This is a genomic window from Neobacillus sp. K501 (assembly GCF_053749995.1).
This window is the reverse complement of the sequence record NZ_JBSLYA010000002.1, coordinates 458990-516660: the sequence shown is the minus strand read 5'-3', so window position 1 is coordinate 516660 and position 57671 is coordinate 458990. Positions and strand designations below refer to the sequence as shown.

Below are 57671 nucleotides of genomic sequence, written 5' to 3'. Positions count from 1 at the left end.
GCCCGCGATATGCAGGACAGCTTCTATATTACAGAAGAAATCCTAATGCGTACGCATACCTCCCCTGTGCAAGCACGGACAATGGAAAAGAACGATGGCAAAGGTCCGATTAAAATTATTTGCCCAGGAAAAGTGTACCGCCGAGATAATGATGACGCGACACACTCACACCAGTTCATGCAAATTGAAGGGCTTGTCGTTGGCGAGAATATTCGCATGAGCGACCTTAAAGGGACATTAGAAGTTTTTGCAAAGAAAATGTTTGGGGATGATCGTGAAATCCGTCTACGCCCAAGCTTCTTCCCATTCACGGAGCCATCCGTTGAAATGGACATTTCTTGTAAAATTTGTGGCGGCAAAGGTTGTAACGTTTGTAAACAAACAGGCTGGATTGAAATTCTTGGAGCAGGTATGGTGCATCCAAACGTGCTTGAAATGGCTGGCTATGATTCTAAAAAGTACACAGGCTTCGCGTTTGGAATGGGTCCAGAACGAATTGCGATGCTGAAATACGGTGTCGATGATATCCGTCATTTCTATACAAATGATGTACGTTTCTTAAAACAATTTGCCAAACACGAGTAATTTTTAAAGTGAAAGCCCATTGCGCTAAAGCTAGATAATAGGAGGAGACCAGGATGTACGTTTCTTATAAATGGCTCCAGGATTATGTTGATTTATCCGGAGTATCGGCAAATGATTTAGCCGAAAAAATTACCAAAAGCGGAATTGAAGTTGAGGGTGTTGATGTCCTTAATGAAGGAATTAAGGGTGTCGTTGTTGGTCACGTGGTAGAACGTGTTCAGCATCCAAATGCAGATAAATTAAGCAAATGTCAGGTAGATATCGGTCAAGGTGAACCGGTTCAAATTATTTGTGGTGCACCGAACGTCGCCCAAGGACAAAAGGTGGCAGTTGCTACAGTTGGTGCGGTGCTCCCAGGTAATTTTAAAATTAAAAAAGCAAAGCTTCGCGGTGAAGAATCGAATGGGATGATTTGCTCTTTGACAGAACTTGGAATGGAAGGGAAAATCGTTCCTAAGGAATATTCAGAAGGCATTTTCGTTTTTCCGCAGGATGCTGAGGTTGGTTCTGATGCGTTAGCGTTATTAGGGCGCGATGATGAAATCCTTGAACTGGGCTTAACACCAAACCGTGCAGACTGCTTAAGCATGTTGGGTGTTGCTTATGAGGTAGCGGCGATTTTGGGCAGAGAAGTAAAGCTCCCAGAAGCGGATCTTCAACCCACAAATGAAAAAGCATCTGACTATGTAACGGTTAAAGTTGACGCAAACGAAGATAATCCATTATACGTGGCGAAGATGATTAAAAATGTTAAAATCGGACCAGCGCCATTATGGATGCAGACACGATTGATGTCAGCAGGAATCCGTCCACATAACAATGTTGTTGATATTACGAACTACATTTTATTAGAATATGGTCAGCCATTACATGCGTTTGATTATGACCGTTTAGGTTCAAAAGAAATCCTTGTCCGCCGTGCAAATGCGGGGGAAAAATTCGTTACACTAGATGATGTTGAACGTACATTGACAGGGGACCATCTTGTGATAACAAATGGAACGGAGCCTGTTGCTTTAGCTGGTGTCATGGGTGGAGCAAATTCTGAGGTTACTTCAGATACAACAACAGTTCTACTTGAGTCAGCTTACTTCAGTGGTGCTGTGGTTCGGAAAGCATCGAAAGATCATGGCTTAAGAAGTGAAGCAAGTGCTCGCTTTGAAAAAGGTGTGGATCCAAATCGTGTTCGCGCAGCAGGTGAACGTGCGGCTTACCTGATGGCAAAATATGCTGGTGGGGAAGTCCTTGAGGGAGCATCAGAGGTTGATACATTGGCTGTGGAACCAGCGGTAGTGTCGATATCATTAGAAAAGATTAATCGAGTTATTGGTACTGAACTGACTGTTGAAGATGTAAAAGAAATCTTTGCCCGTCTGCAATTTGCGGTATCGGTTGAGGATGAACTTATCACGGTAACGGCGCCTACTCGCCGCGGTGACATTAAAATCGAAGAAGACCTGATTGAGGAAGTTGCTCGTCTCTATGGTTATGATAATATTCCGAAGACATTGCCTGTCGGCTCATCCACTTCTGGAAAGTTAAGCGACTACCAGAAGAAGCGCCGTATCGTTCGTCAATATCTTGAAGGAGTGGGCTTGTATCAAGCGGTCACTTATTCTTTAACAAGTGAGGAGAAAGCGGCACAATTTGCCCTTGAAAAACGTGACTTTATCCGCCTTGCGATGCCAATGAGTGAAGACCGCAGTGTGCTTCGTTTAAGTATTCTTCCACAATTATTGGAAGTAGTAAAGTACAACAGTGCTCGTCAGAATGATAGTATTGGTGTCTATGAAACTGGTGCCGTTTTCCTTGCGAATGGAAATGAAGTTTTACCAGAAGAGCAGGAGCATTTAGCCGCTGCAGTTACTGGCTTATGGCATACCCATTCTTGGCAGGGCGAGAAAAAGCCAGTTGATTTCTATGTTGTAAAAGGAATCTTAGAGGGCCTATTTGCCAAGCTAGGTCTTGCTGAAAAGGTAACTTATGTACAGGCGAAAGTTGATCAAATGCACCCTGGACGGACTGCGGAAATTTTATTAAATGGTGAAAGAATTGGTTTTATTGGCCAGGTTCATCCAACTATGCAAAAAGAGCTGGATTTAAAAGATACGTATGCATTTGAACTTTCGTTAAAGGCAGTTCTTGGAGCTGAAACAGCACCACTCCAGTATGAGTCGATTCCACGATTCCCATCGATCACAAGAGACATTGCACTTGTGGTAAATAAAGAAACGGTATCGGGCACTTTAAAGGATATTATTTTAGCTGCTGGCGGTCAGTTGCTGAAAGAAGTTCATGTCTTCGACTTATACGAAGGAGAGCGAATGGAGGAAGGTAAAAAATCCATCGCCTTCTCATTGAAATACGTTGACCCTGAGCGTACTTTAACAGATGAAGAAGTAACAAAGGTACACAATCAAGTACTTAAAGCTTTAGAGGAACAGGCTGGAGCGGTACTGAGAGGTTAAGGTTAATACAGTTCACTTTATGAAAAATGACCTAATCGATCTTTCGACTAGGTCATTTTTTTACAGCATGATTTAAGGTGAGAATTCTTAGAAATTATGAACGAATTATAATGCCCCAAACTCGGGTAGAGGAGTTAATTCGGTCATTATGAACGAATTATAATGCCCCAAACTAGGGTAGAGGAGTAGTTAATTCGGTCATTATGAACGAATTATAATGCCCCAAACTCGGGTAGAGGAGTTAATTCGGTCATTATGAACGAATTATAATGCCCCAAACTCAGGTAGAGGAGTTAATTCGGTCATTATGAACGAATTATAATGCCCCAAACTCGGGTAGAGGAGTTAATTCGGTCATTATGAACGGTTTATAATGCCCCAACTCGGGTAGAGAAGTCAATTCGGTCATTATGAACGGTTTATAATGCCCCAACTCGGGTAGAGAAGTCAATTCGGTCATTATGAACGGTTTATAATGCCCCAAACTTAGGTAGAGATGAAATTTCGGTCATTATGAGGACTTAGCCCCTCTTCTTTTTCACAAGTTTCATCGCTTTCTCAGTATTGGCAAAGTGCACCTTCACAAATTGTGGCAGTACCTCCCGACCTTTTTTCAAAATCAGCTTCGCTGCCGCCTCATCCACTTGGGCACCTGCACCTTTAGGAATCCTAAATCCTGCCGCCTCACTCAACTTATCAAAATATTGAACAAAGGCGTACCTAGCAAGAATTGAGGCCGCTGCTACCGCCAAATGCAAACCCTCTGCTTTCGTACTAAAATAAACATTTTCCCGTGCTACTGCTTTTTGATTTTTGACATGCTGATAATAAGTACTTTCCTGAACAAATTGGTCAATCAGGATTCCATCCGGCTTAGAAGGTGCGATTTTCTCCAACACATTCAAAATTGCTTGATTATGAAGAATGGCCTTCATTTTTCCCTGTGACATACCCTTCTGTTGCAGCTGATTATATTTTTCATTTTTAAGAGTCATTAAGCTGAAGGGAACGACATCTTTAATAACCTTTGCAATCGCGATGATCTTTTCATCATTTAAATCCTTTGAATCCCTGACGCCCAACTCCTTTAATAAAGGAATATCCTCTTTGCATACATACGCTGCTACGACGGTAATCGGGCCAAAAAAGTCACCTGTGCCCACTTCATCCGAACCAATCACCGACCATTGACTAAAACCTTCCGGAAGATTGCCTTTCGGACTCTTTGCTTTGCCAGGGGACTTCACAATAGGAACAGCCTCGCCCCATCTACCGGCTTCTGCTTCACTGCCATTCCCTTGAAAAAGAACTTTTCCCGATTTATAGGCTGTAATCGTGCAGTTCGAAGTCTTCGCGGAAAAAACACTTCCAGGTGGAGCTTTTTCTAGCAATTTCCCATCATAATACTTTTTCATTTCGACAATTTCATTCATACTTCGGTTTAAGACTACATTCGCCAAACTTGGCACACTCCTCTTTTAACAGGTAGGAAAAATCCCCCAGATAGTACTGTTATACTTTTCGTCTTCCTTGTGTTCGTGTTATGATATAGAATAGGATTTCCCTTGAGTCGAATGGAGGCACTTATTTTGTCAAATAATCAAAAAAATAGAACCACTGTGGATATATATGGCCAACAATATGTTATTTTAGGTACCGAAAGCCCAAGTCATATTCGGTACGTGGCATCGTTGGTTGACGATAAAATGCGAGAAATCGGTCTCAGGAATCCCTCACTAGATGTCAGTAAGCTCGCTGTTTTAACAGCGGTTAATGCCGTCAATGATTATATTAAGATTAAAGATCAATTAGAACGGCTGCAGGCTGAACTACATAAGGAAAAGGACTGAAAAAGTCATGTTGGATTTAGCAATTATTCTTTTATTAATTATTGGTCTTTTTATTGGTTTAAAACGAGGCTTCATTTTGCAATTAGTCCATTTAACAGGTTTTATTATTGCATACGTAGCAGCATATTTATACTACGCTGATTTAGCTCCGAAACTAACATTATGGGTTCCATACCCGAATCTAGGCGAAACCTCACCATTAAGTCTATTAACCGACAATCAACATATGGAAGCGGCTTTTTATCGGGCGATTGCCTTTGTTATCATCTTTTTTGCGGTGAAGATCTTATTGCAAATAATTGGTTCGATGTTAGACTTTATTGCCCATTTACCAATCCTAAAACAGTTGAATGTATGGGCTGGGGCTACATTAGGTTTCTTTGAAGTCTATCTGATTCTCTTTATTCTATTATATATTGGTGCATTAATTCCAATGGAAGTTTTACAGAATCCTTTGGATGACTCGGTAATGGCCAACATGATTGTGAACCATACACCATTTCTATCGGAGCAAATCAAAACAATCTGGCTTGAATATTCAGCTGCTTTAACTTCTCTGTAGCAGAGAAGTTTTTCTTTTCAAAATGGACAAGTTAATTTTAAGGTAGGTGTAAGAGATGGAAGTAAATAAAAAGGATTTAATTCGATTATTAGAAACGATCGCCGTTTATCTTGAGTTAAAAGGGGAAAATCCCTTTAAAATCTCAGCCTTTCGTAAGGCCGCATCAGCTTTAGAGTTTGATGACCGCAGCCTATCAGGTATTGAGGATTTCACGACTATCTCGGGAATTGGAAAAGGGACGGCAGCTGTGATTGAAGAATACATAAAAGAGGGAAAGTCGACAGTTTTACAGGAGCTGAAGGAACAAGTACCAAAGGGATTAATCCCGCTATTGCAACTGCCAGGGCTTGGTGGCAAGAAAATTGCTAAGCTTTATAAAGAATTGGGTATTGAAGATGTAACAAGTTTAGAAGAAGCCTGCAAAGCGGGAAAGGTTCAGGTGCTTGCTGGTTTTGGGAAAAAGACAGAAGAGAAAATCTTAAGTGCGATTGCCAATTTTGGTTCACGTCCAGAACGGCTGCCGCTTGCCTATATGCTTCCAATAGCGGAACAAATAGAAGAAAAATTAAGTACAATGGAAGAGATTCACCGATTCTCCAGGGCTGGCAGTTTACGGAGGATGCGGGAAACGATTAAAGACCTTGATTTCATTATCGCCACCGAGAATCCGGCGATTGTAAAACAGCAGCTTTTAGAAATGCCGAACATAAAAGAAATTGTCGGTGCTGGAGATACGAAGGTTTCGGTCGTATTTGTATTTGATTATGATGTATCGGTGGACTTCCGGCTTGTAGAACCAGAGGAGTTTACAACGACATTGCATCATTTTACTGGTTCAAAGGATCATAATGTTCGAATGAGACAACTGGCGAAAGAACGTGGGGAAAAAATTAGTGAGTATGGGGTAGAAAACACAGAAACTGGTGAAATTTTAACCTTCTCCACAGAAGAAGAATTTTTCAAACATTTTGATCTTCCTTTTATTCCACCAGAATTAAGGGAAGATGGGAAAGAAGTAGAGGAGTTTTCTGCTGAACATTGTCTAATCGAAATAAATGATATAAAAGGTGACCTGCATATGCACTCTACTTGGAGTGATGGCGCCCATACGATTGAGGAAATGGTCGAGGCCTGCCGGGCACGCGGCTATAAATACATGGCGATTACCGATCATTCTCAGTACTTAAAGGTGGCTAATGGGCTGACCCGGGAGCGGTTATTGCAGCAGAAAGAAGAAATTAAGATATTAAATGACAAATATGATGATATTGTCATCTTGTCCGGTGTGGAAATGGATATATTACCAGATGGTACACTTGATTATGAGGATGACGTATTAGCAGAACTGGATTTTGTCATCGCTTCGATCCATTCTGCTTTTTCACAGCCAAGGGAAAAGATAATGGAGCGGTTAACGACCGCCTTAAAAAATGCCCATGTTGATTTAATTGCCCATCCTACTGGCAGAAAAATAGGCCGCCGCGAAGGGTACGATGTTGATATCGATTTACTGATTGAGCTGGCAAAGGAAACGAACACGGCGCTAGAATTAAATGCGAATCCGAATCGCCTGGATCTTGCTGCTGAAAGCTTAAGAAAAGCACAGGATGCAGGTGTGAAAATCATGATCAATACGGATGCCCATCGGGTGGATACCTTAGCACAAATGGAAATTGGTGTTTCCGCTGCGAAAAAAGGCTGGATAAAAAAATCATCGGTGATAAACGCAATGGAAACTCAGGAGTTACTAGAATTTTTGCATAATCGAAATTAAGGAGGTCCCACTCCATGCAAGAAAGAACATTAAAGGTTTTAGAATTTACAAAAGTAAGAGAGCAGCTATTAGAACATGCTGCCTCTTCACTTGGAATAGATAAAATTAATCAGCTTGTCCCCTCAACCGATTTTGAAGAAGTGGTAAAGCTTCAAGCGGAAACGGATGAAGCTGCAACAGTACTACGAATTAAAGGAAATGTACCCCTTTCTGGGATTCACAATATTCGCGCCCATATTAAACGCTCGGTGATTGGTGGTGTCCTTAGCCCATATGAATTAGTTCAAGTGGCAAGTACAATCCATGCAAGTCGTCAAATGAAAAGATTTATCGAGGATATTGCAGAGGAAAGAACGGAGATCCCGATTTTACTAGAGCAGGTTGAGCGGATTATCCCATTAACAAACTTGGAGCAATCGATTAAGCAAGCGATTGATGAAAGCGGCGAGGTACTTGACGGCGCTAGCGAATTGCTCCGTTCCTTAAGGCAGCAGCTTCGCTCAAACGAAGCACGGGTGCGAGAAAAATTAGAAAATATGATTCGTTCCTCCAATGCGCAAAAAATGCTGTCTGATGCGATTGTCACTATTCGGAATGATCGATTTGTCATACCGGTTAAACAGGAGTATCGCGGTCACTATGGCGGGATTATTCATGACCAAAGCTCTTCAGGTCAAACACTGTTCATCGAGCCGCAGGTGATCGTCCAGTTAAACAATCAATTACAGGATATTCGGGTAAAAGAACAGCTGGAGATAGAACGTATTTTAACAGCGCTTTCGGCAAGTACGGCAGAGCATGAAAGTGAATTGCTTGTCATTGTCGAGGTGTTAGCAAACTTAGATTTTATATTTGCAAAGGCCAGATACGGAAGAAAGATCAAGGCATCGATGCCGCTGATGAATAATGAGGGGAGAATTGCCTTATATAAGGCAAGACATCCGCTGATTCCGATCGATGAGGTTGTAGCGAACGACATCATGCTTGGCAAGGAATTTACAACGATTGTGATCACTGGTCCAAACACTGGTGGGAAAACGGTAACGTTAAAGACACTTGGTTTATGTTCGTTAATGGCACAGGCAGGCCTGCAGGTACCTGCTTATGATGGTTCCGAGTTAGCGGTCTTTGATGCCATTTATGCTGATATAGGGGATGAACAATCGATTGAACAAAGCTTGAGTACCTTTTCATCCCACATGGTGAATATTGTAGATATTTTAGAAAAAGTTGATTTTAATAGCCTTGTGTTATTTGATGAACTAGGTGCTGGGACAGACCCTCAGGAAGGGGCGGCACTAGCGATTTCGATTTTAGATGAAGTCCATAACAGGGGCGCAAGGGTGATTGCTACGACCCATTACCCAGAATTAAAGGCATATGGCTATAACCGTGAAGGAGTGTTAAATGCTAGCGTGGAGTTTGATGTTGAAACATTAAGTCCAACCTATAAGCTTTTATTAGGGGTGCCGGGACGCAGTAATGCTTTTGAAATCTCAAAACGCTTAGGATTAAACGAACGAGTCATCCAATCCGCGCGATCCCATGTGAGTGAGGATACGAATCAAATTGATAAAATGATTTCTTCACTAGAAGAAAGTAAACGGCAGGCTGAAATCGAACATGAAGAAGCCAGAGCGTATAGGAAACAGGCTGAAATGCTTCATAAGGATTTACAAAAGCAAATGATTGAATTCTATGAGCAAAAAGATGCGATGCTTGAAAAAGCCGCTGAAAATGCGCAGGATATTCTTGAAGACGCGAAAAGTGAAGCAGAAAAGATTATTCGGGATCTTCGAAAAATGAGGCTGGAAAAGAATGCCGAAATTAAAGAGCATGAATTAATCGATGCAAAACGCCGTCTCCAAGAAGCGGCACCAGAAATAAAGAAATCTTCGAAACAAATCATTAAGAAAACGAAGACACATACATTAATGCCAGGTGATGAAGTCAATGTTTTGACGTTTGGACAAAAGGGCAGCCTGATTGAAAAAGTATCGGGTAATGAGTGGCAGGTACAAATCGGAATCCTGAAAATGAAGGTAAAAGAAAAGGATATGGAGTATATCAGTACTCCGAAGCCCGTTGAGACGAAGCCGATGGCAATTGTCAGAGGAAGAGATGCTGATGTAAAACTTGAATTAGATCTGCGCGGGGAAAGATATGAGGACGCACTTCTAAGAGTGGAAAAATATATTGATGATGCGTTATTATCGAGTTATCCACGTGTTTCGATTATTCATGGAAAAGGCACTGGAGCATTAAGACAAGGTGTTCAGGAATATCTGCGCAATCACCGCTCTGTAAAGAAAATTCGCTTTGGTGAAGCGGGTGAAGGCGGTTCAGGTGTTACCATTGTGGAATTTAAATAAAAACCAGGAGAATAGGGAATGAACCAGTTTTGGGATAACGTATATATTCAAATTGCAGCCTATTATAGCGTGGTTATTTTATGCGTGATTGTATTTTTAGCGCTTTTCGAATTGGTAACCAAATATAAAAATTGGGATGAAATCAAAAAAGGAAATATTTCAGTGGCGATGGCGACTGGGGGGAAGATATTTGGTATTTCCAATATTTTTCGCTATAGCATCGAACAAAATGATTCGCTAATCACGATGGTCAGCTGGGGAGTCTTCGGATATTTACTTTTACTTGGAGGATATTTTATCTTTGAATTTTTAACGCCTAAATTTCGGGTCGATGAAGAGATTCAGAATGATAACCGGGCGGTTGGACTCATCTCACTGATCATATCCGTTGGATTGTCATATGTAATTGGCGCAGGTATATCATAAGGGGAGAATAAAAAGTGGAGACATTAGCGAAAGTACTTCTTGGTTTTTGCGGCGTGTTCGTGCTAATCGGTATAATTTATCTAATCTTTTTTACGTAATAAGAAACATCGCTGAAACAAATTCAGCGGTGTTTTTTTATTTATTAGTCGTTGTCAAAATCTGTCTAATTTTTAATTGTTTAAAGAATCTGACTATAATATAATGAAAGAGAAGTAGATAAAAAAAGGAGGGTTAATATGTATGATTCCAAACCATGGCTCAAGCACTATCCAGAAGAAATTCCAGGAACCCTTGATTATTTAAATGAGCCTTTACAGCATTATTTAATCCATGCTGCAGAAAAATTTCCAGAAAAAACAGCAATACATTTTATGGGAAAGGAGATGTCATATAAAGAACTTTACCATGATGCATTAACCTTTGCCAGTTACCTTCAGCAAATTGGCATCAAGAAAGATGACCGTGTTGCCATTATGCTTCCTAATACACCACAATCGGTAATCAGCTATTTCGGTATCTTAATGGCCGGAGGAATTGTCGTACAAACAAATCCGTTATATACAGAGCGTGAGCTTGAATATCAATTGAAGGACTCTGGAACAAAAGCGATCATCACACTTGACATCCTCTATCCTCGTGTTTCAAAAGTGATGCCGCAAACAGATTTACAGCATATTATTGTAACCGCTATCAAAGACTATCTTCCATTTCCAAAGAATCTTGTTTACCCTTTTGTGCAGAAAAAGCAATACGGTATTGTTGTCAATGTGAAACATGAAGGCAGTACTCATTTGTTTAAAGAAATCTTAAAAACGAATCCTAACAAACTTATAGAATATAATTTTAATTTTGAAGAGGATATTGCCCTCCTTCAATATACTGGAGGAACAACGGGTTCACCGAAGGGAGTCATGCTTACGCACAAAAATTTGGTAGCTAATTCCTCCATGTGCAAGGCGTGGCTATATAGAAGCAAACCAGGTGAAGAATCAGTCTTGGGAATTGTACCGTTTTTTCATGTATATGGGATGACAACCGTATTAATTTTGACAGTTATGCAGGGAAATAAAATGATCATACTGCCTAAGTTCGATGTCTTGACGACTTTGAAAACAATCCAGAAACAACGCCCAACCTTGTTTCCTGGGGCACCAACGATTTATATTGGCTTATTAAACCATCCAGACTTGAAAAAATATGATCTTTCATCAATAGATTCTTGTATTAGTGGTTCAGCTCCACTCCCTCATGAAGTCCAAGAGGAGTTTGAGGAAGTAACGGGAGGAAAGCTGGTTGAAGGATATGGTTTAACCGAAACGTCTCCAGTTACCCACTCCAATTTCTTGTGGGATCGCCCAAGAGTAAAAGGCAGTATTGGTGTGCCATGGCCGGATACAGAGGTTAGAATTGTTTCAATGGATACGGGAGAATTAATGCCAGTTGGTGAAATTGGGGAAATTATTATTAAAGGTCCGCAAGTCATGAAAGGCTATTGGAATCGTCCTGAGGCAACGGAAGAAACATTAAAAGACGGATGGTTGTCTACGGGAGATCTTGGCTATATGGACGAAAATGGCTATTTTTATATCGTTGATAGGAAAAAGGATATGATTATTGCTGGCGGATATAATATTTATCCGAGAGAGATCGAAGAAGTATTGTATGAACATCCAGATGTATTAGAAGCAGTGGCAGCAGGGATACCTGATCCATATCGGGGAGAAACGGTGAAGGTATATATCGTTTTAAAAGAAGGCTCAAAAGTAACCGCGGATGAATTAAATCAATTTGCTAGAAAATATTTAGCAGCATACAAAGCTCCTAGATTATATGAGTTTAGAGAAGAATTACCGAAAACAGCTGTTGGGAAAATCCTTCGACGAACACTTGTTGAAGAAGAAATGCAAAAAATAGAAGAAGAAAACAAAAAACGCGCCTAATGTCTAGTAATAGTTGAACCCTTTTTTTTTGACCGATATAGCTTGTCTTCATATTGACAGTTAAGTATGATAAAAAAGTACACAGTATTTCTTGACAGAAATACATATAAAAACTATTATTGAAATATGAATGATTATTCATTCATATTTTCTTTTTACTATTTTGTTTTCTTCAAAGGGGGGAGAGCGTTGAAAAAAAATAAGCCGAAATACATGCAAATCATTGATGCAGCAGTCATTGCGATCGCTGAAGTTGGTTATCATCAGGCCCAGGTGTCGAAAATTGCGAAACAGGCTGGAGTCGCTGATGGAACGATTTATCTTTATTTTAAAAACAAAGAAGACATTCTCATCTCACTCTTTGAAGAAAAAATGGGAAGTTTTGTTGAAAAAATTGACGAAATGATAGCAGGAAAACAGACGGCGGCGGAGAAGTTATTAATGATGATAGAAACTCATTTTAAAAACCTTTCTGATGACCATCACATGGCAATTGTAACACAGCTTGAATTACGCCAATCTAGTAAAGAACTCCGTATGAAAATTAATAAAGTTCTTAAAGGATATCTAGAGGTTATCGATAAAATCATCATTGAAGGAAAAGAAACGGGAGAGTTTTCAAGCGACCTCGATGTCCGTCTAGCCCGGCAGATGATCTTCGGGACGATGGATGAAACCGTTACGACTTGGGTTTTGAATGAGGAAAAATATGACTTAGTTGCACTGGCTAAGCCGATTCATCAGCTATTAATTAAAGGCTGCGGAAATCAATAAACTTCATGTGCAATAGGAGGGGATAATTTGGAATATTTAAGATGGTCTAATCAAGACGGTATTGCAACAATCACCTTTCAACGTCCACCGGCAAATGCCCTTTCTTCTGGTTTATTAAGGGAATTGTCGGCTGCACTGGATGAAATTGAACCCAACCGTGATATTAAAGTAATAGTCATTCATGGGGAAGGTCGTTTCTTTTCGGCAGGAGCAGACATTAAAGAATTCACTACGGTTTCTTCTTCAGACGGTTTTTCAAATCTTGGAAAATATGGACAAGATTTATTTGTCCGGATGGAGAAATTTCCTAAACCAATTATTGCTGCGATTCATGGTGCAGCCCTTGGCGGCGGCCTTGAACTAGCGATGGCCTGTCACATTCGGCTTGTAAGTGAAAAAGCAAAGCTTGGTCTTCCAGAACTTCAGCTTGGTTTAATTCCTGGTTTTGCCGGCACGCAGCGCTTGCCAAAATATATTGGTACTGCAAGAGCAGCTGAAATGCTGTTCACATCAGAACCAATTACTGGTGTTGAAGCCGTTCAATATGGACTAGCCAACCATGCTTATCCGGAAGAAGAGGTATTAGAAAGAGCTTACACCTTAGCTGCTAAGATTGCTAAGAAAAGTCCGGGAGCGATTAAAGCTACCATTGAATTATTGAACTACGCTAAAACGCAAGAGTTTTATGAAGGCTCAAATCGTGAAGCTGTGTTATTTGGTGAAGTTTTTGTTTCCAAAGATGCCAAGGAAGGCATTCAGGCTTTTATTGAAAAAAGAGAGCCGAATTTTAAAGGTGAATAACTTCTTATTCAGAAGTTAAAATATTTTTTTAAATAAAATTTTCTTAATCTTTAAAACAGAAAAAATGTTTGCATTATAGGAGGGAAACCATGAACATTTATGTACTCATGAAAAGAACGTTTGACACTGAGGAAAAAATCTCTATCTCCGGCGGAAAAATCAATGAAGATGGTGCTGAATTTATCATCAATCCTTACGATGAATATGCGATTGAAGAAGCGATTCAAGTCCGTGATGCAAATGACGGTGAAGTAACCGTTATTTCAGTTGGCAATGAAGAAGCAGAAAAGCAACTCCGTACTGCGCTTGCAATGGGAGCAGACAAAGCGGTTTTAATTAATACAGAAGATGATCTTGAATACGGTGATCAATTTACTACTGCAAAGATTCTTGCAGAATACTTGAAAGATAAAAATGCTGACCTCATCCTAGGCGGAAACGTAGCCATTGATGGCGGTTCAGGTCAAGTAGGTCCACGCGTAGCTGAATTATTAAACATTCCGTATGTAACGACAATTACGAAACTTGAGATTGATGGTACAAAAGCTACTGTTACACGCGATGTTGAAGGTGATTCTGAGGTAATCGAAACAAGTCTTCCGTTATTGGTAACAGCACAGCAAGGTTTAAATGAACCTCGTTATCCATCATTACCAGGTATCATGAAAGCGAAGAAGAAGCCGCTTGATGAATTGGAACTAGATGATTTAGACCTTGAAGAAGATGACGTAGAAGCAAAAACAAAAACGATTGAAATATACTTGCCCGCTAGCAAAGAAGCTGGAAAAGTTTTATCAGGTGAAATAGCTGATCAAGTAAAAGAACTTGTTCACCTTCTTCATACAGAAGCGAAAGTAATCTAATCGAACATAAACTCAAATTGAAGTGCAGGAGGTAAAAGGAATGTCAAGAAAAGTATTAGTATTAGGAGAAACACGTGACGGATCTTTACGTAATGTATCTTTCGAAGCGATTGCTGCAGCAAAAACAGTAGCAGAAGGCGGAGAAGTTGTTGGGGTATTAGTCGGCGAATCTGTAAGCGCTTTAGGTGCAGAATTAATTCAATACGGTGCAGATCGCGTTGTTGTAGTAGAAGATGAAAAGTTAAAGCAATATACTTCTGATGGGTATTCCCAAGCTTTATTAGCGGTGCTTGACCAAGAGACACCAGAAGGATTGGTTATTGGCCATACAGCACTTGGAAAAGACCTATCGCCTAGAATTGCTGCAAAACTTTCTTCTGGATTAATTTCTGATGCAACGGCTGTTGAAGTTGCTGGTGGAAATGTTGTCTTTACAAGACCAATCTATTCAGGTAAAGCGTTTGAAAAGAAAATAGTGACGGACGGCCTAATTTTTGCAAGTATTCGTCCCAACAATATTGCTCCACTTGCAAAGGATGAAAGCAGAACTGGTGAAGTTTCTTCCGTTTCGGTTGAAATTAAAGATCTCCGTGCCATCATTAAAGAGGTGGTTAGAAAAGCAAGTGAAGGTGTGGATTTAAGCGAAGCGAAAGTGGTTATTTCCGGCGGACGCGGAGTGAAGAGTGCGGAAGGCTTTGAACCATTAAAAGAATTAGCACAGGTTTTAGGCGGAGCAGTTGGAGCTTCTCGTGGTGCTTGTGACGCTGACTACTGTGACTATTCATTACAAATCGGTCAAACAGGAAAAGTTGTTACACCTGACCTATACATTGCCTGTGGAATTTCAGGGGCGATTCAGCACTTAGCTGGTATGTCCAATTCTAAAATTATCGTTGCGATTAACAAAGATCCAGAAGCTAACATCTTTAAGGTAGCAGATTACGGTATCGTTGGCGATCTATTTGAAGTAGTTCCATTATTAACGGAAGAATTTAAGAAGCTTAAAGTACATTCATAATATTATTTGTGGGCGAGCGGTGAACAACCGCTCGCTCGTTTTTTAGCAAATCGGGAAGAATACGAATTTTTATTTAGGGAAAATTAGATGCGAAACAGATTATTAGCATGATTACTTAAACGATGTTATACTTTCGGTAGTATTTAAGTTATTCATTAGGAGGCTAAACAAAATGGCTATTTCAAACGTTACTGATCAAAATTTCTCTGCTGAAACAGGCTCTGGTCTTGTACTTGCAGATTTCTGGGCTCCATGGTGCGGTCCTTGTAAAATGATTGCTCCTGTTCTTGAAGAATTAGATTCCGAAATGAGCGATAAAGTAAAAATCGTTAAATTAGATGTAGACGAAAACCAAGAAACAGCTGCTAAATACGGCGTTATGAGTATTCCTACATTACTTGTTTTCAAAAATGGCGAAGTGGTTGACAAAGTAGTCGGCTTCCAACCAAAAGATGCTTTAGCAAGCGTACTTGAAAAACACGTTTAAGCCTTGAAGGTAAACCTTAGCTCACAGCAGCTAAGGTTTTTTAATTTCTGGTAATGGTAACAAAGTACTGCTTTTCTTTACAGGACATTTGTTTTAAAATTTTAAGATAGTAATAAAAACTAGACGGAGAGAGGAGCAGTCGGAATGAACGAAAACATTAAACAGAAACTGACTTTGCTGCCTGATCAGCCTGGCTGCTACTTAATGAAAGACCGTCAGGGAACGATCATTTATGTAGGTAAAGCAAAAATCTTAAAAAATCGGGTTCGCTCTTATTTTAACGGGTCACATGACGGAAAAACGTTGAGGCTGGTTCAAGAGATCGAGGACTTTGAATATATCGTTACATCGTCGAATATTGAGGCCCTGCTATTGGAGCTTAATTTAATCAAGAAGTATGATCCTAAATACAATATTATGTTAAAGGATGATAAAACCTATCCGTTTATCAAACTGACAGCGGAAAGGCATCCAAAACTGATCATAACGAGGAAAGTAAAAAAAGATAAAGGAAAATATTTTGGTCCTTATCCCAACGTCATGGCAGCCAATGAAACGAAAAAGCTGCTGGATCGAATCTACCCGTTACGAAAATGCTCGACCCTTCCGGATCGGGTCTGTCTGTATTACCATTTGGGGCAGTGCCTGGCACCATGTGTCAACGAGGTTGAGGAAGCACAATACAAGGAAATGACCGATGAAATTACCCGCTTTTTAAATGGTGGTTTTAAGGATATTAAAAAAGACCTAACTGAAAAAATGACCGCTGCTTCTGAGGAACTAGATTTTGAGCGGGCAAAGGAATTTCGCGATAAAATCATTCATATTGAAACCATTATGGAAAAGCAGAAAATCACGATGACCGATTTTACGGACCGTGATGTCTTTGGCTATTCGGTTGATAAAGGCTGGATGTGTGTTCAAGTATTTTTTGTAAGGCAAGGTAAATTAATCGAGCGGGATGTTTCGATGTTTCCGATTTACAATGAGTCAGAAGAGGAAATTCTTACATTTCTTGGTCAATTTTATGAAAAAGCCAATCATATAAAACCAAAAGAAATTTTAATCCAGGACGAAATTGATTTAAGTTTGGCTGAACAACTTCTTCAAGTAAAAGTGTTAAAGCCACAGCGAGGCCCGAAAAAGGATTTAGTTAAGATGGCGATAAAGAATGCAGGCATCGCCTTAAATGAGAAGTTTTCTTTGATAGAAAAGGATGAGGATCGAACCATTAAAGCGGTTGAAAATTTAGGAGAAATGATGGGGATCTATACGCCGCATCGAATTGAGGCATTCGATAACTCAAATATCCAAGGGACAGATCCGGTCTCAGCTTTGGTTGTTTTTATTGATGGGAAGCCGAATAAACGGGAATACCGTAAATATAAGATTAAAACCGTTAAGGGACCTGACGACTATGAATCCATGCGTGAGGTAACGCGTAGACGATATTCCAGGGTACTAAAGGAAGGACTGCCGTTGCCGGATTTAATTATCATCGATGGCGGCAAAGGTCATATTGAAGCGGTAAGGGATGTTCTTGAAAATGAACTTGGTTTAGATATTCCGCTTTCGGGCTTAGCCAAGGATGAACGGCATCGAACCTCACAGCTTTTATACGGAAACCCGCTTGAAATCGTTCCGCTGGCAAGAAATAGCCAGGAGTTTTATTTATTACAGAGAATCCAGGATGAGGTCCACCGGTTTGCGATTACCTTCCATCGCCAAACCCGAGGAAAAAGTGCCTTTCAGTCCTTGCTGGATGATATTCCTGGAATCGGCGAGAAACGGAAAAAGCAATTGTTAAAGCAATTTGGCTCTGTTAAGAAAATGAAGGAAGCCACGATCGAGGATTTTAGAGAAATAGGAATTCCGCTTAATGTGGCAGAAGAACTGATCAAAAAACTTCAGTCCTAGTTATTGTCGGAAAAATGGGACTATGCTATAATGAGTGAAAATTATATTACTATCACTTTAATATACTAAAGTGAAGGTAGAGGTGCGAGCTTCAAGAGTAATGATTCGGAGAAGGATGAGCTTCTGTGAAGAATCATGAAAGGGGATGTTCGCCGAAGTGGAGAGAGTCTCATTTCTTTCTTTGCTGGTCCAGTGTTGAATAAATACTGGATTGTCAAGACATTGTCTTGGAGAGCTATCTTACATTGTCCTGCGCAAAAGATTTTTTCTTTGTGTATTTTTAAAGCAATGAGATACCCTTCTCATTGCTTTTTATTTTTTGTGGCAAAATAATGATAGCGAACAAATAACTGAAAGCAGGGGAAATGATGGGTTTAATTGTTCAAAAATTTGGAGGAACCTCCGTCGGTAGCGTCGAAAGAATTATAAATGTAGTAGAACGAGTTAAAGCAGAAACCGAGCAGGGGAACCAGGTGGTTGTTGTCGTTTCAGCGATGGGGAAATCAACGGATCAGTTAGTAAGTTTAGCGAGAGAAATTTCTAATCAGCCCAATAAGAGGGAAATGGATATGCTTTTATCAACAGGCGAGCAGGTTACAATCGCCTTACTGTCAATGGCATTAAATGAGCAGGGACTGCCGGCTGTTTCCTTTACTGGCTGGCAAGCGGGAATCTCAACAGAGTCTGTCCACGGAAATGCCAGGATAACAAACATCAATACCGAGGCAATAAAGGGGGAGCTCTCTGAGGGAAAAGTAGTGATTGTGGCAGGATTCCAGGGTTTGACTGATACTGGCGAGATTACAACACTTGGCCGCGGTGGATCTGATACAACTGCGGTTGCATTAGCAGCTGCTCTGGGCGCAGATAAGTGCGATATCTATACAGATGTTACTGGGGTGTTCACAACTGACCCAAGATATGTGAAAAGTGCACGTAAACTTTTATCCGTCTCCTATGATGAAATGCTTGAGCTCGCTAATTTGGGTGCTGGTGTCCTTCACCCTAGAGCAGTTGAGTTTGCGAAAAATTACCAAGTTCGGCTTGAGGTTCGCTCAAGCATGGAAAATATAGAAGGAACAGTGATTGAGGAGGAAGCATCAATGGAACAAAATTTAGTTGTCCGTGGGGTTGCATTTGAAGATGAAATTACGAAGGTCAGTGTATTGGGGTTGAAAAACTCATTAACGAGCTTATCGACGATTTTTACGACACTTGCAGAAAATCATTTAAACGTAGACATTATTGTTCAAAGTACAACGGAAGCAGAAACAGCTAATTTGGCTTTTTCGATTAAAACGGAAGATTTAATGGATACATTAAGAGTTCTTGAAGACAATAAAGATTCGCTAAATTATGAACAACTGGATGCAGAGAATAAATTAGCGAAGGTCTCCATCGTCGGATCAGGAATGGTATCCAATCCAGGTGTAGCTGCAAAAATGTTTGAAGTTCTTGCAGTAAGCGGAATTCAAGTGAAAATGGTCAGCACGTCTGAAATCAAAGTATCGGCCGTTGTCGAAGAACAACATATGCTAAAAGCCGTCGAAACACTCCACCAAGCATTCGGACTCGCTGAGGAAAGGTAGAACGGTAGAAACTAAAACAACACAATCACGCAAATAAAATAAACGTAAGCAACCCAAAAAGCTCTCATTGAGATCATTCTCCAATGAAAGCTTTTTTGAGTTGAGGTTTGTTAGTGTACGCCTGAGGTGGACAGTGTCCACGAGCGGTGACAGGCACCACATTAAAGAGAGTCTTTTCGGTCCCATTTAACGGTGAATTGGACTTTGTTTGCTTTTTTTGCTGGGTGTTCGAAGGTTTCTGCTGTGACTTGTTTTTGGGTTTCGATTTGTTGGGCAAGGAAACCGGCTTCGATTTGGAAGTAGTGTTCGGCTTTTGATTTGACACGGGAGACGATGAGCGGGCTGAAGAGCTCGAATTCGATTTCATCTTTCCGTTCATTTTTGATTTCTAGCTGGCCCCATGAAGCTTTTGAGAAGAAATCAATAATTTCCTCCATTGTATTTAATGGATACTTACGTGCCAATCTTTTTCCGGCCCAATAAAGGATTTCAGGTGCATCTTTGCCTAAAATTTCAGGCAGGATGTTTTCCCTAATTAATTCATAGCCAAAAATGGAAACACTTCTTGGTTCCTCAGTTTGTAACTTTAATTCGACTGCAGTACTTTCATTCATTGTATTCCCCTCTTTCTACCATTCTATTATATACAATTCCTGTCTTGTTTCATTACTGAGTTTCAAATGGGAAATATTAGTGTGTATCCCAGAGGAGTATTGTTATTTCAACATACCAACCTAAATGTTCTATCATAACTATCATGTCCTAAACATTTTCCTCTCTTACCGATATCGATAAGGAATTAATTGTATTTCTATTGGGTTTATTAGTAAAAAATACCATATAAAATGTAAGCGATTTCATAACTATTATAATATCAATATATTTTAAAAATTTTATTTTTATAAGTGTTTTTGTGTATCCGTTTTCTTGACGCTCTATGATGATGGGAGTAAAATGGACATGTCACATAATTGTCACAGTGGTGCTAAGTTAATGATTTTTTCCGGGTGAGAACAATAGGGGAACAGGCTTAACATCATTTGAAAAATTCAAGGGGGGTAAATTATGGCGGGGAATCGAGAGTTTGCGTATCGGAGATTGCATTCATTGCTGGGAGTAATTCCAATCGGAATCTTTCTCATGCAGCATCTAGTAGTCAACCATTTTGCTACAGGAGGACCTGAGTCCTTTAACAGGGCATCAGATTTCATGGGAAGTCTTCCATTTAAAATTGTCCTAGAAACTGTAATTATTTATTTACCAATTTTATTTCATGCAATCTATGGGCTTTATATCGCCTTCACTGCGAAAAACAACACAAGTAAATTTGGGTTTTTTAGAAACTGGATGTTCATGCTCCAACGTATTTCAGGGGTAATCACATTGATTTTTATTACATGGCACGTTTGGCAAACACGTGTAGCAGCTGCTTTCGGCGCACATGTTAACTTTGACATGATGAATGAAATCTTATCATCACCATTTATGTTCGGATTCTATCTTATTGGTGTAATTTCAACTATTTTCCACTTTGCAAATGGTTTGTGGTCATTCTTGGTAAGCTGGGGGATTACGGTATCACCTCGTTCACAAGTAATTTCTACATACTTTACGATTGGTGTTTTCGTTGTTCTTTCTATTATTGGAGTTAGAACATTACTAGCTTTTGTTTAATATGTCGATAAAATATTGGATTTTGGATTAAAGGGAGTGAGTCACGATGAGTAAAGGTAAGGTGATCATAGTCGGCGGCGGTTTAGCTGGCTTGATGGCAACGATTAAGGTTGCAGAAGAAGGAACTCCAGTAGATTTATTTTCTCTTGTTCCTGTAAAACGTTCTCACTCTGTTTGTGCCCAAGGCGGTATGAACGGAGCTGTAAATACAAAAGGTGAAGGGGATTCTCCGTGGATTCACTTTGACGATACTGTTTATGGCGGAGACTTCCTAGCTAACCAGCCGCCGGTTAAGGCGATGTGTGAAGCAGCGCCAGGAATCATTCATTTAATGGACCGTATGGGTGTTATGTTTAACCGTACTCCTGAAGGACTATTGGACTTCCGCCGCTTCGGTGGTACACAGCATTCACGTACAGCCTTCGCTGGAGCCACTACTGGTCAACAGCTGCTTTATGCATTAGATGAGCAGGTTCGCCGTCACGAAGTTGCTGGTTTGGTTACAAAATATGAGGGCTGGGAGTTCTTAGGATCAGTCGTTGATGATGACGGTATATGCCGTGGAATAGTAGCACAAAATTTAACTTCTATGGAAATCAAGTCATTTGCTGCAGATGCAGTTATTATGGCTACTGGTGGTCCTGGAATTATTTTTGGAAAGACAACAAACTCTGTTATTAATACTGGATCTGCTGCATCGATCGTTTATCAGCAAGGTGCTTATTACTCAAATGGAGAAATGATTCAAATTCATCCAACTGCCATTCCTGGAGACGATAAGCTTCGTCTAATGAGTGAATCAGCACGCGGTGAGGGCGGACGTGTATGGACGTATAAAGATGGTAAGCCTTGGTACTTCCTAGAGGAAAAATATCCTGCCTATGGAAACCTGGTACCACGTGACATTGCAACACGTGAGATTTTCGATGTTTGTGTGAATCAAAAGCTTGGTATCAACGGTGAAAACATGGTATTCCTTGATCTTTCTCATAAGGATCCAAAGGAATTGGATATTAAACTTGGTGGAATTATTGAAATCTATGAAAAATTCATGGGTGATGATCCTCGTAAAGTTCCGATGAAAATCTTCCCTGCGGTTCACTATTCAATGGGCGGACTTTGGGTTGATTATGATCAAATGACGAATATTCCTGGTCTATTCGCTGCTGGTGAATGTGATTATTCACAGCATGGTGCGAACCGTCTTGGTGCAAACTCTTTACTTTCAGCAATATTTGGCGGAATGGTAGCTGGACCAAATGCAGTTAAATACATCAAGGGTCTCGAAAAGAGCTCCGATGCTGTTTCATCTTCTGTTTTTGATCGTCATGTTAAAGAACAGGAATCGAAGTGGAATGACATCATGTCTTTAAATGGAACTGAAAATGCATACGTTCTTCATAAAGAGCTTGGGGAATGGATGACTGACAATGTAACGGTTGTTCGTCACAATGACAGATTATTGAAGACGGATGCAAAGATTCAAGAATTAATGGAACGTTATAAAAAAATTAATATTAATGATACATCTAAATGGAGCAACCAGGGGGCCGCATTCACTCGTCAATTACAGAACATGCTTCAATTGGCTCGTGTAATTACGATTGGCGCTTACAACCGTAATGAAAGCCGTGGGGCTCACTACAAACCTGAGTTCCCGAACCGTGATGATGAAAACTTCTTAAAAACAACAATGGCAAAATTTGTTGATAGTTCATCTGCACCAGCTTTCCATTATGAAGAAGTGGATGTTTCATTAATCAAGCCGCGTGAACGGAACTATGCGAAAAACAAAGGGGAGTAGAAGAAATGTCTGAAAATAAAACGGTAAAATTTATTATTACACGTCAAGATGCGCAAGATTCTACTCCTTACGAAGAGGAGTTCGAACTTCCATATCGCCCAAATATGAATGTTATTTCAGCGTTAATGGAAATTCGTAAAAATCCAGTTAATACAAAAGGACAAGCTACTACCCCGATTGCCTGGGATATGAACTGTCTTGAAGAAGTTTGTGGTGCTTGTTCAATGGTGATTAACGGAAAACCACGTCAATCCTGCTCGGCGCTTGTTGATCAGCTGGAACAGCCAATTCGCTTGGCTCCGATGGCAACATTCCCAATTATCCGTGATCTTCAAGTAGACCGCAGCAGAATGTTTGATGCCTTAAAGAAAGTAAAAGCGTGGATTCCAATCGATGGAACCTATGACTTAGGACCTGGACCTCGTATGCCAGAGAAAAAACGCCAGTGGGCTTACGAGCTTTCCAAGTGTATGACTTGTGGTGTCTGTTTAGAAGCATGTCCAAATGTTAACAGCAAATCAAGTTTTATTGGCCCGCAGCCGCTTTCGCAAGTTCGTCTTTTCAATGCTCATCCAACAGGTGAGATGAACAGAGCAGAACGTTTAGAAGCGATTATGGGTGATGGTGGACTCGCAAACTGCGGTAACTCACAAAACTGTGTGCAATCATGTCCAAAAGGTATTCCATTGACAACATCGATTGCGGCATTAAACCGTGATACAACAATCCAAGCATTTAGAAACTTCTTTGGAAGTGACCAAGTTTAATAGAAAAGCGCTTTTTTAAGGAGCAAACGACTTCTAGCCAGCTTGAACAAGATAGCTAACTGCAAAAACCTTCTTTCTACCAAAGAAAGAAGGTTTTTCTTTTCGCTTGGCTAAATATTTATAATAGGTCTTTATACAATATTTTGCTATACTAGTACTAATTAGTATTCAAAGGATGGTACATATCGGTGAAAAAACTTCCATTGCTATTCATTGTGGTTGGAGTCATTATTATTGGAATTGGAATATGGCAAATCGTTGAGTCAAAGCTGCAAGCGGATGCATCGCTCAAAGAGGCAAAAGAAATTGTCGCACAGCAGCAAAAAGACTTCCTGCCGACTGCTCCAAATGGAACGGGAAACAAGGATGATGCTCCCGATTTTGGTGAGACTGTGGGAATCTTAGCAATCCCGAAAATTGAAGCAGAATTAGCTATTGTTGAAGGAACTGACGCTAATGATCTAAAAAAAGGCGTTGGCCACTATAAAGGATCTTATTTTCCAGGCGATAATGGCCAGATCGTGTTATCAGGTCATCGAGACACTGTTTTTCGCCGCTTAGGGGAGTTGGAGGTCGGTGATCATTTCGAAGTGCAGATGCCGAACGGAAACTTTCAGTATGAGTTAACCCATACAAAAATTGTCGATGCCGATGACAGAACTATCATAACCCTGCAAAATTCGAATGAGGAATTAATCGTCATTACCTGTTATCCATTTCGTTTTGTAGGAAACGCACCTCAGCGATATATTATTTATGCAAAGCCTATTTAAAGTCCTTACTTTGTAGGGCTTTTTTCATGAAAAGATAACGTATATTTTTTTCAGAAAATCATTTTCCTAAAAAGTAAATATAGTCACTACCTAAGTATCGTTCACATATGATATGGTGACTAAATATATACCCACCCGACGGTTCATAACTGGCGAAGGCAAGGAGGGTCACAATACTTGAAGGAGAATGAATATACTCACAAGCCGTTACTCACCAAACGAGAAAGAGAAGTATTCGAACTGTTAGTACAGGACAAAACCACGAAGGAAATCGCTGGTGAATTATTTATAAGCGAAAAAACGGTTCGGAATCATATTTCAAATGCCATGCAAAAGCTTGGTGTTAAGGGGCGATCACAAGCAGTTGTAGAGCTCCTTCGTATGGGAGAACTAGAGCTATAATCATGACCGGGCTCCTACTATAGGAGGCCGGTTCATGTTTTTGTCGGAAAGTTATATCTTGAAATTTTGACGAAAAAAGTAGAAAATAAGAACAAGATTTATGGGCGGACTATGTTTATTATACAATGTCGGGTGTTTTGCCTATTAGGGGTGTTGGATAGATGAAAGTGGAAGATTCACAGATCGTTATTGGTGAGACGGTTGCTAATATTGAAAAAGATTTACGTTACATATCGGGAATCATTAAGCAAAAAGGGCGAGAAATGTTAACGAACTATAAGATTACCCCGCCGCAGTTTATTGCGCTGCAATGGCTTTTTGATGAAGGCGATATGACCATTGGCGAGCTTTCGAGTAAAATGTATTTAGCCTGCAGCACCACTACTGATTTGGTGGACAGAATGGAAAAAAACAATTTGGTCATGAGGGTGAAAAAACCAAGTGATCGCCGTGTTGTTCAAATCCATCTTCTTGAAGAGGGCGAAAGAATCATTGATGAAGTCATAAAAAAACGCCAGGCTTATTTAGCAGAAGTTTTGACAAATTTCTCAGTTGAAGAAATTCAGCTTCTGCAAACCAACTTAACGAAGATGCATGAAGAAATGCGTTAATAAATGAGGCGAGAATTTTGAAACAATCAATTGGTGTTATCGATTCCGGTGTCGGTGGATTAACAGTTGCAAAGGAAATTATGAGGCAGCTGCCAAATGAAAAAATCATTTATTTGGGAGATACGGCCCGGTGCCCATATGGACCAAGACCTCCTAAAGAGGTTAAAAAATTCACGTGGGAATTAACAACCTTTTTATTAGAAAAAAATATTAAGATGCTTGTCATCGCTTGTAATACAGCGACGGCGGCGGTCCTAGATGATATTCGGGCAGAGTTGAAAATTCCTGTCCTTGGAGTCATTTATCCGGGGGCGCGTGCGGCAATTAAACGTACGAAAAACTATCGGGTAGGAATCATCGGGACAGTAGGGACTGTGAAAAGTGGTGCCTATGAAAAAGCATTAAAAGCGTTAAACAGCCGTTTGTTTGTTACAAGTCAGGCCTGTCCTAAATTTGTCCCCCTTGTAGAGAGTGGGGAGTACGACGGGGAAATCGCTGAAAGAATTGTCAATGAGGCGCTAGCACCGCTTTTGAACCAAAAATTAGATACTTTGATTTTAGGATGTACTCATTACCCATTATTAGAGCCGCTGATCCAAAAAGTGATGGGGGACCGAGTTCAAGTCATCAGTTCTGGTGATGAAACGGCAAGAGAGATTAGTGCTATCCTGCAATATAATAGTATTCTTGAAACAGATGAGACCGAACCAGAACATGAATTTTATACTACTGGATCTAGGTATATTTTTTCAAAAATTGCTTCTCAATGGCTTGGAATGCCAATAAACAATGTTAAAAAAATAAAACTATAAAGGATGAGTCCCTTTTTTAGGGGCTCTATTTATTTTTTTCTTCTTTAAGACGGTCTATTTATTTTCATAGGCTCGTATACATGATAGTACAAACTGTCTTAGGAGGGAATAAATATGTCAAAAAATAAAATGAAACCCCTTGTAACAGTCATGCTAGCTTCTACACTTCTTGTGTCTGGATGTGGTTTATTCGGAGGGGAAAATCAGAAAAAAGTAGATCCGCCGAAGAGTGTTACTGTAACGGATAAGAAAACAACGGAGGAAACAACAGCGAAAAAGGAAGAGGCAGCGAATGAGGTGAAAACAGAGCTATATTTAATCGACAAAGATGGCTATGTAGTCCCGCAAACCATTGCTCTACCTAAGACTACTTCTGTAGCGAAGCAAGCGTTGGAACACTTAGTGGCAAATGGCCCGGTTACAGATTTACTTCCAAATGATTTCCGTGCAGTTTTACCGGAAGATACGAAAGTGTCGGTTAACATTAAAGATGGGGTAGCAGTTGTTGATTTTTCTAAAGAATTTAAGAACTATAAGCCTGAGGATGAAATGAAAATACTTGAGTCAGTCACTTGGACGCTCACTCAATTCGATGCAGTGAAAAAGGTAAAACTACAAATGAATGGAAATGAATTGACAGAGATGCCAGTTAACGGTACACCAATTAGTGAAAATCTTTCAAGGGCGAGCGGCATTAATATCGATACAGCAGATGTCATTGATATTACTAATACGAAGCCAATAACCGTCTATTATATTGGCGGAGAAGAAGGCTCCTATTATTATGTACCAGTAACGCGCAGAGTGAACAATAGTGAAAAGGATAATATCGTTGCAGTTGTAAATGAATTAGTAAAAGGTCCAAGCTCAAAGTCCACGCTGTTATCTGAATTTATGTCAGATGTTGAGCTTAAGGAGGCACCAAAGGTTGAGGGAGGAAAGGTGACCTTGAACTTCAACGAGAATATTTATAGCAGCTTTGAAGAAAAAGAGATTTCAGAAAGTTTATTAAATGCACTTGTATTGTCACTAACAGAGCAAAAAGGGATTGAAAGTGTAGCGGTTACAGTGAATGGAAAAGCAGAAGTGATGAATGAAAAAGGAGAAAAAGTGTCTGAACCAGTAACTCGTCCAGAAAAAGTCAATACAGGTAGTTTTTAAAAAAATATTTTTGATATACTATATAGTGACCATGGAAAGAGGTTGGCTTTTTGCCCGCCTCTTCTTTATTTCGTATAGTCAGTTGTTGGAGGAGGAAGATTTATGCGCGTTGATGGTAGAGAACCATTGCAATTAAGACCAATACATATTGAAACAAATTATTTAATGCACCCAGAGGGTTCTGTCCTCATTTCTGTCGGGAATACGAAGGTGATTTGTACAGCTAGCATTGAGGAACGAGTGCCTCCGTTTATGAGAGGGGAAGGAAAAGGATGGATTACTGCAGAGTATGCGATGCTTCCTCGTGCAACAGAAACCCGAAATATTCGGGAATCCTCTAAAGGAAAGGTTACCGGGAGAACGATGGAAATCCAACGTTTAATCGGCCGTGCTTTAAGAGCAGTTGTGGATCTCTCTGCTCTAGGTGAAAGAACAGTATGGATAGATTGTGATGTGATCCAAGCGGATGGCGGCACACGGACAGCGTCAATTACAGGAGCCTTTGTTGCCATGACCATCGCACTAAATAAGCTTGTTGAAAAAAAATCAATCAAGTTTCCAATTACAGATTATCTTGCTGCAACGAGCGTAGGGATACTAAACAATAATCATACAGTCCTAGATTTGAATTATATCGAGGATTCTAAAGCACAGGTAGATATGAATGTAGTTATGACTGGAAATGGTGAATTTGTTGAACTCCAGGGAACGGGTGAAGAATCAACATTTTCTTATTCACAGCTTCAAGACTTGCTCGGTGCTGCCCAAGAAGGTCTAATGCAGCTTTTTGAACATCAAAAAACGGCTTTAGGGGAAGAGATTATCAAAAAGATAGACGGAAATCGAAAAAAATAAGAGGAGATTTACTATGAAGGAAGTACTTATTGCAACGAAAAATCCTGGTAAAGCTAGAGAGTTTGAGCATATATTTGCCCCAAGAGGAATTGCGGTTCGAACGCTGCTCGATTTTCCTGAGATTGCCGATGTAGAAGAAAATGGCACCACATTTGAAGAAAATGCAACGTTAAAATCAGAAGCTGTCTCGAAGCAGCTCAATAAAATGGTTATTGGCGATGATTCCGGTTTGATTGTTGATGCCCTTGAAGGCAGACCAGGGATTTACTCTGCTCGTTATGCTGGAGAGCCGAAGGATGATCAGAAAAATACCGAGAAAGTGTTAAATGAGTTATCTGGAGTCCCTGAGAAAAAGCGTACTGCTCGCTTTTATTGTGCTCTTGCAGTTTCGATACCTGGGAAGGAGACCATTACGGTATCAGGGACTTGTGAGGGGCGTATTCTCGAGGAAAAAAGAGGTACGAATGGATTTGGTTATGACCCTGTCTTTTTTGTCCCAGAAAAAGGCGTGGCAATGGCTGAACTGCCAGCAGATGAGAAAAATAAAATAAGTCATCGAGCGAATGCCTTAAAGAAGCTGGAAGGAATGCTAGATTCTATTTTAGAAAGAGATTCCTCCAAATGAGCAAGGTGTTAGTTGTCAGTGATAGTCATGGTTTGACGAAAGAGCTTGAGGTATTAAGAGAAAGACATATCGATGAAGTGGATTTAATGATCCATTGTGGGGATTCACAATTAATGCCTGACGACAAATCCATCAGTGGCTATTTAACTGTTTTAGGCAACTGTGATTTTAGCGGTTATCCGCTAGAAACGGAAGCAGAGATCGCTGAAAGAAAGATTTTCGTTACCCATGGTCATCGATATTCGGTTAAAACTTCGTTGATGAATCTAAAATACAAAGCCGAGGAAGTTGGGGCGGATATTGCTTGTTTTGGGCATTCACATATTTTAGGAGCTGAAGTAATTGGCAAGACACTATTTTTGAATCCAGGAAGTATACGCTTGCCTCGTGAACGTCTAGAAAAAACATATGTGATACTAGATTTATTGGATGATAAAATCAAGATGACGGTATATGAATTCAGCGGAAGGAAACTCACAGACTTAGCTCGTGAATTTCATCTGCCAAAATAATCGCGGGAGGAAATTTTCCTCCCCGATTTTTCTTTTTAAAAAAGTATTTAAATAGTGTTGACTTTTATAGGTGTGGCTTATATAATAAATCTTGTCTTTGAAAAACTTAATATGTCCCAGTAGCTCAGCAGGATAGAGCAACGGCCTTCAAGAAAAAGGAGCCTTTATAGGGAAACAAGAACCTATAAAGTGGACGACACTATATCGGTGAAGCCTTAACAGATAATGCTGATGGTAATACCGAGGAAACTTACGCCTTGTATAAGGAAGAGAAATTCTGAATGACTAACTCAGTTAGTGGTAGGAGTTTTGAAAAATGATCTCTAAGATTATCGTGAGGTTCCGTAGAGACTACACGTGTCGCACCTGAAATGGTGAAGATATAGTCCAGACTACAAACAACGTTTGTTGGTGACGAAAGTCATAGTGGTAAGCTAAGCCGTCGGTCGGGAGTTCGAATCTCTCCTGGGACGCCATTTAACTACATACCAAAACTCATTACTCACCTAGATAAGGTGAGTTTTTTTGTTTTTTCTAAAATTCATGCTAAACTATTTTCCATATTGAGTATAAGGGACGGTATACATATGAAGAAACGGGAACGAGCCAAAAGGAAAGACAATGTGATCTTCCTTCCCGGGATCGAACAGAGATTAACGGATAAAGGTTTAGAAAGTTTGCAAAACAAGAGGTTTAAAGAGGCGATTCATCTCCTAGAAGAGGCAAGGGAGCATGATCCCGAAAATGGCGATGTATTAATGGGGCTTGTGCTTGCTTATTTCGAAGCTACAGCCTTCAACAAAGCGAAAGATCTTGCGAGTGAAATGCTCCTTAAAGGCATTGGTGACTACATTCAAATGGTCGATCTCTATTTGACGATTCTGATACAGTTACACGAATACGAGGAAATTGTTTCGACAATCGAAGTCTTATTAGATGAAAAAGAGATTCCCCCAGAAAAACATAACCATTTTCTTACGATTCTTCAATTTAGCAAACGAATGGCAGATAACAGCCACCCTGAACCGATTGAAGACGAACTCTTAGAAGACGATGGCAAACAGCTTAATCTTTTAGGCATGAGTAATTTAAACGAGCAAATGCTGGTGATTTCGACCCTAGCAGAAAAGAATATTCGACCATATATTGAGGAAATTTCAGAATACCTTTGTTCTGAACATGGCCATCCTTTTATAAAAACAATGCTCCTATCCTTATTAAAAGAACAAGAATATGACAAAGAATTAATGGTTAAAAAGTTTAATAGTACGATTAAAGTAGTCCCAATCGACCTGCCGGATATCCAATCCCAGCCTAGATTAAGAGAAATTGAAAAACTTCTAGAAGATCGAGTTGAAAGTAGTGACCCTGTTCTCTTTGAAAATATAAAAGGGATGGTTGAAAGAATCTTATTTATCAGTTATCCTTTCACGCTAAATCCAGAATCTGCCTCAGCATGGGCAGGAGCCTTCCATATGCTAGTCCTTCAGTATTTTGGGAATGAGACACAAATAGGGGGAATTTCGGCCGATTATCAAGTTTCAGAAGAAGACATAGAGCAGGCAATCGCCAAAATCCAAGAATTAGAAGAAATTTCTTATCCCAATATATAGGGAACAATGTTGAAAGAAATCAATCCTGTGTTATAATATAAGGGTTGCATTGTGTAAAAAATTATTTTACATAAAAGAATGAATCATGATTTGAATGGACAAGTCATCATTCATACAAAGTTCGTAGCGAATGAAATGCTAATAGATCTGTTGGAGGGAAAAAAGGTATGACTGCAAAATGGGAAAAGTTAGAAGGAAACCGTGGTGTCCTTACTGTTGAAGTAAGCGCAGAACAAGTAAGCAAAGGCTTAGACGCTGCATTCCAAAAAGTTGTTAAACAAGTAAACGTTCCAGGTTTCCGTAAAGGAAAAATGCCTCGTGCAATGTTCGAAAAGCGTTTCGGTGTTGAATCGCTATACCAAGACGCAATAGATATTCTTCTTCCAGAAGCATATGGTAATGCGATTGACGAAACTGGAATCGAGCCAATCGACCGTCCAGAAATCGATGTCGAGCAAATTGAAAAAGGCAAAGAGTTAATCTTCAAAGCGACTGTACAAGTTAAGCCTGAAGTGACTCTTGGCGAATACAAAGGTTTAGAAGTAGAAGAATTCGATACAACTGTTACAGACGAAGACGTAGCCAAAGAACTAGAAACTCTTCAAAACCGTCAAGCTGAATTAGTTGTTAAAGAAGAAGGTACTGCTGTACTTGGCGATACTGTTGTTATTGACTTTGAAGGATTCGTTGATGGTGAAGCTTTCGAAGGTGGAAAAGCTGAAAACCATTCACTTGAATTAGGTTCTGGTTCTTTCATCCCAGGATTTGAAGAGCAATTAGTTGGTCTTGCTACTGGTGAATCTAAAGACGTTGAAGTATCATTCCCAGAAGAATATCATGCTGCAGAGCTTGCAGGTAAGCCAGCAGTGTTCAAAGTAACAATTCACGAAATCAAAGGTAAAGAACTTCCTACATTAGATGACGAATTTGCAAAAGATGTTGACGATGAAGTGGAAACATTGGATGCATTAAAAGAAAAAATCAAAAACCGTTTAGTAGAAAGCAAAAAGCATGAAGCTGAGCACCATGTTCGTGATTCAGTAGTGGAAAAAGCAGCTGCTAATACAGAAGTTGAAATTCCAGAAGTAATGGTCACTACCGAAGTAAACCGTATGCTTCAAGAATTTGAGCAACGTTTACAAATGCAAGGTATGAACCTTGAACTTTACTTCCAATTCTCTGGTCAAGATGAAAATGCTCTTCGCGAACAAATGAATGAGGAAGCTGTAAACCGCGTACGTGTGAACTTAACATTAGAAGCCATTGCTAAAGCTGAGAACCTTGAAGTAACTGACGAAGATGTTAATGCAGAACTTGAAAATATGGCTGGAATGTACAACATGACAGTTGATAACATCAAAGCTGCATTAGGCGGAGTTGAAGGTATCAAAGGTGACCTACAGCTTAAAAAAGCAGTAGACTTCCTAATTGCAAACAAGAAATAATTTCTAATATGGCAAGGCACGATATGATCGTGCCTTGTTTTATACATATTTTCAATTACATATTATAATTAAGACAGGGAAAGCTTTTTAACAAGGCTTGAAAATCAAGCAGGAATATGTCCCTTACATAAAGAATTAGTAAATTCCATATAGCATTTAGATTTATTTTTTTTAAAAGTGGTTATGCTTATTGAGTACATAATCCTTTTTAAAAGTGTGACTCCAAACAAAAATTTAACTTTAGAAAACATATTTGACGTAAGCTTTTTATTTCCAGTCCATTGGCTACCTGTGTTACAATGCAATACATAACGTTTCACTAATTTGATAAAAAAATCAGATTTTTGTTTGTGAACACAACTTTAAATAGGGTACTAACACGTTTCAAGGGGTGAAAGTATGTTTAAATTTAATGATGAAAAAGGGCAATTAAAGTGTTCTTTCTGTGGTAAAACCCAGGATCAAGTTCGTAAGTTGGTTGCCGGACCAGGAGTTTATATATGTGACGAGTGTATCGAGCTATGCACAGAAATCGTTGAGGAAGAACTTGGAACGGAAGAGGAAGTTGAATTTAAAGATGTTCCGAAGCCAAAGGAAATCTGTGAAATTCTTGACGAATACGTTATCGGCCAGGATCAAGCGAAAAAATCGCTGTCGGTTGCCGTGTATAACCATTACAAGCGTATCAACTCCAATAGCAAGATAGATGATGTTGAGCTTTCGAAAAGTAATATTGCGATGATTGGGCCGACTGGTAGTGGTAAAACATTATTGGCGCAGACTCTGGCTCGAATTCTCAATGTGCCATTTGCCATTGCGGATGCAACGTCTCTTACGGAAGCAGGTTATGTTGGGGAAGACGTTGAAAACATTTTATTAAAATTAATCCAAGCAGCTGATTACGATGTTGAAAAAGCTGAAAAGGGCATCATTTATATTGATGAAATCGATAAAATTGCCCGTAAGTCTGAAAACCCATCCATCACAAGAGATGTCTCAGGTGAAGGTGTTCAGCAGGCGCTATTAAAAATTCTTGAGGGTACTGTGGCAAGTGTTCCTCCACAAGGCGGACGTAAGCATCCGCATCAAGAATTCATTCAAATCGATACCACTAATATCCTATTTATTTGTGGTGGTGCATTTGATGGAATCGAACCAATTATTAAACGTCGTCTTGGTCAAAAAGTAATCGGTTTCGGCTCGGATGTTAAACAACAAGAAATCAGCCAAAAAGAGCTTCTTTCAAAGGTCTTGCCTGAAGACTTACTGCGTTTCGGTTTAATTCCTGAATTTATTGGACGTCTTCCGGTTATTGCAAGCCTTGAGCAATTAGATGAGTCAGCATTGATTGAGATCTTAACAAAGCCGAAAAATGCTTTGGTAAAGCAATATCAAAAAATGCTTGAAATTGATGAAGTAGAATTGGAATTTGAAGAAGGTGCACTCCAAGAAATTGCTAAGAAAGCAATCGAACGGAAAACAGGTGCCCGCGGCTTACGTTCCATTATTGAAGGGATTATGCTGGATGTCATGTTTGACCTTCCTTCACGTGATGATATTACGAAGTGTATTATCACAAAAGAAACCGTCATCAATAACAGTGTGCCAAAGCTTGTATTAGAAGATGGTACCGTTGTTGCAGAAGAAAAATCAGCGTAATAATCAAGAACCTAGCTAACATGCTAGGTTCTTTTTGTTTGAATTCACCAAATATGTGGTTTATTCCCACACTATGCAGGAAATACTTATTAATATCTACCCAAGTATACTGTAGCAGGAGGGAAAAGTATGAGTTGGACGGGGATTGCCTTATTTATACAGCTTTTTTTCGGGATTATCATTGGGCTGTACTTTTGGAATTTATTGAGGAGCCAGCGGACACAAAAGGTTTCCATCGACCGGGAATCCCGTAAGGAAATGGATCAATTGCGAAAAATGAGATCAATCTCATTAACAGAACCGCTAGCTGAAAAAGTTCGCCCGACAAGCTTTCAAGATATTGTAGGTCAAGAGGATGGGATTAAGTCATTAAAAGCTGCCTTATGCGGACCGAACCCCCAGCATGTCATAATATATGGCCCGCCAGGAGTAGGGAAAACAGCTGCAGCTCGTTTAGTTCTTGAGGAAGCGAAGAAAAATGCAAAATCACCATTTAAACAAGCATCTGTTTTTATTGAGCTAGATGCGACGACAGCTCGATTTGATGAACGAGGAATTGCCGATCCGCTAATTGGTTCAGTCCATGATCCTATTTATCAAGGTGCAGGGGCAATGGGCCAAGCTGGTATTCCGCAACCAAAACAGGGAGCAGTGACGAATGCACATGGCGGCGTTTTGTTTATTGATGAAATCGGTGAATTGCATCCAATTCAAATGAATAAGCTGTTAAAGGTATTAGAGGATCGGAAGGTCTATCTTGAAAGTGCTTATTACCATGAAGAGAATACACAAATTCCTACTCATATTCATGATATTTTTAAAAATGGCCTTCCAGCAGATTTTCGATTAATTGGGGCCACCACCCGAACTCCCAATGAAATTCCTCCTGCGATTCGGTCCCGCTGTATGGAGGTCTTCTTTCGTGAGTTAAATCAAGAAGAAATCATTCAAGTTGCCAGAAAAGCTGCTGAAAAAGTAAATCTTGCGATTAGTGAAAACGGATTGGAAGTCTTATCTACATATGGTAGAAATGGGCGGGAAGCTGTGAATATGATTCAGATTGCAGCAGGCCTTGCGATTACGGAGGATCGAAATTTTATCAAGGATGAAGATATTGAGTGGGTTGTCCATTCCAGCCAAATGACGCCGCGTATGGAAAGGAAGATTAACGCTGATTCTCAGGTTGGACTTGTTAATGGATTAGCCGTATATGGACCGAATTCTGGGGCGCTCTTAGAAATTGAGGTAACCGTCATCCCGGCGAAGGAAAAAGGTTCGATCAACATCACAGGAATTGTCGATGAAGAAAGCATTGGCGGGCAAGGGAAATCCATCCGCCGTAAGAGTATGGCCAGAGGCTCTATCGAAAATGTGATTACGGTATTGCGCTCGATGGGAGTACCGGCAGATGATTTCGATATTCATGTCAATTTTCCAGGCGGTGTCCCAATCGATGGCCCATCAGCCGGAATTGCGATGGCAACAGGTATTTATTCAGCGATTTACAACATCCCAATTGATAATAAAGTGGCGATGACAGGAGAAATTAGTATCCATGGTAATGTGAAGCCGATTGGCGGGGTGTATCCAAAAGTGAAGGCAGCCCTAAAAGCTGGGGCAACAACCGTTATCATCCCAGAAGAAAACATGCAATCCATTCTAAATGAGATCTCAGGAATTCAAATCGTGCCTGTCACCCACCTAAATGAGGTATTTGATATTGCCCTGAACAAACATTCCGTACAAAGTAAAGTCATCCCCGCTTCCGTTGAACTATCTAAAAAAGAGTCGATTTAACCATGACACTTCGGTTCATCAAGACCGAAGTGTTTTTTATTAACGGAATGAGGAAAGAATTTAACACACTTGGGGAAAATAGAGTTATTGAGAAGAGATTGCTCTTATTAGACACATATTTATAAATGAGATAGAATTGTTTAACAAAGACTTTTCCTGTCTATAGGTAGGAAGGTTGATTTTGCATTTTGGAGGTGCTGTTTTATGGCGAAAGAGAGAGAATTAATCGTACCCCTCCTGCCGCTTCGGGGACTGCTTGTTTATCCGACAATGGTTCTACATTTGGATGTGGGACGTGAAAGGTCAGTACAGGCCCTTGAAAAAGCGATGGTAGATGACCACTTAATTTTTTTAACTACCCAAAAGGATGTTGCTATTGATGATCCTTCTGAAGACGATCTATACAAGATTGGTACTTTGACGAAGGTTAAACAAATGCTTAAGCTCCCAAATGGTACGATAAGAGTACTAGTAGAGGGACTATACCGCGCAGAAATTGAAGCTTTCCATGATGAGGAAGAGTATTATTCCGTCAGGATTGTTACATATGAAGATCCTGATACGAAAGATGTTGAAGACCAAGCTCTAATGCGAACAATGCTTGAATACTTTGAGCAATACATAAAGTTATCGAAAAAAATCTCTGCAGAAACCTATGCTTCTGTTGCTGATATCGAGGAGCCAGGAAGAATGGCAGACATCATTTCTTCTCATCTTCCGATTAAGCTAAAAGAAAAGCAGGAGATTCTTGAACTGATTGAGGTTAAACCACGATTAAATCAGGTTATTGATATCATTCAAAATGAAAAAGAAGTGCTTAATCTTGAGAAAAAGATTGGCCAGCGTGTAAAGAGGTCAATGGAAAGAACTCAGAAAGAGTACTATCTACGCGAGCAAATGAAGGCGATTCAGAAGGAATTAGGCGATAAGGAAGGTAAAACTGGGGAAATCGCTGACCTGACTGAAAGAATCCAGAAGGCTGAAATGCCCGAACATGTTCAGCAAGCTGCTTTAAAGGAGCTTGATCGCTATGAAAAGGTGCCAACAAGCTCCGCTGAAAGCGCGGTTATTCGTAACTATATTGAATGGCTAATTTCCCTTCCGTGGTCTAAGAAAACGGATGATGACATTGACATTCATCGTGCAGAGAAAATTCTAAACCAAGATCACTATGGTCTCGAAAAAGTAAAAGAGCGTGTATTGGAATTTTTAGCGGTTCAAAAGCTGACCAATTCCTTAAAAGGGCCGATTCTTTGTCTTGCTGGACCTCCAGGAGTGGGGAAAACAAGCTTAGCACGGTCGATTGCCACTTCCTTAAATCGTAATTTTGTCCGAATCTCTCTAGGTGGAGTTCGCGATGAATCAGAAATCCGCGGCCATCGCCGAACCTATGTCGGTGCGATGCCAGGTCGGATTATTCAAGGAATGAAAAAAGCAGGAACCATCAATCCAGTCTTTTTATTAGATGAAATTGATAAGATGTCTAGCGACTTCCGTGGTGACCCTTCATCAGCGATGCTTGAGGTCCTTGATCCGGAACAAAATCATAATTTTAGTGATCATTATATTGAAGAGACTTATGATCTTTCAAAGGTCATGTTCATTGCTACAGCTAATAATCTTTCCACTATTCCTGGACCGTTATTGGACCGGATGGAAATCATTACGATAGCTGGCTATACCGAGTTAGAAAAAGTCCATATTACAAGAGATCACTTACTGCCAAAACAGATTAAAGAAAATGGGCTGACAAAGGGAATCCTTCAGGTCCGTGACGATGCCATTCTAAAAATCGTTCGCTATTATACACGTGAAGCAGGGGTTCGGAGCCTAGAGCGGCAAATGGCGACAATTTGCCGAAAGACAGCAAAAATTGTTGTTTCTGGAGAAAAGAAACGCGTAGTGGTTACCGAGAAGAATGTCGAGGAGTTTTTAGGGAAACCAAGATTCCGCTATGGGCAGGCAGAAACAGAAGACCAAGTTGGTGTGGCAACAGGCTTAGCCTATACAACCGTTGGCGGTGATACACTGCAAATAGAAGTGTCCTTATCGCCTGGTAAAGGCAGATTGGTTTTAACAGGGAAACTGGGAGATGTCATGAAGGAATCAGCTCAGGCAGCATTTAGCTATATTCGTTCTAAAGCAAATGAGCTTGACATTGAAGAGGATTTCCATGAAAAATTTGATGTCCATATCCACGTTCCAGAAGGCGCGGTACCAAAGGATGGACCATCGGCGGGAATTACCATGGCTACAGCCCTTGTTTCTGCCCTAACAGGAAAACCAATCCGCCGCGAAGTAGGGATGACAGGGGAAATTACCTTAAGAGGCCGAGTGCTTCCGATTGGTGGCTTAAAAGAGAAAACACTTAGTGCCCATCGAGCTGGATTAACGACGGTTATTCTTCCTAAGGACAACGAAAAGGATATAGAGGATATTCCAGAAACAGTAAGAAATGAAATCAAATTTATACCAGTGTCGCATCTTGATGAGGTATTGAGACATGCGCTTTTAGAAGGGGAAGTTTAATGAAAGTAACAAGTTCAGATATAGTCATCAGTGCCGTAAGACCCGCACAATACCCTGAAACGGATCTGCCAGAATTTGCTCTGGCAGGCCGTTCTAATGTTGGAAAATCATCTTTTATTAATCGCATGCTTAATCGCAAAGGCCTTGCCAGAATCTCGTCTAAGCCTGGGAAAACACAAACACTTAATTTTTACCTTATTAATGAAGTCCTTCATTTTGTCGACGTTCCTGGTTATGGATACGCAAAAGTGTCCAAATCAGAGCGGGCAGCATGGGGGAAAATGATTGAAACCTATTTAACATCACGCGAACAGTTAAGAGCGGTTGTCATGATTGTAGATTTACGACACCCACCGACAGAAGATGATGTCATGATGTATGATTTTCTTAAACATTATGAGATCCCTTGTATCGTCATTGCTACAAAGGCAGATAAAATCCCAAGAGGAAAATGGGAGAAATATTTAAAGGTTACAAAAGAGACACTCGATATTGAGGAGTCAGACCATATTGTTCTTTTCTCATCGGAAACAGGTCTTGGAAAAGATAAAGCGTGGTCGATTCTTGAAAGTTATATGTAAAAGTAAACGCCCGGCATTTTAGCCAGGCGTTTATTTTTTCTTAATAAAAAGAAAATAGATTCCTATAAGAATAATGATCGCTGGCCAGAATTTTGTAATAAAATTCATCCCCGTTTGTAAAAAATCGAGATAGCCGATTACTTTGTCGTAAAATAATAACAAAAATGCCAATACTAAAAATAGGAAGGCTTGAAATAATCCTCCGTTCGTCTTTTGAAAACGAAGAAAATAGCCAATGGAAATAAATAAAACAAGCATTCCAATTGTATTCGTCGGCCAGATGGCAAGATGTCCGGCAAAGTGGAAATGAAGACCAAATCCAGCAAAAAGAACTCCTGGTAAAATCGCTTCATGGTCTTTGGCTGAGTATCCTTGTCCTAAAAATGCTATTCCAATAATGATAAGTAAGGTTGGCCATGTAAGAAAGATTTGTAAGGCTGGAATCGCAAACTGCTGCAGGAATAAATAAGCGCCAAAGCCGATAAGAATAATTCCAGGAAAGATTCTTTGATTTTTCATATTAACACCCTTCCAGTATGGTTTACTTGAAAGTAATCCATTTTTCTGGTACTGTACATATGTCGATTATTGTACTTTTTTATAAAATATTTTAACATACAGTTCACTTACTGTTCACATTTATCGGATAAAAGTTTTTTATTTTCGTGGTATAATTATGCTAGCTATTTCTGTAAACTTATTGGGGGTGTCCTAAAAATGCATATTGTTGTGGTCGGCTTAAACTATAAAACTGCACCCGTGGAGATTCGCGAGCGGTTAACATTTAATGAATCCGATCTTGGGGATGCCATCAAGAAGTTAAATTCTAAAAAAAGCATCCTAGAGAATATCATCGTCTCAACATGTAATCGTACGGAAATTTATGCGGTAGTAGATCAATTGCATACGGGCCGCTATTATATTAAAGAATTTTTATCTGAATGGTTTGGAATAGAACAAGCTGAATTTTCTCCATTTCTGTTTATCTATGAAGAAGATGGTGCTTATGATCACTTATTTAGAGTAACCTGTGGCTTGGATTCAATGGTTTTAGGGGAAACACAAATTTTAGGTCAAGTCCGCTCGAGCTTTATATTAGCTCAAGAAGAAGGAACGACTGGAACGGTTTTCAATCAGCTATTTAAACAAGCGATTACAATTGCCAAACGTGGACATGCAGAAACCGAGATTGGTGCCAATGCTGTATCAGTCAGTTATGCGGCTGTTGAACTAGCAAAGAAAATCTTTGGCTCACTTGAAAGTAAGCATGTATTAATTTTAGGTGCAGGAAAAATGGGAGAATTAGCAGCTCAAAACCTGCATGGCAATGGTGTAAGAAAAGTAACGGTAATCAATCGAACATATGAAAAGGCGAGCTTGTTAGCTTCACGCTTTGCTGGTGAGGCCCAAACATTAGACCAGCTTCAAAAGTCATTAGTGGATGCCGATATCTTGATCAGCTCAACAGGGGCTAAGGATTTTGTTCTTACAAAAGAATTGGTCGAAAAGGTAGAAAAGAAGCGTAAAGGTAAACCTTTATTTATGGTTGATATTGCAGTTCCGCGCGACTTAGATCCCCAAATTGCCGAGCTTGAAAATGTGTTCTTATATGATATTGATGATTTAGAGGGGATTGTTGAGGCAAATCTTCAGGAACGTCAGAAGGCAGCAGAAAAAATCATGTTAATGATAGAAAAGGAAATAGTTGATTTCAAGCAATGGCTTGGAATGCTAGGAGTTGTGCCAGTGATTTCAGCACTAAGAGAAAAGGCACTTGCGATCCAAGCGGAAACCATGGTCAGTCTTGAGCGTAAGCTTCCGCATTTATCAGAACGTGATATTAAAGTATTAAATAAGCATACAAAGAGTATTATCAACCAACTGTTAAAAGATCCAATTTTACAAGCAAAAGAAATGGCTGCAAGACCAGACGCCGATCAAGCGATGGACTTATTTATAAAAATATTTAATATTGAAGAGCTTACCCTTAAACAACATTCGAAAGCAGCCGAAACCACTCCTATTATGGTTCATGAACCGCAGGCTTCCTTTCAGTCATAAGGGGTAAGATAGATGCTTGACGTTCATATGACACGGCTGCATGAGTTGACAGTTGTTATATATGCCTTTAGTGTGTTGTTATATTTTTTCGATTTCATTCACCATAACCGGAAGGCAAACCGAATCGCCTTCTGGTTACTTGCATTTGTATGGGTTTTACAAACGATTTTTTTAACTTCCTATATGATTAAGACAGGAAGATTTCCTGTTTTAACGGTATTTGAAGGTCTCTATTTTTACTCTTGGGTGTTAGTCACGCTTTCACTTGGGATTAACCGATTATTAAAGGTAGACTTTATTGTCTTTTTTACAAATATCCTAGGGTTTATTGTCATTGTTATTCATACCTTTGCCCCCAATCAGTATGGTTCACATGTGGTTGGAAAGCAGCTTATGTCAGAACTGTTACTCATACATATCACCACAGCGATCCTTTCGTATGGGGCTTTTTCACTCTCTTTTGTCTTTTCCATGCTTTATCTGCTTCAATATAATTTGTTAAAACGAAAAAAATGGGGACCTAGGCTCATGCGGCTCGCGGATTTATCCATGCTTGAGCGTTCATCCTATGTATTAATCGTGATTGGGGTCCCGATGCTGATCTTAAGTTTAATCCTGGGCTTACAATGGGCAATCTTAAAAGTACCCGGACTGCCTTGGTACGATATGAAGGTAATAGGGTCCTTTATTTTGTTAGCCGCTTACAGCATCTTTTTATATTTGAAAATTGGCAGAAACATAACAGGAAGACAATTGGCGATTTGGAATGCAGGTTCTTTTTTAATCGTGTTAATAAACTTTTTCTTATTTGGTCAACTATCGTCTTTTCATTTTTGGTATGCATAAACTAGGAGGCAGGTATGAGAAAAATTATCGTTGGTTCTAGACGCAGTAAATTGGCTTTAACACAAACAAATTGGGTGATTGACCAGCTGAAAAAGCTCGGTGCACCTTTTGAATTTGAAGTAAAGGAAATAGTCACAAAAGGGGACAAGATTTTAGACGTTACCCTTTCAAAAGTTGGCGGAAAAGGTTTGTTTGTTAAGGAAATTGAACAAGCCATGCTTAATAAAGAGATTGATATGGCTGTCCACAGTATGAAGGATATGCCAGCAGTTCTTCCTGAAGGTTTAACAATCGGCTGTATTCCTTTTCGTGAAGATCACCGTGATGCTTTGATTTCAAGAGATCATATTAAATTGAACGACTTGAAAAAGGGTGCCATCATTGGTACTAGCAGCCTTCGCCGTAGTGCTCAGCTTTTGGCGCAGCGACCTGATCTTGAAATTAAATGGATCCGTGGCAATGTTGATACTAGATTACAAAAGCTTCAGGATGAAGAGTACGATGCGATTATCCTAGCAGCGGCAGGTCTTTCACGCCTAGGCTGGGCATCCGAAACTGTCACCGAATTTATTGACGCAGATATTTGTATTCCTGCCGTCGGTCAAGGGGCGTTATCGATTGAATGCCGTGAGGATGACAAGGAGCTTCTTGAACTTTTTGAAAAATTCACTTGTAAGAAAACAGAAAGAGCTGTAAGAGCAGAGCGCGCATTCTTGCAAAAGATGGAAGGCGGATGTCAGGTGCCGATTGCCGGCTTCGCAACTGTAGAGGATAACGACGATATTGTCCTCAATGTTCTCGTTGGTTCACCGGAAGGTCAAGAGATTTTCAAAGAAGAGCTTAGAGGACAACATCCCGAGGAGCTTGGGATTCAAGCAGCTGACCTATTAATCGAAAAAGGCGCCAAGGACCTCATTGATAGGGTTAAGCGGGAGCTCGAAGGTATATGATACCATCATCACCTTTGATGAATAAAAAAGTCCTTGTTCCACGAGGTTCAGGGCAGGCAAAATCCTTTTCACAACTTGTAGAGAGGTATGGAGGGATACCAATTGAAATCCCTCTTATTGCTTTTCGTCCAATTGAATGGAATGACCAACTTCAGTTGGCTTTGGACCAAATACATACATACGACTGGATTGTATTTACTAGCAATGTAACCGTAGAAACCTTTTTTTCTTATTTTAAAAAAGAAGATAGGGGTTTATTACCAAAAATTGCGGTGATCGGCAAAAAGACAGCAGAAGTCCTCGAGGAAAGAGGCTTTGCGGCCGAGTTCATTCCCTCTGCTTATGTTGCAGAAGTATTTGTGGATGAGTTTTTACCGAAAGTCGCAAGCGGCTCAAAGGTTTTGATACCTAAAGGGAATTTGGCCAGAGAACTTATTTCAAGCTCACTGATCAAGAAAGGTGTACAGGCTGAGGAAATCGTCATTTACGAAACCTATATGCCAAAAGAAAACCGTACGAAGTTAGTCGAGATGATCCTAAAGGAAGAGCTTGATATCCTCATGTTCACAAGCCCTTCCACAGTTGACCATTTTATGGCAGTGGTGAAGGATTTCCAACTTGATCGACACCTTGCGCATTGTATCATTGGTTGCATTGGCCCAGTGACAGAGAAGAAATTACGTTCATATGGCTTACTGGTCCATGCTTCTCCTGAGGAGTACACTGTGAAAGAAATGATAAAAAGTACAATCGAATACATAGAATCTGGGGGTATTTACTAATGGAACTTCAATTTTCACGTCATCGCCGTTTACGTTCAAGTGCCAATATGCGTGCGCTTGTAAGAGAAAATCATTTAAGACCAGAGGATTTCATCTATCCGTTGTTTATTTATGAAGGTGAAAACATCCGCAAGGAAGTATCATCGATGCCAGGTGTATTCCAAGTATCCATGGACAACCTAAAAGCTGAAATGGACGATATTATTGCTCATGGGATTAAATCCGTCTTATTATTTGGTATTCCGGCAACAAAAGACGAGTGTGGCACGCAGGCGTTTCACGACCATGGAATCATCCAGGTTGCAACCCGCTATATTAAAGAACATTATCCTGAGATGATTGTTGTGGCCGATACTTGTTTATGTGAGTATACAAGCCACGGTCATTGTGGAGTTGTAGAAGGGGATAAAATTTTAAACGATCCATCCCTTGAATTGCTTGTGAAAACGGCAATTGCTCAAGCGGAAGCAGGTGCCGATATTATTGCACCATCCAACATGATGGATGGATTTGTTGCTGCGATTCGTGCTGGTTTAGATGAAGCTGGATTTAAAGATATACCGGTTATGTCTTATGCCGTTAAATATGCCTCTGCTTTCTACGGACCTTTCCGTGAAGCTGCTGAGGGCGCTCCGCAGTTTGGCGACCGTAAGACCTATCAAATGGATCCTGCCAACCGTATGGAGGCATTTAGAGAAGCAGAATCGGATGTCGCAGAAGGCGCAGATTTCTTAATTGTTAAACCAGGGATGCCATACCTTGATATTATTCGTGATGTAAGGAATACTTTTAATTTGCCAGTTGTGGCTTATAATGTCAGCGGTGAATATTCGATGATCAAAGCAGCAGCGGCAAACGGCTGGATTGATGAAAAGCAAACTGTAATGGAAATGTTGATCGGTTTTAAACGTGCAGGGGCTGACCTTATTATTACCTATGCAGCCAAAGATGCATGCCGTTGGTTAAAAGAAGACTAATACTTGAAAAGAGGGATTAGATTTGCGCTCTTATACAAATTCTGTTGAAGCATTTAAGGAAGCTCAAACCCTTATGCCAGGTGGGGTGAACAGCCCAGTTCGTGCGTTTAAATCCGTCAAAATGGATCCGATTTTTATGGAACGAGGCAAAGGATCAAAAATCTATGATATTGACGGCAATGAATATATTGATTATGTATTATCATGGGGACCGCTAATTCTTGGTCATACAAACGACCGGGTAGTAGAAGTGATTAAGAAAGTCGCGGAGCTAGGTACAAGCTACGGTGCCCCAACTTTAATGGAGAATGAATTAGCGAAGCTTGTCATTGAACGTGTACCTTCGATTGAGGTTGTCCGAATGGTTTCCTCAGGTACAGAAGCTACCATGAGTGCCCTTCGTTTAGCTCGCGGATATACAGGCCGTAATAAAATCATTAAATTTGAAGGCTGCTACCATGGTCATGGTGATAGCTTGCTGATAAAAGCTGGTTCTGGAGTGGCAACACTAGGTTTACCAGACAGCCCAGGGGTTCCTGAGGGCGTTGCCAGCAATACGATAACTGTTCCTTATAATGACCTTGAGAGTGTCAAATATGCCTTTGAACAATTCGGTGAAGATATTGCTTGTATCATTGTTGAACCTGTTGCAGGAAATATGGGTGTTGTGCCGCCGCTACCAGGATTCTTAGAAGGCTTACGAGAGGTTACGACTCAATATGGCGCATTACTTATCTTTGATGAAGTCATGACTGGTTTCCGTGTAGGCTATAATTGTGCACAAGGCTATTTTGGCATTACTCCTGACATTACCTGTCTTGGAAAAGTGATCGGAGGAGGGCTCCCAGTTGGGGCTTACGGTGGTAAAGCGGAAATCATGCAACAAATCGCCCCTTCTGGCCCAATTTACCAGGCTGGTACATTGTCTGGTAATCCGCTCGCGATGACAGCAGGCTATGAAACCTTGGTGCAGTTAACACCTGAGCATTACGATGAGTTTATCCGCAAGGGAGACTTACTTGAAAAAGGAATTAAAGCGGCTGCGGAAAAGTACGATATTCCTGTTAGCTTTAACCGCGCTGGATCAATGATCGGTTTCTTCTTTACGAATGAAGCTGTTATCAATTATGAAACAGCAAAAACTTCTAATCTTGAATTCTTTGCTGCTTACTATCGTGAAATGGCTGAGCAAGGAGTATTCCTGCCGCCATCCCAATTCGAAGGCCTGTTCTTATCAACAGAACACTCTGACGAGGATATCGCGAAAACCATTAAAGCAGTGGAAATTGCTTTTTCAAAACTGAAATAAAACTTGTTGTAGGCACTCACCATTGTTGGTGGTGTCTTTTTTTCATTTATTTGATCCTAAACTTTTTCTTCTCAAACGGCTTTTTTATCATAAATAAAAGAGATTGTTCATAGAGTGTAAGTGACATAGTGATTTTCGAGTGAGAGGATATGAAAGGAGGAGTCGCTTTGTCTCAGGAGAATCAATCGTGCCTACGATTTTCCTTGGAGGAATCTTTGTGGTTTAGAAAAGGACAGGAAGTCGCAGACCTTGTGTCGATTTCTCTAGACCCTGATATTACCATCCAGGAAAATGATCAGTACGTAACCATACGTGGTTCGCTGGAATTAACCGGCGAATATAAAAGTTACGAAAACAGCGATAGTAGTGGGGATGAAAACGTATCGAATCAAAAGTTTATCGAAAGAGTCGATACGCATGAAGAAGGAAACTGTGAATTCTCGCATCGTTTCCCAGTCGATATAACGATTCCTAACAATCGGATTCAAAGCATCTATGATATCGATGTGATCGTTGAATCATTTGACTACACCATTCCAGAGCGGAGTTGTATAAAGCTGACTGCAGAACTCATGATCAGCGGCTTGTATGATACCTCTGTTCAGGAACAAGAACAAGAAGAGATAATCGAAGCAATAGAAGATGAGCCGCAATACGAGGTAGTTCATCGTTATCAAGCCGAGATTCAGCAAGAATTATTTGAGGAAGAAGAAGAGCAACCGGAAGACAGCTTCCTATTCGAGGTGGAAGCCCGTAAACAATCGGAAGAAGAAGAAGAGAAGGTTGAAGTGTTCCCGAAATTCCCTACCTTTACCTATGAAGAGCATGAGAAGCCGGTATTCCTGCAAGAAGCTAGAAGCGAAGTCAGTGAGCCGGTTGAGGAAGAAATGGTAGAACAGGAAATAGTCTTAGAGGAAGCACCGAAAGAGCCTGTAGCCGAGGTTGAAACGGAATCTGTTCAGGAAGAGAGCTCATCATCACCAGGAGAACAACCTCCAAAAACTTCTTTAAAACAGAAATTAACAAAAAAGAAAACCATGACCCTAACAGAATTCTTTGCTCGTAAAGAAGAAAGTGGCGACCAAGCTCGATTAAAGGTATGTATTGTTCAAAAGGGTGATACATTGGAAATCTTAGCTGATCGCTATGAAGTTTCCGTATCCAATATCCTAAAGGTGAACCATCTAGAACTTAATCAAGATGTATACGAGGGTCAAGTGTTATACGTTCCAGCTGCCTTTGCCAAAAAGTAAGAATATAGCATGAGCGGGTTTTTCAACCTGCTCACGTCTTTTTGAATTAACAATGATAAGGATTCCTCTTTTCTTGAAAGAGAGTTGAATGTTCATGAATGACTCAAGTCGGCTGGAGCATGTCGCTCCGATCTTAAATAACTATCAGGTAAAGCCATATTTTGTAGAGGAACACGGCAGTATACTAAAGATTTATTCAAATAAAGGGACATTTGCACTCAAAAGAATTGTCCCCACAACGGGAACGGATTTTATTCGTCATGTCCACTTGCTATATCAAAAAGGGTTTAATCGGATTGTACCGATTTATCCAACGATGGATGGGAGATATGCAGTCCTTTATGATAAGGCACTTTATTACCTCATGCCTTGGATGGAAAATGAAGCTAAGGAAGATCGCCTGCAGAAAAATCAGCAGTTATTTCGTGAATTAGCACGTCTTCATACAATATCAGCTAAAGAAATCCCTGTAAGTAAAGAGGAACGAAACGAGCATTATGAAAAAACGATTCAATTACTTGATAAAAATCAGGAATTTTTAGATGGCTTCATGGATGAAAGTGAAAAGAAAACCTACATGTCCCCTTTTGAGCTCTGTTTTTGCTTGTACTATAATGAAATAAGTCAGGCACTTAGGTATTCAAAAACAAAATTCGAAGAATGGTATGAAAAGACGAAGGAAGATGAAAAGGCCCGGATGGTTATAACCCATGGAAAAGTATCATCGGAGCATTTTCTTTATGATGAAAAAGGCTACGGTTACTTTATCAATTTTGAAAATTCCCGCTATGGGTCACCGATTCATGATTTATTACCATACTTGTCACGCGGCCTAAATACTCATCCAAAACGGAATGACGATGTCATTGAGTGGATCCATCACTATTTAAAATATTTTCCCTTTAAAGCAGATGAAAAACTGCTGTTTTATAGTTATTTATCTTATCCAATCCCGATCATTCAAGTTGCCGAGCGATATTTCCGCAAAGAGCAGCCAAAGAACGAACTAAAGTTTGTCCGGCAGCTGCAGCGACGTTATTGGCATTTGAAAAATACAGAATATGTTGTGATGAGAATGACAGAGATTGAAGAACAACAGCAAAAAGCAAAGGAAGGAGCCCAGCAGGATTAGCGAGGGCTCCTAAACAATTTCGAAATAAATGGAAACGGCAATGGCAATAAAAACAGTCAACAATAGGACATCAAAAACCGTAGGGATAAACAAGGTTCTTATCAATTGAAAAATGGTAAAAGGGATAATTAATTGCTCGCATATTCTCCTCGTGGTTCTGTACCATGGAGTATAGGAGTATTTGGTGATAAACTTTCTCCTCTTCAATGTCATTCTCTCCCTCTCCAAAAAGGCGTTTATCTATATATATTCTTTAGACAAGATGAATTCCCCTAAATACACACGTTTTTTTCAGGAAAGGTATATAATATAAAAAATTTGGTTATCATTATTGACGTCAAGTGTCATTATTGGGTAGTATAACATTATAAATTTAATAAAAAAGCAAAGACAGGGAAGAGTACGATGTTATCCTGCTTTTAGAGAGGGAAGCCATTAGCTGAAAGGTTTCCTAAGCAGAGACTCAGAAGGTCGCCCTAGAGCTTCTTCAGCGAAAAGATCCATTGGTCCTATTAGTTGAAGACGGATGAAATCCGTTATCCGATGAAGAGCCAATTATGTACATATGATTGGAAAAAAGGTGGTACCGCGAAGCAGCTCCATTCGTCCTTTTATGACGAATGGGGTTTTTTGTATGGTAAAAGGAGGAAGAAATATGGAAACAAAAGAAATTACAATGCCGACGAAATATGATCCCCAGGCGATTGAACAAGGTCGTTATGATTGGTGGTTAAAAGGGAAGTTTTTTGAAGCGAAGGACGATGAGGCGAAACAACCGTATACGATTGTGATTCCGCCGCCAAACGTTACAGGTAAGCTTCACTTAGGGCATGCATGGGATACAACCCTTCAAGATATCATTACGCGAATGAAGCGAATGCAGGGATATGACGTTCTCTGGTTACCAGGAATGGACCATGCCGGTATCGCAACACAAGCGAAGGTAGAAGAAAAGCTTCGTAGTGAAGGCAAAAGCCGTTATGATTTAGGCCGTGAAAAGTTCGTAGAAGAAACGTGGAGATGGAAGGAAGAGTACGCTTCCCACATCCGTCAGCAATGGGCAAAGCTTGGTTTAGGCTTAGATTACAGCCGCGAGCGTTTCACCCTGGATGAAGGTTTATCAGCTGCAGTTCGTGAAGTATTCGTTACCCTTTACAACAAAGGCTTAATCTATCGTGGTGAATATATCATTAACTGGGATCCATCCACGAAAACAGCGTTATCAGACATTGAAGTTATCTATAAAGATGTTCAAGGTGCATTCTACCATATGAAATATCCTCTAGCAGACGGATCTGGTCATATTGAAGTAGCTACAACTCGCCCAGAAACGATGCTTGGTGATTCCGCTGTTGCCGTTCACCCAGAGGACGAACGCTACAAGCATTTAATCGGAAAAACCGTTATCCTGCCAATCGTAGGCCGTGAAATTCCGATTGTCGGTGATGACTATGTCGACATGGAATTCGGTTCTGGAGCGGTTAAAATTACTCCAGCTCACGATCCAAATGACTTTGAACTTGGAAATCGCCATAATCTTGAGCGCATCCTAGTCATGAATGAAGATGGCTCGATGAATCACAATGCCTTGAACTATAAAGGAATGGATCGTTTCGAGTGCCGTAAGCAAATCGTTAAAGAATTGCAGGAGCAGGGGGTTCTTTTCAAAATTGAAGAGCATATGCATTCCGTTGGTCACTCTGAGCGTAGTGGTGCTGTTGTTGAACCTTATCTTTCTACTCAATGGTTTGTTAAAATGCAGCCATTGGCAGATGAGGCAATTGCACTTCAAGATAAAGAAAACAAAGTGAACTTTGTACCTGAGCGTTTTGAAAAAACTTACTTACACTGGATGGAAAACATTCGTGACTGGTGTATTTCACGTCAGCTTTGGTGGGGCCACCGAATTCCTGCTTGGTATCACAAAGAAACGGGAGAGGTATTTGTAGGCCACGAGGCACCAGCTGATATTGAAAATTGGGAACAGGATAAAGACGTCTTAGACACATGGTTCAGTTCAGCTCTTTGGCCATTCTCTACAATGGGCTGGCCTGATCAAGAAGCAGCTGATTTTAAACGCTACTTCCCAACTGGTGTACTTGTAACTGGTTACGATATTATCTTCTTCTGGGTATCCCGGATGATTTTCCAAAGCCTAGAGTTTACGGGTGAGCGTCCATTTAAAGATGTTCTTATCCACGGTCTGGTTCGTGACGCACAAGGACGGAAGATGAGTAAGTCCCTTGGCAATGGCGTTGACCCAATGGAGGTAATCGACCAATATGGTGCAGATTCTCTTCGTTACTTCCTATCAACTGGAAGCTCTCCAGGTCAAGATTTACGCTATATTCCGGAAAAGGTTGAAGCTACTTGGAACTTTGCCAATAAAATTTGGAATGCTTCCCGTTTTGCGTTAATGAATATGGACGGCATGACATACGAAGAAATCGACTTAACTGGTGAAAAATCTGTTGCTGATAAGTGGATCTTAACTCGTTTAAATGAAACGATTGAACATGTGACGAAATTATCTGAGCGTTATGAATTTGGTGAAGTGGGCCGGGCTCTATACAACTTCATCTGGGATGATTTCTGTGACTGGTATATTGAAATGGCAAAGCTTCCATTATATGGTGAAGATGAGCCGGCTAAGAAAACTACTCGTTCCATCTTAGCTTATGTTTTAGATCAAACAATGCGTTTGCTCCATCCTTTTATGCCTTTCATTACGGAGGAAATCTGGCAGAACCTGCCGCACGAAGGTGAATCTATTACAACAGCAAGCTGGCCGGAAGTAAATCCTGCTTATTCAGATGAGCAAGCAGCTCAAGAAATGAAAATGTTAGTGGAAATGATTCGTTCCGTTCGAAATATCCGCGCAGAAGTAAATACACCAATGAGCAAGAAAATCATGATGTTTGTAAAAGCTAAGGATGAAACGGTTCTAAGCGTTGTTGAAAAGAATCGCGCGTATATAGAAAAATTCTGTAATCCGGAAGAATTGCAAATGGGAACTAATATTGAAACCCCTGAAAAGGCGATGACAGCGGTTATTACGGGCTTAGAAATCATTTTGCCGCTTGAAGGCTTAATCAATATTGAGGAAGAAATTTCCCGTCTTCAAAAAGAATTCGATAAGCTCACAAAAGAAGTAGAGCGATTAGAAAAGAAATTAAACAATGAAGGCTTTATGAAAAAGGCACCAGAAAGTGTTGTGGCCGAGGAGCGTGCGAAAGAAAAAGATTATCGTGAAAAGAGAGCGATTGTTGAAGCACGCATAAATGAATTAAAAGGATTATAATAAAATGAGAGACGGATCCCCTGCAGAGGGATTCGTCTTCTTTTAAAGAATAAAGGGGTGGCATGGGTGTTTACAACGTATAAAGAAGCCCTGGACTGGATTCATGCAAGACTAAGGCTGGGTATCAAACCAGGTTTAAAGCGAATGGAATATATGATGGAAAGATTAGGCCATCCTGAATCCAAAATGAAAACGATCCATATTGGCGGCACCAATGGTAAGGGATCAACGGTGACATTCCTGCGCTCGATATTAGAAGCATCAGGCTATTCGGTCGGCACGTTTACCTCTCCTTATATTGAACAATTTAATGAAAGAATTAGCGTCAATGGTAAACCGATTCATGATGATGAGTTAGTCGAACTGACTAATATCATTCGCCCGCTCGCAGATGAATTAGAGAAAACAGAGCTCGGTGGACCGACTGAATTCGAAGTGATTACCGCCATGTCTTTCTATTATTTTGCGAATGTAAAACAAGTGGACATGGTTATTTATGAAGTTGGATTAGGTGGAAGATTTGATTCTACCAATATTATTTATCCCTTGGCCTCGGTCATTACCAATATTGGCCTCGATCATACGAATATCCTTGGTCATACTTATGCGGAAATTGCCTTTGAAAAAGCAGGAATTATTAAACAAGGGGTTCCTATTTTTACGGCTGCCAAACAAGAAGCAGCACAAAATGTTATAAAAGAACAGGCAGAAAACAAAAAGGCGCCACTATTCCGGCTGAATCAGGAATTCTCCATTTTTGATCACTACTCAGTGGAAAGAGGAGAAGTTTTTTCATTGGATTGCGAATTTCAGTCGTTTACAGGATTAGAAACAAGCATGCTTGGCAAGCATCAAACTGAAAATGCAGCATTGGCGGTCATGACTGCTCAATATTTAAATGTGTCTGGAAGTTTTGTGATAACAGAAGAAGCTGTGCGGAAGGGCTTAAAGACGGCCTATTGGCCTGGTAGATTAGAGATCGTCTCTGAAAATCCGCTTATTATTTTGGACGGAGCTCATAATGATGAGGGGATTTCGGCACTTGTCCAGGAATTAACAAACCGATATACGGATAAGTCTATCCATATTATCTTTGCTGCGTTGAAGGATAAGAAACTTGATCAAATGATTCATCAATTAGATCAAGTGGCAGACAAAATTACATTTGTTTCGTTTGATTTTCCGCGAGCGGCTGAAGCGGAGGATCTACTGAAGATCAGCCAATCCGAGCAAAAATTAGCTGTGGATGATTGGAAAACATATATAATAGAGGAGATTCAAACTGCTGAATCAAATGGTTTGCTGTTAATCACAGGTTCCCTCTATTTTATTTCCGAAGCGAAAACGAACTTGTATGAATTTTTGAAAAATAAGTCAATTTCTTTGTGACAATATATTTTATCCATGATAAAATGTTTCTATGTGTTTTATTAGTGAAATAAAGGGATGGTAAGATGGGCGTAAAACCGCAAGTTAAAAGAGCTATTTTTCTTATATGGCTATTAATAGTCCCTGCTGGCATGTGGTATACCTATCATACATATCCGCCGCAGATTTATGGAAATTGGGTAGAGGTTCTAGGTTTTCTAGTCTTAACTGCTGTTGTGGCTTCAATGCCGATGAAAATAAATAATACGAACATATTCTTAATTCAGTGGGTTTCACTTGCTACCTTTTTAAGCTTTGGTTTATTTATCGAAATGGTTCTTGCCCAAGCGGCAGTACTTGTTTTGTTATTAAAAACAAAAACTCAAAAGGATGAATTATTTCGTATTCCACTAAATCTAAGCATGTTTTTTCTCATTTCATTTCTTAGTGGAATCATTTATTACGCTCTTGGTGGACAAACGGGTTCAAACCTAATGGAAGACCCTAGTTCCATCTGGCTCGCGATGTTGTATGTTTTCTTAAGTTATTCGATAAATCAGGTGATTATTTCAATTATTCTTCATTTTGTTTATAACGAATCTTATTTCGGAAAAGACTTTATCGTTGAGACAGTTACTACAATGATTACCTTTCCGATTGGTATTATTTTATATGTACTTTATCAACAAATGGGATTACTGGCTGTATTGTTTGTTGGCATTCCGTTTGTTAGTATTTCGATTATTTTTAGTTTGTATTACTCAAGCCAAAAGGTTAACGAGTACTTACAAAAGGCAGCTGAAATTGGTCATCAAATGGCCGAGCGACTCAAAGTAAAAGATGTTATTGATTTGTTCATTCAAAAGTTAGCTGGTATGCTCCCTGTTGATTATGCCTATATATTAGAGGTCATCAATGATGAAGAGATGCAGTTGATACGGCGTCTTGAAGGTGGAAATGAAGTAACAACAAGCAATCGTATTCTTGTGAAAAAGAATGAAGGGCTTGCCGGGAAAGTTTGGGCAAAGCAAAAAGCATTCAAATATTCATCGAAGAAAACTTGGGAACCATATTTGTATGATAATATGCCTAATGATGTCGAAAGTATTCTAGCCGTCCCAATAGTAAGAAGTCAAAAGGTTATTGGTGTGCTCATCCTTGCTTCGAGACGAAAGCGCGCCTATGAAAAGTTTGAAATAGCGATAGTGGACATCCTTTGTTCATACTATGCTGTTGCGATTGAGAATGCTAAGCACTACGAGCTGACGAAAATGCACAGTGAACGCTGCGCTTTAACCAATTTATATAACTATCGTTATTTTGAAAAATTGGTCACGGAGGAATTTGAGAAGCTATTTCAATTCGAGAGAAAACTGTTATCATTGATCATCCTCGATATCGATCATTTTAAAAAGGTGAATGACACATATGGCCACCAAAGTGGTAACGAAATTCTTATCCAATTGGCTGATCGCTTAACGAAATTGGTGGGGAAGCGGGGGACGGTTGCCAGATATGGTGGAGAAGAATTTGTTGTTCTCCTCCCTGAAGTCGATAAGGAAGACGCCTTCGATATGGCTGAACGGATCCGAGAAACCATTGCTGATATACCTTTTACCTTAAAGGAAACATTAGACCAAAATCAGCTTAAAGTCCAAATCACTGCATCAATCGGAGTAGCTACAGCACCAGAAGATGCCGAAGATTACTTAGCACTCATTCGCCATGCTGACCGAGCGCTTTATGTTGGGGCGAAAAGGGCTGGTAGGAATCGGGTTGCGGAGTATTCGTCTTGCTAAATAAAAAGCTTTCACTTTTGGGTAATTTCTAAAGTGAAAGCTTTTTTTGTTCATTTATTGTCTATCAATGAGCTGCGGCACGTCAACATTCTTAACGATCGGTTCCCTTGATTTAATGTCAGAGTAAGTGTTCATAATATTGGAATCATAGATGATTTGTAAACGTGAAGTTTTATTTGGTTGATTTGTTCTTCCTTCAAAATAATCGCTATATGTTATTCTTTGTGAACCGGAAAAACTACTATCACTTGCTCTTCCTCTAATAGCATTTAAAACAATACGTCGTGCAGATACACCACCCTCAATTCGGATATTGGAACCTACTCCGAATATTTCTAAGGCTTGCTCTGAATAGAAAAATCCTTTAATGTTGCTTGGATTATCTTGGTTAACGCTATTATTTCTAATATTGATGTTTCCTTTTGCAAATATAATTAATGATCCGGTGGTGCCAAGCCCCTTTAATTGTGAATTTTCAATTGTTACATTCCCGTTTACATACATTATGGAATTAAATTCGGCATTTGCCCCTTTTATTGTAACATCTCCATTTACATATATCGGACCATCTATTCTTAGTTTGTCATAACTTGAAATGTCATAAGAAGAAGAACCATTTCCAATTGATAGATTATTTTCAATGTATGCCCCATTATTAAATTTTGTTGTTTTAAGGCTACTTGGAGAACTTTCTATTTTTAAACTGCCTTTTGTTGCAAAGCTTCCGAAAGAATTGTTAGCATTAAAGATGTACACCCCATCAAACCTAGGTGATGAACAGGTCCAAACATATTGCCCTCTTACCTTTACATACTCACACTCTTTATATGAAGCGTATACCTTTTGAGTTGGGTAATCTAAATTATTATAAAAAACTGTTGTGTTTTCTCCATTTAGGAGGATTGCTCCAGTTTCCGAAAAATAATAAACAGATTTTTGATTGCCAATATTAATTTCATCTCGTGGTACATCTCTTTTTACAATGGTTGGTTTATTGTTATTGTAAAAAGCTTCGTTTAAATTGTTTGTCCGATTTGTATAACTGGATCCGAAGTAAGTTGATGAAATATGATTATTATAAGTTGGACTATGATTAAAGGTATATACGTTTCCACCTATAACAAGGAGTGGTTGGGTTGATCCTTGGATAGGTAAAATACTGGGGTAGAGTGATTCAATCCATCTTTCCCCTCCTAAATAAGCATACCCTCGGTCAGTTGTAATTAAATTATTATCTACTTTAAAATCTCCTTGGATTGTGACACCACCATGTAAAAACATATTACCTTCACCATTAAATTGGGTACAGTTAGTTCCAGTACATTTATTCGCACCAACTGCGTATTTTAATGTTTCTAACACAGATTGGGCACCAATCTCGACTACGGAGGTAATTTGCTCTTCTTTACCATCGGCCGTTCCTTTGCTGATGAAGGTTACTTTCTTTCTTAATGGGTTTTCTTTCCCATCGCGATCGTAAGAAGGTTCGATTTTGGAAATATATACCTTATAATCTCCTGTTTCTCCTGTATTACTGATGGGGTTGGTCGTATCCTGGTAATTTACTAATGTATTGTTGAGCTTGGTAATAAATTCACTTCTTGTGAGACCATTCGTTCCAAGAGCATCTTTAAGTTCTGTATTAATTTTCGCGGTTATATATTCAACCCCGTTATTCGCTAACTCCGTTGATTGAATATCAACTTGCCGTATCTTCGTTTTTTGGGCGCCGCCGATTGTAGCAGCCATTAGAGAAGCGCCAAGTAGTGTAAATAACAGGATGACAAAAAGTGTTAATACCAATGTATAACCTTGCTCATCCTTAAAGTGATTCTTCATTCCTTTAGCCCTCCCTTCTGTCGTTGACAATACTTAGCGTACTTGTAAGTTTTAGTTCCTTATTAGATCTCTCGTGTCTTAGAACAAGGGTAATTTCCAGACTAGTTGGCGACTTTTGGGTAATGGTAGACCCATTTGTGAGAATAACATTATCATTATTTAATGTGATTTGTCTGTCATTCAGGATAATTTCAGAACCAATAATGCCGCTTCTTGTTCCATTGGTTTTGATAATGTAATAATCATTGGTTCCTTCTTCCGGAAGTTTTATTTTCTGAATGTCGCTTGCTTTTAAGGTGTAAAAATCATTGATGAGATATGCCATGATAACGTCGCCTTCATCACGCAATTCATTTTCGTCCATTATTTTATTAAAGGTTTTAAGACCACCAAATAGAACGGAATAAACCGCTATGCCGATGACAGTAACAAGTGCTAAAGATGCCAGTAATTCTATCAGTGTTATCCCTTTATTGGATTTGAAGATGTTTTTAATCATATTTAACATATCCTTCTATTTTCGTGGATATCTTTGGACTGGAATTCGCTAGCTCGACATTTACCACGATATTAATTAATTTCATTTTTTTTTCATTGCTTGTCGCCTTCTGACTGGCAGTAACCGAAATATTGTAGGTTTTCTCGTTGACTTCTACTGAAAAAGGATCTAGACATGGACTTGTATTTGGACAGTTATTTTGGCTGTATTTGATAGGCATTGCTTCATAATCGACACCCGATGTATTTGGATCTTTAATATAATCATATGGCTTAATTTTAATTCTTTCTAAGGTTGCTTTCGCTAAGTGGACGGCCACTAACTTTTCATTACTTGAAACCGCAGACTTGTTTGAGATAACAAATAAATTCGTGAAGGTTAGAAGTATAATTGATAATATGACAACGGATACGAGTACCTCAACCAATGTAAAACCTTTATTATTTACTTTCATCATTAATCACCTATCATCAATCGATAAATTTTTACAAAAATAAGGTTATTTGTAG

General features: G+C 39.8%; 50 protein-coding genes, 1 riboswitch and 1 other annotated feature (1 of these 52 cut by a window edge). Of the genes, 43 read left to right on the top strand and 7 right to left on the bottom strand.

Annotated features, from left to right (window positions below; genetic code table 11):
• Both pheS and pheT read left to right on the top strand, forming a co-directional pair.
• Positions 1 to 585 carry the 3' portion of a phenylalanine--tRNA ligase subunit alpha gene (gene pheS / locus ACWM35_RS07100; RefSeq protein WP_454816818.1) on the top strand. Its footprint begins 453 nt before the window's first position, so the window shows 585 of its 1038 coding nt (coding positions 454-1038); the start codon falls outside the window, past its left edge; its stop codon occupies positions 583 to 585.
• Positions 586 to 638: 53 nt separating this feature from the next.
• Positions 639 to 3053 carry a phenylalanine--tRNA ligase subunit beta gene (pheT, locus tag ACWM35_RS07095; protein ID WP_454816816.1) on the top strand — a complete coding sequence of 805 codons (2415 nt, stop codon included), beginning with the start codon at positions 639 to 641 and terminating at the stop codon, positions 3051 to 3053.
• Between the two features lie 521 nt (positions 3054 to 3574).
• Here the strand turns inward: pheT and rnhC are convergent.
• Positions 3575 to 4513, bottom strand: a complete 939-nt coding sequence (gene rnhC, locus ACWM35_RS07090) for a ribonuclease HIII (RefSeq protein ID WP_454816814.1) — start codon at positions 4511 to 4513, stop codon at positions 3575 to 3577.
• Positions 4514 to 4642: 129 nt separating this feature from the next.
• Here rnhC and zapA point away from each other — a divergent pair, with 129 nt between their 5' ends.
• The 13 genes from zapA to ACWM35_RS07025 all read left to right on the top strand — a co-directional run bounded on the left by zapA (position 4643) and on the right by ACWM35_RS07025 (position 19426).
• The gene (gene zapA, locus ACWM35_RS07085; protein ID WP_454816812.1) at positions 4643 to 4903 is read left to right on the top strand and encodes a cell division protein ZapA; all 261 of its coding nucleotides are present in this window, start codon (positions 4643 to 4645) and stop codon (positions 4901 to 4903) included.
• 7 nt (positions 4904 to 4910) lie between these two features.
• Entirely contained in the window at positions 4911 to 5465 is a 555-nt protein-coding gene (locus ACWM35_RS07080) for a CvpA family protein (RefSeq protein WP_454816810.1), read from the top strand.
• Between the two features lie 55 nt (positions 5466 to 5520).
• Positions 5521 to 7239, top strand: a complete 1719-nt coding sequence (polX, locus tag ACWM35_RS07075) for a DNA polymerase/3'-5' exonuclease PolX (protein WP_454816808.1) — start codon at positions 5521 to 5523, stop codon at positions 7237 to 7239.
• A gap of 14 nt (positions 7240 to 7253) precedes the next feature.
• Entirely contained in the window at positions 7254 to 9611 is a 2358-nt protein-coding gene (locus tag ACWM35_RS07070; protein WP_454816806.1) for an endonuclease MutS2, read from the top strand.
• Between the two features lie 18 nt (positions 9612 to 9629).
• On the top strand, positions 9630 to 10037 hold the full coding sequence (locus tag ACWM35_RS07065) for a DUF350 domain-containing protein (RefSeq protein WP_454816804.1): 408 nt from the start codon (positions 9630 to 9632) through the stop codon (positions 10035 to 10037).
• 236 nt (positions 10038 to 10273) lie between these two features.
• On the top strand, positions 10274 to 11977 hold the full coding sequence (locus ACWM35_RS07060) for a long-chain-fatty-acid--CoA ligase (RefSeq protein ID WP_454816803.1): 1704 nt from the start codon (positions 10274 to 10276) through the stop codon (positions 11975 to 11977).
• A 189-nt stretch (positions 11978 to 12166) separates the two neighbouring features.
• Positions 12167 to 12751 (top strand): TetR/AcrR family transcriptional regulator, encoded by a 585-nt coding sequence (locus ACWM35_RS07055; protein WP_454816801.1) that lies wholly within the window; start codon positions 12167 to 12169, stop codon positions 12749 to 12751.
• Between the two features lie 27 nt (positions 12752 to 12778).
• Positions 12779 to 13552, top strand: a complete 774-nt coding sequence (locus ACWM35_RS07050; RefSeq protein ID WP_454816799.1) for an enoyl-CoA hydratase — start codon at positions 12779 to 12781, stop codon at positions 13550 to 13552.
• Positions 13553 to 13641: 89 nt separating this feature from the next.
• A complete protein-coding gene (locus tag ACWM35_RS07045; protein ID WP_454816797.1) occupies positions 13642 to 14415 on the top strand; it encodes an electron transfer flavoprotein subunit beta/FixA family protein in 774 nt (257 codons plus the stop codon).
• A 40-nt stretch (positions 14416 to 14455) separates the two neighbouring features.
• On the top strand, positions 14456 to 15433 hold the full coding sequence (locus ACWM35_RS07040; RefSeq protein WP_454816796.1) for an electron transfer flavoprotein subunit alpha/FixB family protein: 978 nt from the start codon (positions 14456 to 14458) through the stop codon (positions 15431 to 15433).
• Between the two features lie 172 nt (positions 15434 to 15605).
• A complete protein-coding gene (gene trxA, locus ACWM35_RS07035) occupies positions 15606 to 15920 on the top strand; it encodes a thioredoxin (protein ID WP_454816794.1) in 315 nt (104 codons plus the stop codon).
• Positions 15921 to 16064: 144 nt separating this feature from the next.
• Positions 16065 to 17837, top strand: a complete 1773-nt coding sequence (gene uvrC, locus ACWM35_RS07030; RefSeq protein WP_454816792.1) for an excinuclease ABC subunit UvrC — start codon at positions 16065 to 16067, stop codon at positions 17835 to 17837.
• 69 nt (positions 17838 to 17906) lie between these two features.
• A riboswitch (Lysine riboswitch) is annotated at positions 17907 to 18083 on the top strand.
• 122 nt (positions 18084 to 18205) lie between these two features.
• Positions 18206 to 19426, top strand: a complete 1221-nt coding sequence (locus tag ACWM35_RS07025; RefSeq protein WP_454816791.1) for an aspartate kinase — start codon at positions 18206 to 18208, stop codon at positions 19424 to 19426.
• A gap of 161 nt (positions 19427 to 19587) precedes the next feature.
• Here the strand turns inward: ACWM35_RS07025 and ACWM35_RS07020 are convergent, their stop codons facing one another.
• Positions 19588 to 20040, bottom strand: coding sequence for a YslB family protein (locus ACWM35_RS07020; RefSeq protein ID WP_454816789.1), 453 nt, complete (start codon positions 20038 to 20040; stop codon positions 19588 to 19590).
• A 451-nt stretch (positions 20041 to 20491) separates the two neighbouring features.
• Here ACWM35_RS07020 and ACWM35_RS07015 point away from each other — a divergent pair, with 451 nt between their 5' ends.
• From ACWM35_RS07015 to yihA, 17 genes are all read left to right on the top strand, one after another.
• The gene (locus ACWM35_RS07015) at positions 20492 to 21100 is read left to right on the top strand and encodes a succinate dehydrogenase cytochrome b558 subunit (protein ID WP_454816787.1); all 609 of its coding nucleotides are present in this window, start codon (positions 20492 to 20494) and stop codon (positions 21098 to 21100) included.
• 46 nt (positions 21101 to 21146) lie between these two features.
• Positions 21147 to 22904 carry a succinate dehydrogenase flavoprotein subunit gene (sdhA, locus tag ACWM35_RS07010; protein ID WP_454816785.1) on the top strand — a complete coding sequence of 586 codons (1758 nt, stop codon included), beginning with the start codon at positions 21147 to 21149 and terminating at the stop codon, positions 22902 to 22904.
• A gap of 5 nt (positions 22905 to 22909) precedes the next feature.
• Complete coding sequence (gene sdhB / locus ACWM35_RS07005) at positions 22910 to 23671, top strand: succinate dehydrogenase iron-sulfur subunit (RefSeq protein WP_454816783.1); 762 nt, start codon at positions 22910 to 22912, stop codon at positions 23669 to 23671.
• Positions 23672 to 23859: 188 nt separating this feature from the next.
• On the top strand, positions 23860 to 24444 hold the full coding sequence (locus tag ACWM35_RS07000) for a class D sortase (protein ID WP_454816781.1): 585 nt from the start codon (positions 23860 to 23862) through the stop codon (positions 24442 to 24444).
• A gap of 177 nt (positions 24445 to 24621) precedes the next feature.
• Complete coding sequence (gerE, locus tag ACWM35_RS06995) at positions 24622 to 24846, top strand: spore germination transcription factor GerE (RefSeq protein ID WP_009796032.1); 225 nt, start codon at positions 24622 to 24624, stop codon at positions 24844 to 24846.
• A 161-nt stretch (positions 24847 to 25007) separates the two neighbouring features.
• Positions 25008 to 25457, top strand: a complete 450-nt coding sequence (locus ACWM35_RS06990) for a MarR family winged helix-turn-helix transcriptional regulator (protein WP_454816779.1) — start codon at positions 25008 to 25010, stop codon at positions 25455 to 25457.
• A 17-nt stretch (positions 25458 to 25474) separates the two neighbouring features.
• Positions 25475 to 26269 (top strand): glutamate racemase, encoded by a 795-nt coding sequence (racE, locus tag ACWM35_RS06985; RefSeq protein ID WP_454816778.1) that lies wholly within the window; start codon positions 25475 to 25477, stop codon positions 26267 to 26269.
• A gap of 114 nt (positions 26270 to 26383) precedes the next feature.
• The gene (locus ACWM35_RS06980; protein WP_454816776.1) at positions 26384 to 27430 is read left to right on the top strand and encodes a GerMN domain-containing protein; all 1047 of its coding nucleotides are present in this window, start codon (positions 26384 to 26386) and stop codon (positions 27428 to 27430) included.
• A 102-nt stretch (positions 27431 to 27532) separates the two neighbouring features.
• Entirely contained in the window at positions 27533 to 28285 is a 753-nt protein-coding gene (rph, locus tag ACWM35_RS06975) for a ribonuclease PH (RefSeq protein ID WP_454816774.1), read from the top strand.
• Between the two features lie 13 nt (positions 28286 to 28298).
• Complete coding sequence (locus tag ACWM35_RS06970; RefSeq protein WP_454816772.1) at positions 28299 to 28910, top strand: XTP/dITP diphosphatase; 612 nt, start codon at positions 28299 to 28301, stop codon at positions 28908 to 28910.
• Positions 28907 to 29422, top strand: coding sequence for a metallophosphoesterase family protein (locus ACWM35_RS06965; protein ID WP_454816770.1), 516 nt, complete (start codon positions 28907 to 28909; stop codon positions 29420 to 29422). Before ACWM35_RS06970 ends, ACWM35_RS06965 begins: the two co-directional genes overlap by 4 nt.
• A gap of 587 nt (positions 29423 to 30009) precedes the next feature.
• The gene (locus tag ACWM35_RS06960; RefSeq protein WP_454816768.1) at positions 30010 to 31035 is read left to right on the top strand and encodes a tetratricopeptide repeat protein; all 1026 of its coding nucleotides are present in this window, start codon (positions 30010 to 30012) and stop codon (positions 31033 to 31035) included.
• A 167-nt stretch (positions 31036 to 31202) separates the two neighbouring features.
• The gene (gene tig / locus ACWM35_RS06955; protein ID WP_454816766.1) at positions 31203 to 32480 is read left to right on the top strand and encodes a trigger factor; all 1278 of its coding nucleotides are present in this window, start codon (positions 31203 to 31205) and stop codon (positions 32478 to 32480) included.
• Between the two features lie 399 nt (positions 32481 to 32879).
• Entirely contained in the window at positions 32880 to 34139 is a 1260-nt protein-coding gene (gene clpX / locus ACWM35_RS06950) for an ATP-dependent protease ATP-binding subunit ClpX (RefSeq protein WP_454816764.1), read from the top strand.
• Positions 34140 to 34268: 129 nt separating this feature from the next.
• A complete protein-coding gene (gene lonB / locus ACWM35_RS06945) occupies positions 34269 to 35936 on the top strand; it encodes an ATP-dependent protease LonB (protein WP_454816762.1) in 1668 nt (555 codons plus the stop codon).
• A 204-nt stretch (positions 35937 to 36140) separates the two neighbouring features.
• Positions 36141 to 38465, top strand: coding sequence for an endopeptidase La (gene lon / locus ACWM35_RS06940; protein WP_454816760.1), 2325 nt, complete (start codon positions 36141 to 36143; stop codon positions 38463 to 38465).
• Positions 38465 to 39046, top strand: a complete 582-nt coding sequence (gene yihA, locus ACWM35_RS06935) for a ribosome biogenesis GTP-binding protein YihA/YsxC (protein WP_454816758.1) — start codon at positions 38465 to 38467, stop codon at positions 39044 to 39046. The genes lon and yihA overlap by 1 nt, the downstream gene beginning before the upstream one ends.
• A gap of 30 nt (positions 39047 to 39076) precedes the next feature.
• Here the strand turns inward: yihA and ACWM35_RS06930 are convergent, their stop codons facing one another.
• A complete protein-coding gene (locus ACWM35_RS06930) occupies positions 39077 to 39565 on the bottom strand; it encodes a LiaF transmembrane domain-containing protein (RefSeq protein ID WP_454816756.1) in 489 nt (162 codons plus the stop codon).
• Positions 39566 to 39763: 198 nt separating this feature from the next.
• Here ACWM35_RS06930 and hemA point away from each other — a divergent pair, with 198 nt between their 5' ends.
• The 8 genes from hemA (at position 39764) to ysxE (ending at position 48356) form a co-directional block, all read left to right on the top strand.
• Positions 39764 to 41107, top strand: a complete 1344-nt coding sequence (hemA, locus tag ACWM35_RS06925; RefSeq protein ID WP_454816754.1) for a glutamyl-tRNA reductase — start codon at positions 39764 to 39766, stop codon at positions 41105 to 41107.
• Between the two features lie 12 nt (positions 41108 to 41119).
• Entirely contained in the window at positions 41120 to 41953 is an 834-nt protein-coding gene (locus ACWM35_RS06920) for a cytochrome C assembly family protein (RefSeq protein ID WP_454816752.1), read from the top strand.
• 14 nt (positions 41954 to 41967) lie between these two features.
• Complete coding sequence (gene hemC, locus ACWM35_RS06915; protein ID WP_454816750.1) at positions 41968 to 42903, top strand: hydroxymethylbilane synthase; 936 nt, start codon at positions 41968 to 41970, stop codon at positions 42901 to 42903.
• Entirely contained in the window at positions 42900 to 43685 is a 786-nt protein-coding gene (locus ACWM35_RS06910) for a uroporphyrinogen-III synthase (protein WP_454816748.1), read from the top strand. The genes hemC and ACWM35_RS06910 overlap by 4 nt, the downstream gene beginning before the upstream one ends.
• Positions 43685 to 44662, top strand: a complete 978-nt coding sequence (gene hemB / locus ACWM35_RS06905) for a porphobilinogen synthase (protein WP_454816746.1) — start codon at positions 43685 to 43687, stop codon at positions 44660 to 44662. The genes ACWM35_RS06910 and hemB overlap by 1 nt, the downstream gene beginning before the upstream one ends.
• A 22-nt stretch (positions 44663 to 44684) precedes the next feature.
• Positions 44685 to 45971, top strand: a complete 1287-nt coding sequence (gene hemL, locus ACWM35_RS06900; protein ID WP_454816744.1) for a glutamate-1-semialdehyde 2,1-aminomutase — start codon at positions 44685 to 44687, stop codon at positions 45969 to 45971.
• Positions 45972 to 46138: 167 nt separating this feature from the next.
• Positions 46139 to 47224, top strand: coding sequence for a stage VI sporulation protein D (gene spoVID, locus ACWM35_RS06895; protein ID WP_454816742.1), 1086 nt, complete (start codon positions 46139 to 46141; stop codon positions 47222 to 47224).
• 94 nt (positions 47225 to 47318) lie between these two features.
• Positions 47319 to 48356 (top strand): spore coat protein YsxE, encoded by a 1038-nt coding sequence (gene ysxE, locus ACWM35_RS06890; RefSeq protein WP_454816740.1) that lies wholly within the window; start codon positions 47319 to 47321, stop codon positions 48354 to 48356.
• Between the two features lie 9 nt (positions 48357 to 48365).
• On the opposite strand, the gene ACWM35_RS06885 is transcribed toward ysxE, so the two are convergent.
• Positions 48366 to 48563 carry a hypothetical protein gene (locus ACWM35_RS06885; protein ID WP_454816738.1) on the bottom strand — a complete coding sequence of 66 codons (198 nt, stop codon included), beginning with the start codon at positions 48561 to 48563 and terminating at the stop codon, positions 48366 to 48368.
• Positions 48564 to 48734: 171 nt separating this feature from the next.
• Positions 48735 to 48970, top strand: a binding site (T-box leader).
• 41 nt (positions 48971 to 49011) lie between these two features.
• On the opposite strand from ACWM35_RS06885, the gene ACWM35_RS06880 reads away from it, so the two are divergent.
• From ACWM35_RS06880 to ACWM35_RS06870, 3 genes are all read left to right on the top strand, one after another.
• Positions 49012 to 51657: a valine--tRNA ligase gene (locus ACWM35_RS06880; RefSeq protein ID WP_454816736.1), complete on the top strand. Its 2646-nt coding sequence runs from the start codon at positions 49012 to 49014 to the stop codon at positions 51655 to 51657.
• Positions 51658 to 51723: 66 nt separating this feature from the next.
• Complete coding sequence (locus tag ACWM35_RS06875) at positions 51724 to 53046, top strand: bifunctional folylpolyglutamate synthase/dihydrofolate synthase (protein ID WP_454816734.1); 1323 nt, start codon at positions 51724 to 51726, stop codon at positions 53044 to 53046.
• Positions 53047 to 53111: 65 nt separating this feature from the next.
• A complete protein-coding gene (locus tag ACWM35_RS06870; RefSeq protein WP_454816732.1) occupies positions 53112 to 54824 on the top strand; it encodes a sensor domain-containing diguanylate cyclase in 1713 nt (570 codons plus the stop codon).
• Positions 54825 to 54878: 54 nt separating this feature from the next.
• On the opposite strand, the gene ACWM35_RS06865 is transcribed toward ACWM35_RS06870, so the two are convergent.
• From ACWM35_RS06865 to ACWM35_RS06855, 3 genes are read right to left on the bottom strand one after another with little or no spacing between them, the layout of a single operon-like run.
• Positions 54879 to 56663 carry a hypothetical protein gene (locus ACWM35_RS06865; protein ID WP_454816730.1) on the bottom strand — a complete coding sequence of 595 codons (1785 nt, stop codon included), beginning with the start codon at positions 56661 to 56663 and terminating at the stop codon, positions 54879 to 54881.
• 4 nt (positions 56664 to 56667) lie between these two features.
• Positions 56668 to 57162 (bottom strand): PulJ/GspJ family protein, encoded by a 495-nt coding sequence (locus ACWM35_RS06860; RefSeq protein ID WP_454816728.1) that lies wholly within the window; start codon positions 57160 to 57162, stop codon positions 56668 to 56670.
• The gene (locus ACWM35_RS06855) at positions 57155 to 57616 is read right to left on the bottom strand and encodes a type IV pilus modification PilV family protein (protein ID WP_454816726.1); all 462 of its coding nucleotides are present in this window, start codon (positions 57614 to 57616) and stop codon (positions 57155 to 57157) included. Before ACWM35_RS06855 ends, ACWM35_RS06860 begins: the two co-directional genes overlap by 8 nt.
• Positions 57617 to 57671: the final 55 nt, after the last annotated feature.

Bases quoted from the DNA above. Each gene is read 5' to 3' on its own strand.
- ACWM35_RS07015 (WP_454816787.1), top strand. From the start codon at position 20,492: ATGGCGGGGAATCGAGAGTTTGCGTATCGGAGATTGCATTCATTGCTG.
- ysxE (WP_454816740.1), top strand. From the start codon at position 47,319: ATGAATGACTCAAGTCGGCTGGAGCATGTCGCTCCGATCTTAAATAAC.
- ACWM35_RS06980 (WP_454816776.1), top strand. From the start codon at position 26,384: ATGTCAAAAAATAAAATGAAACCCCTTGTAACAGTCATGCTAGCTTCT.
- ACWM35_RS06920 (WP_454816752.1), top strand. From the start codon at position 41,120: ATGCTTGACGTTCATATGACACGGCTGCATGAGTTGACAGTTGTTATA.
- trxA (WP_454816794.1), top strand. From the start codon at position 15,606: ATGGCTATTTCAAACGTTACTGATCAAAATTTCTCTGCTGAAACAGGC.
- ACWM35_RS07040 (WP_454816796.1), top strand. From the start codon at position 14,456: ATGTCAAGAAAAGTATTAGTATTAGGAGAAACACGTGACGGATCTTTA.
- ACWM35_RS06930 (WP_454816756.1), bottom strand. From the start codon at position 39,565: ATGAAAAATCAAAGAATCTTTCCTGGAATTATTCTTATCGGCTTTGGC.
- hemC (WP_454816750.1), top strand. From the start codon at position 41,968: ATGAGAAAAATTATCGTTGGTTCTAGACGCAGTAAATTGGCTTTAACA.
- ACWM35_RS06855 (WP_454816726.1), bottom strand. From the start codon at position 57,616: ATGAAAGTAAATAATAAAGGTTTTACATTGGTTGAGGTACTCGTATCC.
- sdhB (WP_454816783.1), top strand. From the start codon at position 22,910: ATGTCTGAAAATAAAACGGTAAAATTTATTATTACACGTCAAGATGCG.
- rph (WP_454816774.1), top strand. From the start codon at position 27,533: ATGCGCGTTGATGGTAGAGAACCATTGCAATTAAGACCAATACATATT.
- ACWM35_RS06965 (WP_454816770.1), top strand. From the start codon at position 28,907: ATGAGCAAGGTGTTAGTTGTCAGTGATAGTCATGGTTTGACGAAAGAG.
- ACWM35_RS07025 (WP_454816791.1), top strand. From the start codon at position 18,206: ATGGGTTTAATTGTTCAAAAATTTGGAGGAACCTCCGTCGGTAGCGTC.
- ACWM35_RS06990 (WP_454816779.1), top strand. From the start codon at position 25,008: ATGAAAGTGGAAGATTCACAGATCGTTATTGGTGAGACGGTTGCTAAT.
- pheT (WP_454816816.1), top strand. From the start codon at position 639: ATGTACGTTTCTTATAAATGGCTCCAGGATTATGTTGATTTATCCGGA.
- ACWM35_RS06865 (WP_454816730.1), bottom strand. From the start codon at position 56,663: ATGAAGAATCACTTTAAGGATGAGCAAGGTTATACATTGGTATTAACA.
- ACWM35_RS06860 (WP_454816728.1), bottom strand. From the start codon at position 57,162: ATGATTAAAAACATCTTCAAATCCAATAAAGGGATAACACTGATAGAA.
- hemB (WP_454816746.1), top strand. From the start codon at position 43,685: ATGGAACTTCAATTTTCACGTCATCGCCGTTTACGTTCAAGTGCCAAT.
- lon (WP_454816760.1), top strand. From the start codon at position 36,141: ATGGCGAAAGAGAGAGAATTAATCGTACCCCTCCTGCCGCTTCGGGGA.
- ACWM35_RS06870 (WP_454816732.1), top strand. From the start codon at position 53,112: ATGGGCGTAAAACCGCAAGTTAAAAGAGCTATTTTTCTTATATGGCTA.
- ACWM35_RS07045 (WP_454816797.1), top strand. From the start codon at position 13,642: ATGAACATTTATGTACTCATGAAAAGAACGTTTGACACTGAGGAAAAA.
- ACWM35_RS07065 (WP_454816804.1), top strand. From the start codon at position 9,630: ATGAACCAGTTTTGGGATAACGTATATATTCAAATTGCAGCCTATTAT.
- polX (WP_454816808.1), top strand. From the start codon at position 5,521: ATGGAAGTAAATAAAAAGGATTTAATTCGATTATTAGAAACGATCGCC.
- ACWM35_RS06910 (WP_454816748.1), top strand. From the start codon at position 42,900: ATGATACCATCATCACCTTTGATGAATAAAAAAGTCCTTGTTCCACGA.
- yihA (WP_454816758.1), top strand. From the start codon at position 38,465: ATGAAAGTAACAAGTTCAGATATAGTCATCAGTGCCGTAAGACCCGCA.
- ACWM35_RS07020 (WP_454816789.1), bottom strand. From the start codon at position 20,040: ATGAATGAAAGTACTGCAGTCGAATTAAAGTTACAAACTGAGGAACCA.
- clpX (WP_454816764.1), top strand. From the start codon at position 32,880: ATGTTTAAATTTAATGATGAAAAAGGGCAATTAAAGTGTTCTTTCTGT.
- tig (WP_454816766.1), top strand. From the start codon at position 31,203: ATGACTGCAAAATGGGAAAAGTTAGAAGGAAACCGTGGTGTCCTTACT.
- ACWM35_RS07060 (WP_454816803.1), top strand. From the start codon at position 10,274: ATGTATGATTCCAAACCATGGCTCAAGCACTATCCAGAAGAAATTCCA.
- lonB (WP_454816762.1), top strand. From the start codon at position 34,269: ATGAGTTGGACGGGGATTGCCTTATTTATACAGCTTTTTTTCGGGATT.
- ACWM35_RS06880 (WP_454816736.1), top strand. From the start codon at position 49,012: ATGGAAACAAAAGAAATTACAATGCCGACGAAATATGATCCCCAGGCG.
- ACWM35_RS06970 (WP_454816772.1), top strand. From the start codon at position 28,299: ATGAAGGAAGTACTTATTGCAACGAAAAATCCTGGTAAAGCTAGAGAG.
- ACWM35_RS07070 (WP_454816806.1), top strand. From the start codon at position 7,254: ATGCAAGAAAGAACATTAAAGGTTTTAGAATTTACAAAAGTAAGAGAG.
- sdhA (WP_454816785.1), top strand. From the start codon at position 21,147: ATGAGTAAAGGTAAGGTGATCATAGTCGGCGGCGGTTTAGCTGGCTTG.
- uvrC (WP_454816792.1), top strand. From the start codon at position 16,065: ATGAACGAAAACATTAAACAGAAACTGACTTTGCTGCCTGATCAGCCT.
- hemA (WP_454816754.1), top strand. From the start codon at position 39,764: ATGCATATTGTTGTGGTCGGCTTAAACTATAAAACTGCACCCGTGGAG.
- ACWM35_RS06960 (WP_454816768.1), top strand. From the start codon at position 30,010: ATGAAGAAACGGGAACGAGCCAAAAGGAAAGACAATGTGATCTTCCTT.
- ACWM35_RS07080 (WP_454816810.1), top strand. From the start codon at position 4,911: ATGTTGGATTTAGCAATTATTCTTTTATTAATTATTGGTCTTTTTATT.